Here is a 53,168-nt window from a genome sequence, read left to right as displayed (position 1 = left end):
CCGCCCTCGTGAAAGTAGGTCATCGTCAGACTAACCCACAAAACAAAGCCCTGCTCTCAAAAGAAAGCAGGGCTTTGTTACGTCAACGGCCAGCGAAAGGAACGATAGGGATCGCAGATCGTGACGAAGGGGCCTGCGTGGGGCAAAATGCTCAGCTGTCGTCGGGATCGCTGAGCCTATGAAGTTCGATATCGTCATCGTTGGTGGTGGTCTGGCCGGCGCAGCGCTCGCAGTTGCCTTGCGTCGCAGCAGCCTGCAGATCGCGGTGCTTGAGCATGCTGTGCCATCGCGCCCGCAAGACTGGGATCAGCGTATCTACGCTTACAGTCCCGCAAGCGCAGCGTTCCTGTCCGCGCTGGGCGTGTGGTCCCATCTGGATCAGAGTCGTCTCGAGCCGGTGGCCGAGATGCTGATCTATGGCGATGCCAATGGTGAGCTCCGCTTCTCGGCCCATGACTGTGGGCTGGCCGAGCTGGCGTGGATTGGCGAGTCCAGCCTGGTCCATCTTGAGCTCTGGGAGAGTCTGAAGCGGCAGCATAACGTTACCCTGCTGTGTCCGGCAGTGCCGGTGGCGCTCCTGCAGGAGGAGGGGCGGGTTGCCGTGACGCTCGAGGACGGCCGCACTCTGAGTGCGGCGCTGGCTGTCGGAGCGGACGGTCGTGACTCCTGGCTCCGTCGTGCGGCCGGAATCGAAGTACAGACGACGCGCTATGACGAGATGGGGGTCGTGGCCAACTTTCGTTGTGAGCGCCCGCATCGTGGCACCGCTTTTCAGTGGTTTCGCGAGGATGGTGTGCTCGCCTGGCTGCCCCTTGCGCATGGCATGATGTCGATGGTCTGGTCGGCTCCGGATGCGATCGCTGGCGAACTGATGAAGCTGGACGATGATACCTTCTGCGCGCGGGTCATGGAGGCCGGTGGTCAGCGGCTCGGAGTGCTCGAACTGGCGACGCCGCGGGCTGCCTTTCCGCTCAGGCTGATGCGTGTCGCCGAGGTGGTACGACCAAGGTTGGCCTTGATCGGCGATGCTGCACATGCGATTCATCCGCTGTCCGGCCATGGCATCAATCTGGGCTTTCAGGATGCCAAGGTGCTGGCAGAGGAGTTGGGCAGCCTGCCGTCATGGCGCGATGTCGGTGAGCTTGCGGTATTGCGGCGTTACGCGCGCCGTCGCGCCGAGGAGCCCTTCCTGCTGCAGTATCTGACCCACGGGCTCAATCGGCTGTTTGGTGCCCAGGACCCCGTGCTCGGCTTCTTGCGTAATGCGGGAATGAACCTTACGAACCGCGTGCCAGTCGTAACAAACGCATTGGTGCGTTACGCCGTGCATGGTCGCTTTTGATATTTCGGAGAACTCGATGCAAGCCTTGTTGAAGCCCGTACGGGTGAAGCTCCTTTCCGTTTCGATCGCACTCGGGCTGACCTCCACCGCGCATGCTGGCGAAGATGAGGTCAGGAAGGCGATGGAGGCCTTCATCGGTGCGCCGGCGGTGGAGTCTGTCAGTCAGACCCCATATGGGGGCCTCTACGAGGTCGTGCTCAAGAACGGTCAGCTCGTTTATACGGATGAGAAGGCCAGCTTCATCGTCGATGGCAGCGTGATCGATACCGCCACGCGACGCGACGTTACCCGCGCACGCCTGAATCAGCTTTCAGCGATCGACTTCTCGACGCTGCCGCTCGATCAGGCGGTCAAGGTAGTCAAGGGCAAGGGGACGCGCGTGATCGCCACCTTCGAGGATCCCAACTGCGGCTATTGCAAGCGCCTCGGAAAGGAGATCGACGCGATGGATGACATCACCGTCTATACCTTCCTGTATCCGATCCTGAGTGAGGACTCGACCCAGAAGTCCAACAACATCTGGTGTGCGAAGGATCAGGGCAAGGCGTGGACTGCCTGGGTTGTCGACGGCAAGGTGCCGGCCAAGGCGACTTGCGACACCAGTGTGATCACGCGCAACGTGGAACTTGGGCAGAGCCTGCGCATCAGCGGTACGCCGACCATCTTTCTGGCAGATGGCTCGCGCATCGGGGGCTACGTTCCGGCCGCCGAACTCGAGAAGGCAATGGACAGCGTCAAGCGCTAGGGCGGGTTCGGCTTGTTCGCGAGGGGGCGCTGGTCGCCCCCTTTTTTATGTGCCATGCGTGCGCTCATTGCAGCGCGGGTGGTGTCATGCCGCGTGGCAGTAAAACCCACATGCTGCCCTGCTGGCGCATGCGACCTGCTTCGCGGCCCGCTTCGGGTCCAAAGCCCCAGAAGAAGTCCCCGCGTACCACGCCTTTGATCGCGCCGCCCGTGTCCTGCGCCATCATCAGACGATTGAGCGGGCGGTCGCTGAGCGGATAGGTGGTGGACAAGAATACCGGCGCCCCCAGAGGCACATAGCGCGGATCCACTGCGATGCTGCGACCCTCGGTGAGCGGGACGCCCTGAGCACCGATCGGACCATCATTTGAACTGGGCAGCTCGCGGAAGAACACGTAGCTCGGATTTGCATTCAGCATTTCCGCCAGGCGATGCGGGTTGTCCTGCGCCCAGCGCTTGATCCCGTCCATCGAGGCCTTGTCCAGGCTGAGCTCGCCCTTGGCAACCAGCCAGCGGCCGATGGACTGGTAAGGGTGTCCGTTCTGGTCGGCGTAGCCGACACGAGCCATCGAACCATCGGGCAACTGGATCCGGCCCGAGCCTTGCACCTGCAGGAAGAAGAGGTCGATCGGGTCATCCGCCCAGAATAGTATGGGGGCGGGGAGCTGCGCGCCGCGCTGTTCGAGCTCCGCGCGGGTGAAGTAGGGCAAGACCTTGTTTCCCTCGACGCGGCCACGCAGACGAAGATGCTTGAGTTCCGGGTAGACGTCGCCCAACTCGATCGTCAGCATGTCGCGCGGCACGCCATGGACAGGCCAGGTGTTGCGACCGCCGCGAGTGCGGCTGCCACGGATGAGTGGTTCGTAATAGCCGGTGATGAGCCCCTGCATGCTGCCGTCTGGATTGACCAGGCGCCAAGGAACGAAATGCGTTTCGAAGTAACGCCGCGCATCGGCGCCCGATGGCGCACGACCCAGGCTCTCGGCGGCCGTGCAGGCGTTCTTCCACGCTGTCTGACGAACAAGCTTCGAACATGAGGTCCGCAGCGCAGGCCAGGCTGCCGCCGGGTCGTCCAGTTGCCAATTCGGCAACGCGCTCCAGTCAGCGCGTTGCAGGGGGGCGGCGGCTGGCGCCGGTGGCTTGTCGGGCGTAGGTGCAGGGCAGACCGGACAGGCTGGGCAGGCAGGTGGCGGCGGACAGGTCGGTGCGGCCGCTTCAGGTCCCGGGGCTTCGGTCTGGTGTGCACAGCCCGCGGCGATCAGGGCAACAGTGGAGGCAAGGGCAAGGCGTCTGATAGCGGCCGGAATCATCGGGTGCATCGGTTAAACTCGTGGGCGGATGCGGCAGAGTATACCGGTGCCAGGCCGGTCGCCGGAGATGCGATGTGTGGTTGATCTTCCTCGAACTCGGCGTTGCGCTGACCTTGGTGCTGGTTGTGTTGCGGGCGTTGAGGCCGCGGCCCCCAGCCGCGCCGCGCTCGCCCACGGATGATGGTGAGTCCTCAAGACATGACTGAATTGCAAGATCTTCTGCGCCGTGCCGAGCAGGTGCTCGAACGGCTCGAAACCCTGTTGCCAGGCCCGGTTCAGGCGCCCGACTGGACGGCGTCGGCCGCTTTCCGCTGGCAGCGCCGCCGCGGTCGTGCCGAGCTCAGACCGATTCGCCTGCAGCATCGCATCGCCCTGGCTGACCTCCACGATGTCGATGAGCAGAAGGCCCGCATCGATCGCAATACGCGCCAGTTCCTCGCTGGGCGCCGGGCCAACAACGTATTGCTTACAGGAGCCCGCGGTACGGGCAAGTCGTCGCTGGTGAAGGCGCTCCTCAACGAGTATGCGCCGCGGGGCTTGCGCCTTATTGAGGTGGACAAGACCGACCTCGTCGATCTGCCCGAGATCGTCGAGTTGATCGAGGGGCGGCCCGAGCGCTTCATCCTGTTTTGCGACGATCTTTCCTTCGAGGAAGGTGAAGATGCCTACAAGGCCCTCAAGAGCGTGCTCGACGGCTCGGTTTCGGCGATGTCCGACAACGTGCTCATCTACGCGACATCGAACCGTCGCCACCTGATGCCGGAGTATCACGATGAGAATCTGCAGGCACGTCATGTGGATGGCGAACTGCACCCGGGCGAGGCGGTGGAGGAGAAGATTTCGCTGTCCGAGCGCTTTGGCCTCTGGATATCCTTTTATCCATTCAGCCAGGATGAGTACCTCGATATCGTCGCGCATTGGCTCGGGCACTTCGGCGTGCCGAAGAAGGCGATCGCCGCGGCTCGCCAGGACGCGCTGCAGTGGGCGTTGATGCGTGGCTCGCGTTCCGGGCGCGTGGCCTGGCAGTTCGCACGAGACCACGCCGGGCGGCTCGATGACGAGGGGCATGGCCGATGACGCGCAAGCTGGTCGATGTAGCGGCAGGCGTTCTGCTGCGCGCAGATGGTGCCTACCTGCTCGGGCAGCGCGCTCCCGACACCGTCTATGCGGGCTACTGGGAGTTCCCCGGTGGCAAGGTCGAGCGTGGCGAAAGTCCTGCGCAGGCGTTGTGCCGTGAGCTCGAAGAAGAATTGGGCATCCACGTTACGCACTTGCGACCCTGGCTGCGCCGCGAACATCTGTATGAGCATGCGCATGTGCGGCTGCATTTCTTCGAAGTCGCGGCCTGGCAGGGAACGCTCAACGACAGGGTGCACAGCGCTTTGGCCTGGGTCGCGCCGGGTGATCCCGTGCCTGCACCCATGCTGCCGGCCAATGGACCGATCCTGAAGGCGCTACGCCTGCCGCGCATCATGGGTATCACACAGGCAACGGCGATAGGCGCGGCCGAGCAGCTGAGTGTGCTCGAGCGCGCGCTGCAGCAGGGGCTGGGGCTGGTCCAGGTTCGCGAAGCGGCGCTGGACGCCGGTGAGCGGGAGCGCTTCGCGCGTGCAGCGCTGGACAGGGTCAGGGCCAGCGGAGGACTGCTGGTGGTCAACTCCGACCTCGAGTTGGCTCGCCGCATTGGTGCCGACGGATGTCACCTTACCGCGCAGCGCCTCCTGGCCAGCAGCGACAGGCCCGAGTTCGAATGGGTTGGCGCGTCGTGTCATACGCGCGCCGAGCTCGAGCATGCGGCTGCGCTGGGTCTGGACTATGCGCTCCTCGGTCCTGTGCAACCCACCGCGACGCATCCCGACCAGGCTGGATTGGGTTGGGCGCGCTTTGGCGAGCTGATCGAAGGTTTACCCATTCCGGTCTTTGCCTTGGGCGGCCTGACACAGAATGACATGTCAGAGGCGCGTGATGCAGGGGCGCATGGGATTGCGGCGATACGCGGTGTGTGGGGGCCGAAAGACGCCTGAAGGCCCAGGCGCGCTGCGGCTCAGCCCTAGCCGGCCTAGGCCGGTCAGCGATTGCGACCTTCGCCGACGCCGGGTGGCGCGAAGCCGTCGGCCTCATCCGGCGCGTCGGGAGGGGCAGTCGGCACCCGATAGGACTCCGACGCCCAAGCCCCGAGGTCGATCTGACGGCAGCGTGCGGAGCAGAACGGGCGGTGCTGGCTGTCCTTGCTCCACTCGACGGGCTTGCCGCAAGTCGGGCAGTTCACGGTACGCACGGGCTGGCTCATACGGAAGGGCTACAGGCTGCAGAAGGTGAGCTCGAAGGCGACGTCGCGCTCGGCCAGGCGGGGGCGCGCAACCGTCTCCGGCAGCATGAAGCGGACATTGAGCGCATACTTGTTGGCGCTGATCTCGGGGACCACGGCGTCCGTGCGCTCCAGCCGTACCCGGACCATTTGTGCCGTGCGCCCGGCCATTGTCAGCTGGAAGGCGCCGCTGCGCGCGAGCTGGCTCTCTGCGCGGCCGCTTGCACGCAGCAGGCGCAGCACGATCTCGATGCCATCGCGGATGGGGGCCATCGGATGGATCCAGGTGTCGAGGTCGCGGCGACGGACCTCGGGGTCACGGTTGAGCCAGTAGTGATAGGCCGGCAGATCGAACTGGCAGACGCCGCCGGGGATGGCGGCCCGGCTGCGAATGCTCATCAGCCATTCGTTCTCGCGCAGGTACTGGCCGATCTTGCCAGCCATGGCGAGGAGTCCGGTGGAGGCCTGCTCGATCTCGTAGAGCGCGCCTGCGAGCGCCTCTTCGGAGATGTCCGGGTTGTTGCGAAAGGACATCAGGATCTGGCGCTGGCGCTCGAGCTCCTGGACCAGATCAACCTTGAGGTCTGCACGACTTGCGACCTCGAGGGTCTCGAAGATCGTCTGCAGGGCGACGTGGTGATCCTGTGGAGCAGTGCCGCTGGAGAAGTGGGCGATCTTGACGAACAGGTCCTCGAGACGCAACAGCGTGCGGATGCGTTCGTTGAGAGGGTATTCGTAGCTAATCACCAGACACTATCCGCAAGTATCGCGCCGCTTGAGTTCGGGGCGATGATAGCACAGCGCCCGAGCGCCACAGGGCGAGTGGGCTGCGTGCTCAACGCGTCCTCGAGGCCGCGAGATAGCGTGCGTGCAAGCTTGCCACCTGCTGCTCCAGTGCCTCGAGGCTGGTGCTGTTGTCGATCACGTCATCGGCCGCGGCGAGGCGCGCCTCGCGGCTGGCCTGGGTCGCCATGATCGCGCGCACCTGTGCCTCGTCGAGGCCGCTGCGCGTGCGTACCCGCTCGAGCTGCAGGTGTTCGGGGCAATCCACCACGCAGATGCGGTCGCAGCGCTCACGGTAGCTGCCGGACTCGACAAGCAGCGGAACGGCGAGGATCACATAGGGGGCAGTCGCCGCGTGGCACTGGCGGGCGCTCTCGTCTCGGATCATCGGGTGCAGGATGGCCTCGAGCTGGCGTTTGGCCTCCGGGTGCGAGAACACCCTTGCACGCATGGCGGCCCTGTCCAGGCTGCCGTCGGCGGCGATCATTGAGGTACCGAAGGCACGCTGGATGGCGTCCATGGCTGCGCCGCCGGGCGCAGTGAGGCCATGCGCGATGAGGTCGGTGTCGACCACCTCGGCGCCAAGACGAGCGAAATGTGCTGCGGCAGCGCTCTTGCCACTGCCGATGCCGCCGGTGAGTCCGATGATGTACGGGCGTGGGGCGATGTCGTTCATTGCGGTTCCGTGGGGCGTCAGCGCGTGCAGGCCTGGCGCTTTGCGCCCACTCCCGGGACAGCCTGCTCGACGTTGCGCAACTGGGCCACAGGCAGGCTGGCCTGGATGCGGTGGGTGGTGGTCATGCGTGGTTCGATACCGGCGTTGCGGACGCCGCGTTCGCGCAGTTGTCCGAGCAGCAGGCGAGCACGACTCTCGGTCTTGAATACGCCAAGGGAGACCGCGAACTGTGTAGGGCCCGGCTCGGGCACGATATAAGTATCGGTGACACCGAGGATGCGCAACTCGGCGACGCGTGCCTCGGCTTCTGCACGGCTGCGTTGCGGTGGAATGCGTACCCACCAAGAGTCCGGCGTTTCGCTGCGGCTGCGTGCTGCAGTGACGCCGATGCGGCGCAGGCGCGCGCTGAGCCGCTCCGCTTCGTCTGCGGACAGGCCGCCCCAGGCCTGGCAAACGGTCGGTGGCGATGCGGCTTCGGCAGGCGGCGGCTCCGCTGCGGCGGGTGGCATGGGCGCGGTGGCGGCAAGCGTGGGGGGCTCGGCTTCGCGTGCCGGATCGGGCGTCGGATCGGGCGGGGAGGGCATTGCTTCGGAGGTGAGCTGGCCGCTGGTGTCTGCAGATGGCGATGCGGCCGTGGTCTGCTCCGCGGGCTCGGCCGCCACTGGCGCGCCGGTGGCGGTCTCGCTCGATAGCCGGATGTGTTCCGGGTTGAGCTGGTTTGCGATGCGCTCCGGTTCGCCGCTCGGTGCCGGGGTGCCGAGCCAGCCCTGTATCGCGGCCAAGGCCAGGATGTTGAGCATCAGCAGCAGGATGATCAGAAAGCGCAGAACGGTCATGCGGCAGGCGTATCGGGATCGGGTGGCGGTGGCGGGCGGCGACCGCGGGGCCTGGCGGGCCCCGCGGCTGTCGCCGTCGACATCAGCCCAGCTTGGGCAGATGCGCGAGCGAAGCGCTTACCGCCTCGGCCGGGTAGTCGTAGTTCTCGAGCTTGCCGGACAGGAAGCGCTCGTAGGAACTCATGTCGAAGTGCCCATGGCCGGTAAGGTTGAACAGGATGGTCTTGGCCTCGCCGGTGGCCTTGCACTTGAGCGCTTCGTCGATCGCCGCCCGGATCGCGTGGCAGGACTCGGGAGCGGGAATGATGCCCTCTGCACGCGCGAACTGCACGCCGGCCTCGAAGGTGGCAAGCTGCGGTACAGCGACCGCCTCGATCAGCTTTTCGTGGAAGAGCTGGGATACCAGCGGCGAGTCGCCGTGGTAGCGCAGGCCGCCGGCGTGGATGCCCGGCGGCATGAAGTCGTGCCCGAGCGTGTACATCTTCATCAGCGGCGTGAAGCCCGAGGCGTCGCCGTAGTCGTAGGCGTACTGGCCCTTGGTGAGGGTGGGGCAGGAGGTCGGTTCGACTGCGACGCAGCGCAGATTCTCGGCACGCTTGTCGCCCGCCGCCTTGTCGGCGAGGAAGGGGAAGGCGATGCCTGCAAAGCTCGAGCCGCCGCCGCACGGGCCGATGACCACATCCGGGTAAAGGCCGACCTTGTCGAACTGCTTCTTGGCCTCAAGCCCGATGATGCTCTGGTGCAGGACCACGTGGTTGAGCACCGAGCCGAGGGTGTAGTTGGTGTCGGCGCGGCTGGCCGCTTCTTCTACCGCCTCGGAGATGGCGATGCCGAGCGAGCCCTGGTTGTCGGGGTCCTCGGCGAGCAGGCGACGGCCGGTCTCGGTAAGCTCCGACGGGCTGGCGAACACCTCGGCCCCCCAAGTCTGCATCATCAAGCGGCGGTATGGCTTCTGGCCATAGCTGACCTTGACCATGTAGACGCGGACCTCGAGCCCGAACATCTGGCCGGCGAATGCGATCGATGAGCCCCACTGGCCAGCGCCGGTCTCGGTGGTCAGGCGTTTGATGCCGGCCTGCTTGTTGTAGAAGGCTTGCGGCACGGCTGAGTTGGGCTTGTGCGAGCCTGCGGGCGAGACGCCCTCGTACTTGAAGAAGATCTTTGCCGGGGTGCCGAGCATCTGCTCGAGACGGACCGCGCGCACCAGCGGGCTCGGCCGCCACAGGCGATAGATCTCGCGCACCTGCTCGGGGATCGGGATCCAGCGCTGGGCGCTCATCTCCTGCTCGAGGATGGCGCCGGGGAAGATGGCCCCCATCTGCTCGGGTGTCGCCGGGTTGCCATCCGGGCCGAGTGGCGGCGCGGGCGGTGTCGGCAGGTCGGCGACGACGTTGTACCAGTGGGTCGGAATGTCGGCGGCGTCGAGCAGGATGCGGGTTGCTTCCATCGTTTGTTCTCCCTTCGCGAGTATGTTCGCTGTCATTGTGGATGAATTTCGCCGGCTGCGGCGATTGCGCCCAGGCCAATCAGGACCAGGTTGTCTACGCGCCGCAGCGGAATGTCGAGCAGGCCGGCAAAGCTGTCTGCTGCGCCGCCGCCGAGCAGGCACTTGGCCTGAGGCTGGCTGGCGATCTGGCGGAACATGCGCTCCACCGCGCCGGCCTGGGCGAGCAGGCAGCCCGAGTGGATGGCATCTACGGTGCGTCGTGGCTGCAGCGTGAAGCGGCCTTCGGCGAGCGGGAGCTGAGCCGTGCCGTGGGCGAGTGCGTGCTGCATCAGGTCGACACCAGGCAGGATCAGTCCGCCGAGGAATTCGCCGTCGGCGCTCAGCAGGTCGATCGTCGTGGCCGTGCCTGCGGTGACCACGAGGCAGGCCTGGCGGTGCAGCTGGCGTGCCCCGATCAGTGCCGCCCAGCGGTCAGCGCCCAGGCGCGCGGGTTGTTCGTAATGGTTGCGGACGCCGCAGCAGTTTGCGCCCGGACGTAGCCATTCGATGCCGATGCCCGCCAGGGTCTGGTCCAGGTGTGCGGCGATTGCCGCCCCGGCAACATTGCAGCCCACGGCCCGCGACAGGGCCGGGTAGCGCGCGCGCAGACTGGCCAGCGAGCCGATCGCATCATGCGCGAGTGCGCCCTCTTCGATGGCCTGCAGTGGCGCGTCGGCGGCGGTGAGCCGCCACTTCACGCGGGTGTTGCCGGCATCGATGAGCAGGATCACGCCTGTCCTCCGCCGCCAGCGCGCAGCGAAACATCGCCGACCAGTACGCGGCGCATCCCCACAGCCGTCTCCAGCAGCAGGGCGCCGTCCTCGTCGACGCCGCGACAGATGCCTTGCAGTGTCTCCGCTTCGCCACTGATGCAGACGGGCAGGTCGGCGAAGGCGTTGCGTTGCTGCCAGGCGTCGCGCAGGGCGACGAAGCCCGCGGCGGCGTAAGTGTCGAGCAGGCTGCGCAGCTCCGCGAGCACGGCGGCCAGAACCGTAGCTCGTGTCGGAGGCGCCGTGTCGAGGGCATGCGCAAGATCGGTGACGCCGCGCTGCTCCGGAACCTGCGCGTCTGCCGGGAGCTGCAGGTTGATGCCGATGCCGATCACCGCGGCGGGTGTGCGGCCACGGCCGGGCAAGAGCTCGACGAGGATGCCGGCAAGCTTGTCGCCGTGGATCAGTACGTCGTTCGGCCACTTGAGCTGCACGCCCTGCGCGCCGAGCTCCTCCAGTGCGCGCGCGAGCGCGAGGCCGGCAACCAGCGACAGCCCGGCGGGCACTGGCGCACCTGGAGCGAAGCGCCACAATGCCGAGAACGTCAGGCTGCCGTCATCCCAGGACAGCCATTGTCGTCCGCGGCGGCCGCGCCCCGCGCTCTGGCGGTCGGCGATCAGCACATGAATGAAGCCGTCGTCAGCCGGTGTGGCTTCGATCAGTGCGCTATTGGTGGAGGTGCAGTGAGCACGCCAGTCGATCACGAAACTGTCGGCCAGCCGTCCGAGTCGGTGCTCGAGCGCGCGTCGTGCTTCGATCTCGCGGGAGGCGGGTGAGGCATCAGGCACTGCGGACGACTGCGCTGGGGCAGCCGTCTGAGGTTTGGACGATGACAAGGCGGGAGTCCGGCAAACATTGAGATCGCCGCATTATCCGCCATCCCGTGCTTGCGCACGAGTGTCCCGCCCGCCCCGCTTGTGTTCAGTGCTCGCCGTCGTCGCCGTTGCGCACGTCGTCCATGCCGAGTTCCTGGATCTTGCGGCTGATCGTGTTGCGACCGATGCCGAGCAGTTGTGCAGCCTCGATACGGCGTCCGCCGGTGGCCGCCAGGGCGCGGCGGATGAGTGTGCGCTCGAACTCGCGCGTGAGGCGGTCGAACACCTCACCTGGGTGGGTGGCGATGAGGCGGTCGGCTTCCGCACCCAGTCCTTCCATCCAGCTCGTTGGTGCCTCGCGCCCGGGTTGGTCGCGGATTTCCGGCGGTAGGTCGGTGACTTCCACGATCTGTGCCGGGGCCATCACCGTCAGCCAGTGACACAGGTTCTCGAGCTGGCGGACGTTGCCCGGGAAGGGCTGTGCCTGCAGGTACTCGAGTGCGGCATCCGAGATGCGCTTGCGCTCGACACCCAGCTCCTGGGCGCTCTTTTGCAGAAAGTGGCGAACGAGCAGCGGGATGTCCTCGCGCCGCTCGCGCAAGGGAGGGAGGCGCAGACGAATGACGTTCAGGCGATGGAAGAGGTCCTCACGGAACAGGCCCTGGCGAACGCGCTCCTCCAGGTCCTGGTGGGTTGCCGCGATGACGCGCACGTTCGAGCGGATCGGCTGCTGGCCACCAACTCGGTAGAAGTGGCCATCGGACAGAACGCGCAGCAGCCGGGTCTGCAGCTCTGCCGGCATGTCGCCGATCTCATCGAGGAACAGGGTGCCGCCATCGGCTTGCTCGAAGCGACCGCGGCGTTGGGTGGCGGCGCCGGTGAAGGCGCCGCGTTCGTGGCCGAAGAGCTCGGACTCGAGCAGGTCGCGCGGTATGGCCGCGGTGTTGATGGCGATGAAGGGGGCGTCGCGGCGAGGGCTGTGGCGGTGCAGCGCCCGTGCGACCAGTTCCTTGCCACTGCCCGACTCGCCGTTGATCAGTACGGTGGCGTGGGAGTGGGCGAGACGGCCGATGGCACGGAAAACCTCCTGCATCGATGGTGCCTGGCCGAGGATCTCGGGCGCGACGGCCGTATCTTCTGCTGCACCATTCTGGTGCGCGCCTTGCTCCAGTGCGCGGCGTACCAGTGCGACCGCCTGGTCAACGTCGAAGGGCTTGGGCAGGTACTCGAAGGCGCCGCCCTGGAACGCCGATACCGCGCTGTCCAGGTCCGAGTACGCGGTCATGATGATGACCGGAAGGTGAGGGTGGCCGGTCTTGACCTTTTGCAGCAGGTCGAGCCCCGACTCGCCGGGCATGCGGATGTCGGACAGCAGCACCGCCGGCGGGTGGGGGGTGGCTTCGAGCTCGGCCAGGGCGTCGCTTGCGGAGCTGAAGCTGGCGTGGTTGATGCCTTCGCGGCTGAGTGCCTTCTCGAGCACCCAGCGGATCGAGCGGTCATCGTCGATGATCCAGACTGTATTCATATCAAATGCACTGTTTTTGTGCGCCTGTCGTGCACCTCAGCCCCAGGGAGGGCAGGCGGTGACCCGTTCAGGTGCGTTCGGAAATCGGCAGCAGGATCGAGAAGCAGGTTCGCCCCGGGCGGCTGTCCACGTCGATCATGCCTTGATGTTGCTCGATGAAGCTCTGCGCCAGGGACAGGCCCAGCCCGCTCCCGCCGTCCCGGCCCGACACCAGCGGATAGAAGATCTTGTCGCGGATCTCTGCTGGAATGCCGGGGCCGTTGTCGATCACTTGCAATTCCAGTGCCAGCTTGAAGCGACGCTTGGCGAGCGTGACCTGGCGTGCGATGCGCGTGCGCAGCAGGATCTCGCCGTGGCCCTCCAGCGCCTGGGCGGCATTGCGTACGATGTTGAGCGTGGCCTGGATGAGTTGCTCGCGGTCGGCCGTGAGTTCCGGAAGGCTGAGGTCGTAGTCGCGCCGGATGCTGAGTTGAGGAAACTCGGCCAGGATCAGTCGGCGTACGCGTTCGAGCACGTCATGGATGTTCAATGGCGCCGGGCGCATCATGCTGTGCGAGCTGAGCAGACGGTTCATCAGGTCCTGCAGGCGGTCGGCCTCGGCGATGATCACGTCGGTGAACTCGCGCAGCTGCGGGTCATCGAGTTCGTGCTGAAGCAGCTGTGCAGAGCCACGGATGCCGCCGAGCGGATTCTTGATCTCATGGGCGAGGTTGCGGATCAGCTCCCGGTTGGCTTGCTGCTGGTGCAGCAACTGCTCTTCACGGGCGACGCGCAGCTGGGCGTCGATCGGGCGGAACTCCAGCAGCAGCCGCACGCCGGAGGTCTCGACCGGTGTGACCGTGCAGTCGAGCCGTATCGGTTCCGAGCCGTTGCGTGTGATCGTCAGGTCTTGTCCGGTATAGCTCCAGTTGGTGCGCAGGGCGTTGTCGAGCGCGGCGGACAATCCGGGCGGTGCGCCCAGCATGCGGGCGAGCGGCTGACCGATCAGCTTGCGCTGGCTGATCGCGAACAGGTTCTCCGCGCCCGGGTTGATGTAGCGGATGAAGAGCTTGCCGTCGACCAGGACGACCGCCGACGACAGCAGTTCGAGTCCTGCAAAGGGGCCGTTGGCAGCGTGTAAGGGGGGCGATGGCATGGGCGCGTCCAGAAGTTACGGCAATTCATAAGCAAGATGCGCGCCATGCATTGGGCCTACCGCAGGCCAGAGATCTCCCGACGTAGTGCCTCGATGTTGCGCTTGTGCAGTTCCACCTTGTCCTTGAACGGCTGCAGCCGGTCCAGCACCTTCTGGTAGTTGCGCTCGTCGCCATGGCGGATCGACTCCTGCTCGGCAAGCGCCTTCTCGGCCTCGGCAAGTGCGGACTCCTCGCCCGCGAGTTCGTTGCTCAGCACCTCGCGGCGTGCGTCGTCTCGGCTGCGCTGGTCGGCGGGACTGACGCGCGGAAAGGCGCCAGGACTGGAGCTGCCTTGGGGGGGCGTTGCCGCCGGGCGGCGAACTGGCGCCGGGACCGAAGACACCGGCAGGTCCGACTCAAGGCGTACGCAGCCGCGCCCGAGGCTGCGGTCATTGGTATAGGTGATGCGGCCGTCGGCGTCGGTGCACTTGAAGATGTCCGCCTGGGCGGCAGATGGCAGGAGTACGAGCAGTGCCAGAGGCAGGAGTGTTGACGTTCGCATGCGCTTTTTGCCGGGGTGGAGTGCGGCTGCGCAGTGGCGCAGCCCGGCCCGAAACCGTGCGGGACGAGCCTGGATTAGACCCCAGAAAAAAGGGACGGGCAATGCCCGTCCCTTTCGTGATGTCCCGTAGCGCTCGGCTTACAGGCTGTAGTACATGTCGAACTCCACCGGGTGGGTGGTGATGCGCATGCGGTCCACCTCTTCCATCTTCAGCGCGATGTAGGCGTCGATGAAGTCATTGGAGAACACGCCGCCACGGGTCAGGAACTCGCGGTCCTTGTCCAGGTACTCCAGCGCCTGTTCGAGGCTGGTGCACACGGTCGGGATCAGCGCGTCTTCTTCCGGCGGCAGGTCGTACAGGTTCTTGTCGGCCGGATCGCCCGGGTGGATCTTGTTCTGGATGCCGTCCAGGCCCGCCATCATCAGTGCGGCGAAGCACAGGTAGGGGTTGGCCAGGGGGTCCGGGAAGCGCGCTTCGATACGGCGGCCCTTCGGGTTGGCGACGTAGGGGATGCGGATCGAAGCCGAACGGTTGCGGGCCGAGTAGGCCAGCTTGGTCGGTGCTTCGTAGTGCGGCACCAGGCGCTTGTACGAGTTGGTGCCCGGGTTGGTGATGGCGTTGAGCGCGCGGGCGTGCTTGATGATGCCGCCGATGTAGTACAGCGCGGTCTCGGACAGGCCGGCGTAGCCGTTGCCCGCGAACAGGTTCTGGCCATCCTTCCAGATCGACTGGTGCACGTGCATGCCGGAGCCGTTGTCACCGACGATGGGCTTGGGCATGAAGGTGGCGGTCTTGCCGTACTGGTGTGCGACGTTGTGCACGATGTACTTGAGCACCTGGGTCCAGTCGGCGCGCTTGGTCAGCGTGCTGAACTTGGTGCCGATCTCGCACTGGCCGGCGTTGGCCACTTCGTGGTGGTGCACTTCGACCGGCACGCCGCAGGCCTCGAGCGCGAGGCACATGGCGGCGCGCACGTCGTTGAGGCTGTCGACCGGGGGTACCGGGAAGTAGCCGCCCTTGACGCGCGGACGGTGGCCGGTGTTGCCGCCTTCGAACTTGTCGGCGGTGGACCAGGCGGCCTCTTCCGAGATGATCTTGCTGTACACGCCCGACATGTCGACTGACCACTCGACGGCGTCGAAGATGAAGAACTCGGGTTCGGGGCCGAAGAAGGCGGTGTCGCCGATGCCGGTGCTCTTCAGGTAGGCCTCGGCGCGCTTGGCGATCGAGCGCGGATCGCGGTCGTAACCCTTGCCGTCCGACGGCTCGATGACGTCGCAGGTGATGACCAGCGTGGTTTCATCGAAGAAGGGGTCGATGTAGGCCGACGAAGGCTCGGGCATCAGAACCATGTCGGAAGCCTGGATGCCCTTCCAGCCGGCGATCGACGAGCCGTCGAACGGGTGGCCGTGCTCGAAGTGCTCTTCTTCGAAGGCCGAAACCGGCAGGCCGACGTGCTGTTCCTTGCCGCGGGTGTCGGTAAAGCGCAGGTCCACGAAGCGCACTTCGTTTTCCTGAATCATTTTCATGACGTCTTGGGCGTTCATTTTCACTCCTGGTGAGATGAGGCGGTCTTTGCGTTGAGCGGGTGGAGCAGCGGTACGAGATCGATGCGCCGGATTCGTGTGAGGCGTATAAGCACTAAGCGTGCCAGGCGCTAGCGGGCTGGCGAGTCATTGTGCCACAAGGGCAAGTGCTCGAAAGCGGTGCCCATTCCTCAAGAGGTTGGCACCATAATGGTGCATCATATGGATTGAATGCACCATTATGGTGCAATCTCCTGGAGCAGCCTGATTGCGCGGTAGTGCGGGTGCTCTTCGAGCCACGCGTCCACACGGTTGCGGATGGCTGTAACTTGCCCCTGGTCCAGGGCTGGGGGCAGGAAGAGCTCCACCTCGAGGCGCTGGCCCAGGTAGTGAATCTGGACACGCTTTGGCTGCGGGACATCCGGTCCGAGCAACAGGCGGACGTCGGCGAGCACTTCGGCGCGCTCGGGAACCGGGCCGGCAGGCACCACCTGCAGGTCGGTGTCGTCCTCGGGGTCGATATGCACCAGTACGTCGCGGACTTCGGGGTGGGCGTCGCGCACCCGGAAATAGACCGCGTCCGAGATGCGATGGCCCTCCGACACGGTGATGTGAGGGCTGACCTGGACGTGCGCGTCGCACAGCACGCGGTCCGCCATGCGCCGCGTACGCATGTCGTGCAGGCCGATCACGCCGGGGGTGTCCTCGATGGTGCGGCGCAGGCGTGCAAGCTCCTCGGCGGGCAGGCCGGTGTCGATCAGTTCGCGCACCGCCTTGAGTGCGAGCCTGATTCCCATATGCAGGATCAGGAAGCCCACCACCGCGGCGGCCAGTGGTTCGAGGAAGGGGTAGCCCGCCAGGCTGCCGCCAATGCCTGCGGCGACGACCAGTGACGACGCGGCGTCCGAGCGTGCGTGCCAAGCGTTGGCTTCCAGCATCGGCGCCTTGAGCCTGCGCCCGGCTGCGAGCGTGTAGCGGAACAGGCCCTCCTTGGCGGCCAGGGTAAGCAGCGCCATCAGCAGTGCTGCAGGGTGCAGTGCGGGCAGGGCTTCAATATCCTGCAGGCGCAGGCCCGAGCTCCACAGGAAGCCGATGCCCACTGTCGCGAGCACGACGCCCAGTACCATGGTCGTTACCGTCTCGATGCGGCCATGGCCGTAGGGGTGGTCGAGGTCGGCCGGATGCGCGCTCTGCTGACCGGCGATCAGAACCATCAGGTCGGTGACGAGGTCCGATAGCGTGTGAGCCGCATCGGCAACCAGGCTGAAGGCGTTCGCGAACAGGCCAACCACCACCTGGCTGATGGCCAGGCTGGCGTTGGTGACGATGGCGATCAGGGTTGCACGCCGGATGCCACGGCTGCGGGCCTGATCGGCCGCGGGCGGTTGATGCCGCATCGGCGGCAGCTGAGTATGGGGGGCGGGGCCGTGAGGCTTCATGGCATGGAGGACGCGCTATACTTCGCCGACTTTCGACTGTGGACGGATGATCGCATGGGAACCCTCTCTGATTTGCTGACGCTTGCACGCGAGCGTGCGGAGAACCTGGGCGTGCCCTACCAGGGTGCGCTCACGCCCGCCGAGGCGTGGCAGGTCATGCAGCTTGCCCCGGGGGCGCGACTCGTGGACGTGCGTACCCGTGCCGAGCTCGACTGGGTTGGGCGTGTGCCCGGAGCGGTCGAGATCGAGTGGAAGACCTACCCCTCGATGCAGGATAACCCGCACTTCATGACCCAGCTCAAGCATCAGGTCGACCCGGAGGCGCTGGTCATGTTCCTGTGCCGCTCCGGTGCACGCTCGGACTCCGCAGCCAAGGCCGCGTCGGTGGCGGGGTATGGCAACTGCTACAACATCCTCGAGGGTTTCGAGGGTGATCGCGATGCCAGTGGGCAGCGCAACAACATCGGCGGCTGGCGTCACGCCAACCTGCCCTGGCAGCAGGGCTGAGGGCGCGCAGCGCCCCAGGCCTCGAACCTCTCGCAAGGACCCGGACCCGCATCATGCAAGTTGCAACCATCAGCTTCGACCGCTTCAACGTGCTCGCCGACGACGAGGCGCAGGCGCGCATCCGCGCCGCCCGCGCCCGGCTTGGCGAGCGGGCGGTGCTGCTCTGCCACCACTACCAGCGCGCTGACGTCTACCAGCACGCCGACCTCACCGGCGACTCGCTCAAGCTCGCCCGCCTGGCCTCGCAGACCGACGCCGAGTTCATCGTCTTCTGTGGTGTGCACTTCATGGCCGAGGTGGCCGACATTCTGTCCAAGCCCAGCCAGGTTGCCATCCTGCCCGACCTCGCGGCCGGCTGTTCGATGGCCGACATGGCGAGCCTGGCCAAGGTCGAGCGCTGCTGGCGTGAACTCGCCGAGGTGCTCGATACGCCCGACGCGCTGATCACGCCGGTCACCTACATCAACTCGGCAGCCGATCTCAAGGCCTTCTGCGGTGAGCACGGCGGTATCGTGTGCACCTCGACCAACGCGCCGACCATTCTCGACTGGGCCTTCTCCAAGCGCGAGAAGGTGCTGTTCTTCCCCGATCAGCACCTCGGGCGCTGGACCGGTTTCAAGAAGGGCATTCCGCTCGACGAGATGGTGGTGTGGGATCCCGACCTCGAGTACGGCGGCCTCACGCCCGAGCAGATCCGCAAGGCGAAGGTCCTGCTGTGGAAGGGCCACTGCTCGGTGCACCAGATGTTCCAGCCGGTGCATATCGACCGCTGGCGCGAAAAGCACCCCGACGGCTTCGTCATCTCCCACCCGGAGAGCATGCTCGAGGTGTGCCAGAAGTCCGATTACGTCGGTTCCACCGAGTTCATCCTCAATACCATCACCCAGGCGCCACCCAATACCCACTGGCTGGTGGGCACCGAGCTCAACCTGGTGAGCCGGCTGGCCGAGGAGATGAAGCCCCAGGGCAAGGTGGTGCAGTTCATGGCACCCACGGTGTGCATGTGCTCGACGATGCAGCGCATCGACCCACAGCATCTTGCGTGGACGCTGGAGAACCTTGCCGAGGGCAAGGTGGTGAACCAGATCAAGGTGCCCGAGCACGAGGCGGAGTTGGCGCGCATTGCGCTCGACCGCATGCTCGCCGTGTCCTGATCGAGGCCGACGGGGTGCGGCGGCGATGACGCTCAGGATCTGCACCTACAACATCCACAAGGGCTTCTCGCAGTTCAACCGCCGCATGGTGGTGCATGAACTGCGGGAGCGCCTGCGTAGCCTGGACGTGGACCTCGTCTTCCTGCAGGAGGTGCAGGGCCTGCACCTCGGCCACCCGGCACGTCATCCTGACTGGCCGCTGCAGCCCCAGCACGAGTTCCTCGCCGAGGATGCCTGGCACCAGACCGCCTATGGCGGCAATGCGGTCTACGACCACGGCCACCACGGCAACGCCATCCTCAGCCGCCACCTCATCCTCAGCACGGCGAACCAGGATGTATCGGATCACCGCTTCGAGCGCCGCGGCCTGCTGCACTGCGAGGTCGAGATGCCGCAGTTCGACGTGCCGGTGCACTGCGTGTGCGTGCACCTGGGCCTGATGGCCGGCAGCCGGCGGCGGCAGATGGCGGCGCTGGCCGAGCGCATGGAGCAGCTTGCCCCCGGTGATGCGCCGCTCATCATCGCTGGCGACTTCAACGACTGGCGCAATCATGCCGACGACCTGCTCGGCTCCAGGCTCGGCCTTACCGAGGCCTTCGGTGCGGGGCGGGGGCGGCCGGCGCGCAGCTTTCCCAGTGCGCTGCCCTTCTTCCGTCTCGACCGCATCTATGTGCGTGGCTTCCGCGTGCGCCAGGCGCAGGTGCACTACGGTGCGCCCTGGGCGCAGATCTCCGACCATGCTGCGCTCACCGCCGATCTGGAGCCCGAGCGCTGATGCAGTTCCTGGCCGGCAACGCGGTGGCGCTGCTGGAGAGCGGGCAACAGTACTTCCCCGCCCTCGAGGCTGCGATCGAGCGTGCGGAGCTCGAGATCTTCGTGCAGAGCTACATCTTCGAGGACGACCGCAGCGGGCGGCGCATTGCCGATGCGCTGGCGCGGGCGGCGGCGCGTGGCGTGGCGGTGCGCGTGATGGTGGACGGATTTGGCGGGCGCAGCTTCGTCGCCGGGCTGGAGTCGCGATTGCGCGATGCCGGAGTGCAGGTGCTGATCTACCGCCGTGAGTTGCGTCGCTTCTCGCTGCAGCGCCACCGTCTGCGCCGCCTGCACCGCAAGCTTGTCGTCATTGATGGCTGCGAGGCCTTCGTCGGTGGCATCAACATCATCGATGACTACGAGCCGCATGGTGTACAGCATCCGCGTTACGACTACGCCGTGAAGGTGGAGGGGCCGCTGCTCGAGCCCATTCTCGCCTCGGCGCATCGCTTGTGGCGGCTTGTGGCCTGGGCCAGCTTCCAGCGTCGCGAGCACCACCCCTTGCGTGCCGAGGCCCGCACAGAGCCAGCGGGCGAGATCCGCGCTGCCTTCGTGCTGCGCGATAACCTGCGCCATCGGCGTGCGATCGAGGAGGCCTATCTCGAGGCGATCGCACGCGCGCGGCGGGACATCGTGATCGCCAACGCCTACTTCTTTCCGGGCCGCCGTTTTCGCCATGCGCTCGCCGAAGCCGCTGCGCGCGGCGTGCGCATCACCCTGCTGCTGCAGGGGCTGGCCGACCATCCGATGCAGGCTTACGCCACGCGTGCGCTCTACCCATACTTTCTGGCCTGCGGGATGCGCCTGTTCGAGTACCACCGCAGTCACCTGCATGCCAAGGTGGCGGTGATCGACGACCACTGGGCAACCGTGGGCTCCAGCAACATCGACGCCTTCAGCCTGTTGCTCGCGCGTGAGGCCAACGTGGTGGTGGATGATGTCGGCTTTGCACGCCAGTTGCGCGGCAGCCTGGAGGCTGCGATGGCCGAGGGCGCGCAGGAGCTTAGGGCAAGCGACTGGCGCCGCCTGCCCTTGCTGCGCCGTGGTCTGAGCTGGCTGGCCTACCAGTGCGTGCGTCTTGCGATTGGTCTGGCGGGGCTGGGCCGGGTGCACTGAGCGTGGCGCACCAGCGTCGTCCGGGAGTCCGTCCGCGTCGATTCCTGCGCTTGGCTGGAGGCTCAGAAGAAGGCCGTTGCGACGGCCTTCCGGCAGCGAGGCACTGCATCGATCGACCAGTGGGCGAGCGCCCACGCCCAGATCTGCGCGAGGGGCGCGGACGCCAGCGTCGGTGGCGGCGCCTGGCCGAGGAAGCGCAGTGCAGCGAGCAGCGCCGCGGCGGGGGGGGCGTCGTCGATCGCACGCGCCAGTGTCTGTTTCGAGAGTTTCTCTCCCGCGGCGTTGGTCGCAAGCGGCAGGTGTGCGTAAGTTGGTGGCGGAGCCCCGAGCAGTCCCTGCAGGTGGATCTGGCGTGCGGTCGAGTCCAACAGGTCTGCGCCGCGTACCACGTGGGTGACGCCCGCCGCAATGTCGTCCACGACCACGGCGAGCTGGTATGCAAACAGGCCGTCCGCACGCAGCACGACGTAATCGCCGGCGTCACTCGCGAGCTCGAGCGATTGCGGTCCCTGGACCAGGTCGTTGAAGCGGATCACGCCCTCGGCCCGTACCCGCCAGGCGCGTGCGCTGCGACCCGCTCCCAGGCCGTCGCGGCAGGTGCCTGGATAGCGGCGTGAACCGTCGCGGGCAAGCGGTGCATTGGCTAGCTCGCGACGGGTACAGGCGCAGGGATAGGCCATGCCCGCGGCGACCAAGGTATCAAATGCATGGCGGTAGGCCTCTCCACGCCGGGATTGCCAGACGATGTCGCCGTCCCATTCGAAGCCGAAGCGCGCCAGCGTGGTGATGATGCGATCGGCCGCGCCCGGCACGGCACGTGGCGTGTCCACGTCCTCGATGCGCAGCAGCCAGCGTCCGCCGCGCGCGCGCGCGTCCAGCATGCTGCCGACTGCGGCCACCAGTGAGCCGAAATGCAGGGCACCGGTTGGAGAGGGGGCAAATCGGCCAATACAGGTCCGGGAGGTGCAATTCATGCGCTTGGTGTGGGTTTGTCTAAGCGCTGCCCGCACCGGTTGCTGGTGCATCCGGGAAGCGCTTGGCGGCGGATCATAGCACTGCGTCGATCTGCCGCAGCGCCAGCAGGCCTCGCCCCAATTTGATGGCCATCAAGCCAATATGACGGGAATGCCGTTAGTGTGCGAACGACTCGCAGGCTGTGCTCGCGTGACCCAACATGACGAATCGGAGAGACCCCATGATCAAGAAGCCCTTCATCCTTGCCGCGCTCGCCTCGGTGGTGCTTGCCGCCTGTGGCGGTTCCGACTCCGGTGCCCCGGCGGCGGCCCCCGCCCCGGTAGCCGCCGCTCCCGCACCCGCTGCTCCGGCGGCGCCTGCCGCACCCGTGAATGCAGCCGGCGAGAGCGTGTACAAGAAGACCTGCGCACTGTGCCATGCGGCGGGTGTCGCGGGCGCCCCCAAGCCGGGCGACAAGGCAGACTGGGAGCCGCGCATCGCCCAGGGCGACGAGACCCTCTACAAGCACGCCATCGAGGGCTACACCGGTTCCAAGGGCATGATGCCGGCCCGTGGCGGTGGTGCATCGCTGACCGACGACGAGGTCAAGGCCGCCGTGGACTACATGGTCGCGCTGTCCAAGTAAGCAGGCGCGATCAGGCTGCATGGGCGCGCGCGCGCCCTGCAAGAAGCAAGAATGGACCCCACTGGGGTCCATTCTTGCTTCTTGCGCATGGCATGAGCGCACTTCCGCTCCGTTCGCACGCGTTGTCGGCCCGCTGACGATGAGGCAATATCGTGCATCGGCGTCCAGGCAGAGCGAAAGCGCCATGCGTATCCTTCTCATTGATCTGGTGTCCGACGACTGCGTTGCATCGGCGACGATCGCTGCGCGTCTGGCCGGCTGTGCTGAGGTTGAGGCGTGCCGCCCGGCGTTTGATGGCAGCGGGCCGCGCGGCAACATGTCCGGGTTCGACCTGCTGCTGTTGGTCGGCGATGACGACGCGGCACTGCTGAAGACATGCCGACGCGTGGCCGAGGATTCCGCTGTTCCGGTGGTCGTCATCGGTCCCTGCGACGGGGTTGAGACCGCGATCGCGTTGATGAAGGCGGGGGCGGTTGACATCGTCGTCCGCGACGAACGCGGCGACTGGAGCGGGCGTCTGGTCGAGGTGGTGTCCGCTGCACGCGTCCGGGCCCGGCCGCGTGACAGGCAGCCGTATGTCGACGAGGGCCGGCGCCTGGAGCAGATCGTCGATGGCTCCTCGGTGCCCACATTCGTCATCGACGGCAGTCACCAGGTGACGCATTGGAACCGAGCCTGTGCGCAGCTGACGGGTATCCCAGCCAATGAGATCGTCGGCACCGGCGAGCACTGGAAGGCCTTCTACACCGAAGCACGTCCCTGCCTGGCCGATCTTGTCGTCGATGGCACGGTCGGGAGCGAGATCGACCGCTACTATGCGGGCAAGGGGTACCGCCCGTCGGCGACCCTGCCTGGCGCCTACGAGGCCGAGGACTTCTTCGCTGCTTTCGGAGATGGCGGGCGCTGGCTTTACTTCACGGCTGCGCCCTTGCGCAATGCGCGTGGCGAGATCATCGGTGCCGTCGAGACCTTGCAGGACATCACCGAGCAGAAGCGGGCCGAGGCGGAGCTGCGTCGCAGCGAAGAGCGCTTCCGGCTGTTGTCGATCACCGATGGCATGACGGGGCTTTTCAACGCGCGCCATTTCGTGCAGCGACTGACCGAGGAAATGGATCGGGCCGAGCGTTATCGTCATCCGCTGTCGCTGATGATGATGGACGTGGACGATTTCAAGCTTTTCAACGACACCTGGGGGCATGTCGAGGGCGATCAGGTCTTGATCCGCCTTGCCGAGTGCGTCACCGCCTGTCTGCGCCGGACGGACCAGGCCTTCCGTTATGGTGGCGAGGAGTTCGTCGTGCTGCTGCCGGAAACTCGGGTGAGAGAGGCGCTCGCTGCCGCAGAGCGGGTCCGGGCATTGTTTCGTGAAAGCAGCTTCCTCCCGGAAGGAGCGCCCGCTCTGGTGCATTGCACCGCCAGCATTGGTGTTACGCGTTTCGTTCCAGGCGAGAGTTCACGCGATTTCGTCGCGCGGGCCGATCGTGGCGCCTACGAGGCCAAGCGCCAGGGCAAGAACCGGGTCATACGTGCCTTCCCCGACAGCGGCGAATTACTGGACTGAATGCAGGACCGTGCCGGGGATCAGTGCGTGTGGTGACCGTGGTTAGCGTCGCGCAGGCTGCCGACGACGGCAGGGTCGATGTCCGTGAAGTGCAGCGCGCGACCGCCCTGTGCGGCGATGAAGGCCTGGGCGGCCGCCGTGCTTGCGAAAGCGGGGAGGTCCGGGCCGCGCATGGGGCCTCGTACGCGGGCCTCGATCACGAACACCGCCGTCCGCGCGTCGAGCCAGCTGCCGTCCTCGAAGTTGGCGACATACAGGGCGGCGGCGTCCTCCGCGCTGTGGCTGGCGTCGAAGCGGCCGGGCTCGGCCAAAAACATGAACAGATCGACCGGCGAGTCGAAGAAGTGCGCCGAGCCGTCGGTGAAGATGATCTGTGCAGCCCAGCGCGGGAAGCGCGCGGGATACATGCCGCACACCGGGCAACGTGCCTCAGCCGGGACAGGGCGAGCCTCGTACATGGCCAGGCCTGAGGCCGGGTCGTATGGGTGTGGCGTCGACACCCGCGTCGGCGGAACGATGCAGATGTCCTCGAAGGGCGGTTCGAAATCGGTGCCTGCGCGCGTGCCGTGGCGCCAGAACAGGGCGCCCGCTAGCCCCGCGGCAAGCAAGGCGCCGCCGGCCAGCAGGGTGCGGCGGCGACCGTTCAGCGTCGTCATGCGCGCTCGCTGGCGAGGAGCGGGTCCTGCATCAGGGCATCGATGATGCGCAGCAGGTTGTCCTCGGCCGTGTCCCCGGTGCGGGTGAGCGGGTCGGCGACCACCAGGCCCTCGGCCAGATGCAGGTGGTTGGGTGTAGTGGCCAGGCCGGGATGGGTCGGCGCGGTATCGATGCCAAGCTCCTTGCCGTCCGGGCAGCGCCAGCGCACGGAGTAGGCGTCCTGGGCGGCGTAGCGGACGGTGATCTCGACGCCGTTCGCCAGCTCGAGCAGCATGGCGTCCTGGGTGAGGCGGGGCTGCGCGGCGAAACAGTCGGCGCGCTCGGTGGCGAGCACCGAGGCAAGGTGCGGATGCAGGCTCATTGTGCGTTGGCCTCCTTCAGGATGCGTGCGACTTCGCTGCGTGCGATCTCGTGCGTGTCGGCGAGGATGCGTGCGGCAAGGTAGTGCTCGTAGGCCGGGTGTTCGGGCAGTTCGGCGTGCGCGATACGGGCGAGGAGTTCGTCCGCCGAGCCGGCGCCAAGGGCATTGAGGACATCGCGGCAGTTTTCCCTGCTTTCGTACATCAGTCGGCTGAGCCGCTGCACATGCGCGGCATCATCGGGAGGGAGGGCGCTGTAGACCGGATCCATGTTCTATTGCCTATTTACATTCGCTGATCATGAAGGGCGCCACCGTCCAGGACGACCATGTCCGGGGTGACGTCGTTGAAACGCAGCACGCGGCCGCCATGTTCGTCGGCGAAAGCCTTGGCTTCCGCCTCGATCGAGAAGGAGGCTGCCGTGGGGCCCATGCTGCCCAGTCGCCTGGAGCCGAAGACGTAGAACGCCGTCTTGGCGTCTATCCAATGGCCCTTCGGGCTGTCCCAGTCGGCCTTGCCCATGTCCTGCACGAAGATGGCGCGGACGACGCGTGCCTGCTCTGGGTTGAGGTAGATGCTGAACATCTCGATGGTGTCGCAGAACCAGTCGGGCTCGGCGCGCCCTGCGTAGTGCATCTGCACCTTCGGGCCGGGATAGTCGGCGAGCAGCATGCCGTCGAGTGCGCAGCTCGAGTTGAGATCGATCTCGAGCGGCACCAGGTTGCCGGTACCGCCTTCGCTGCCGCTGCCGCAGGCAGCCAGCAGGCCAGCGCCGGCAGCGGCCATCAGGAAGCGGCGGCGGCTCTGGCAGGCGTGATGTGTGCACATGAGGATTGCTCCATTCAGTCAGAACGTATTGCAGGGTCTCAGCGCCTGAAGCGCCAGGCGGCAATGGCCAGCGGTGCCGCGATCCAGCCCGCCATCACCAGGCCCAGCAGCCAGGGCTGGGCGAGGGTGGCCGGGAAGACCGTGGCCAGGCCGTAGAGCGTACGTACATCTTCCAGCGTGAAGATGTTGAGGATGCGGAACACGTCGGCCGGGTTGAGCAGCATCACGTAGGGCAGCGCCTCGCCGCCCCACTGGCCGCCTGTCACCACCAGCACGCCCAGCACCAGCAGGTCGAAGATCAGCACGAAGAAGAACCACAGCGCGATCGCGAGGCCTGAGGCGCGGGTACGGTCGCTGGCGAACACCGACAGCATCACTGCCAGACTCAGGAAGGCGCAGCCCAGCAGGACCGAGCTGAGCATGAAGCCGAAGTAATGGAACAGCGCGTTGAGGTCGAGCTGGGCCGACAGCACGATCCCGACCAGACCGAAGCCGGCGATGGTCGAGAAGGTGAGCGCGCCGGCCAGGCCGAGGTACTTGCCCAGCAGTAGCTCGAAGCGGGTGATCGGCATCGACAGCAGGAGATCGAGCGAGCCGCGCTCGCGTTCGCCGACGATGGCGTCGAAGCCGAGCAGGAGCGCGATCAAGGGGATGAGGTAGATGACCAGGCTGACCAGGCTGGCAATGGTGACCTCGATCGAGCGGAACCCGACCGCGCCTTGCTGGGCCGAGCCGAAATAGGCGATCGACAGCGCGAACACGGTGAATACCAGGGCCACCGCAAGCACCCAGCGGTTGCGGATGCGGTCCCAGAATTCCTTGCCGGCGATGGTTGTGATCTGCGAGAACTCCATGGCCTGCCTCTCAGTCCGAAAAGCCGAAGAACACGTCTTCGAGCGAAGGTTCGCGCACGCTCAGGTCGAGCACCTTGCCGTCGAGCGAGGCCAGCGCGGCGATGACGGCCATTTTCGATTCGCGTGCGCACTGCACTGCCACGTGGTCGTCGTGCGCCTCGACGGCACCGACGGGCAGATGGCCGAGCACCGCGCGCACTGCTTCGAAATCGGCTGGCGCAACGCGCACGTCGAACCACAGCGGCAGGTCCATCCTTTCGCGCAGTCCGGCCACGGTGCCGACGGCCTGTACCTTGCCTGCAGCCATGATGGCCAGCCGGTCCACGCGCTCCTGGATCTCGGCCAGGATGTGCGAGGTGATGACGGTGGTCACGCCCTCGCTGCGCAGCTGGCGCAGGATGGCATAGAAGCCGCGGATCGCCTCGGGGTCGAGGCCGTTGGTCGGTTCGTCGAGGAACAGGATGCGCGGCCGCCCGAGCAAGGCCTGGGCAAAGCCCAGGCGCTGACGCATGCCTTTCGAGTATTCGCGCACGCGTCGGCGGGCGGCGTGAACCAGGCCCACGCGCTCCAGTACGCGCATGTTGTCGGCGGGCGACACCCCTTTGAGGCGGGCGAAGAAATCGAGGGTTTCGAGCCCGGTCAGGTTGTCGTAGAGGACGACGTTCTCGGGCAGGTAGCCGACCTTGCGGCGCACCGCGCGGAAGCTGCCGCCGCCAGCACCCACCGGGGCGCCATCGATGCGGATCTCGCCGGCGGTGATCGGGATCAGGCCGAGCATCATCTTGAACAGGGTGCTCTTGCCGGCACCGTTGTGGCCGATGAGGCCGAAGAGCTCGCCCCCCCGGATGTCGAGGTCGACGCCATCGACCGCGTGGATCGCACCGAAATGCTTGCGCACGCCGCGGGCGACGATCATCGCCTTGCCGGCCTCATTGAGCGCGGGGGAAGTGTCTGCCACGCCATTGGCTCCAGTCAGGGTTGTTGGGCTCCATCCGCGGATTCGGATCGACGACGCTTTGCGCGCGCAGCAGTGGGAACTGCTGCGCGACCATGCGCAGGGTCTGCACTGCCGGGCTGCCGAGCAGCAGCTTCATCATCGGATGGCGCCAGGTCAGGCGGTCGACGAGGTCATTGGCTTCGTAGGGCACGTCGCCGATGCCGTCGCCGTCACGGTCCCAGCCGAGGTAGTTGCCCCAGTGGTTGCCTTCCTGTTCGCCCCAGACCATGTCGCGCGCGCCGACGTAGCGCACCTGTTCGCGGTTGAAGATGAAGTCATTGCGTTCGACCACGTTGTTCTTGGAGCCCGCCCACAGGTGGATGCCGACCACGTTGTCGACCACGGTGTTGCCGCGCAGGGTGTTGTATTCGGCGTCGTAGATGAAGAAGCCGCGCTGGTTGCCGGCGACCACGTTGTTCTCGATCACCGAATCCTGGATGGTGCGCAGCATGATGCCGTGGTCCGAGTTGGCCCAGGCGCGGTTGTTGCGCACCGTCAGGCGGCGCACTTCCATCAGCGCCAGCCCGCCGCGGTTCATCCAGGTCTCGTTGTTCTCCCACAGGTTGTCGTAGGCATTCATGTAATGCGTGCCGTAGCGACTGTGGTGCAGCTTGTTGTCACGGAACTCGGCGTCATGCGACACATCGACATAGAGCGCATCGCGCACGAAGCTGACGTTGTTGCGGATGATGCGCGCCCGGCGGGTGTTGTAGAGCTGGATGCCGTTGCCGCGCTGTGGCGAGGCGTACTCGCGCTTGCCGGTGATCAGGTTGCCCTCGATCAGGACGTCGTTGGCCTTTTCGATCCACAGCCCGAACAGGCTGTAGGTGATGTCGCAATTGCGCACCACCACGCGGTCCGAGCCGGGAAAGATGTAGATGCCGGCGTTCTGCTCGCGCAGGCTGTCGCCGGAGTCCGACACGATCAGGCCCTCGATCGTGACGTCGCTGGCGGTGATGCGGATGGTGTCGCCGCGCAGCCCTCCCGAGATCGTCGGCCGGTTGAGCCCACGCAGGGTCAGCGCCTTGTCGATGCGCAGGTTCTCGACGTAGCGTGCGCGCTCGACTTCCACGGTGTCGCCGGCCGCCGCACGCTCGATTGCGGCCTGGATCGATTCGCCGGCCTGCACCCGCCAGGTCGCCGCGTGGGCCGGCAGGATCCCGGCGGCGAGCAGGACGACGAAGGCGATGGATACGGCAAAGCGAAAGGGCAAGAGGGGGTGGGGCATTGTCTGCTCTGTGGCGAGGCTGGCGCCAGTGTGCGACGAAGTGCCGCATGCTGCCTTGATCTGGGTGAAGCAGCGCTCCGCCTTTTTTCAACCAGCCCGTTGCCGGGCTGCGCTCAGATCACGATCAGGCCGAGGCTCTTGAGGCCGATGAAGAGCACAGCGCCGACCAGCAGGTTCTTGAAGCCGACGTAGCACACCATGTCCATCGGGCTGGCCTTGCGGTAGCGCCGGCCCCACCAGGGGCCGTCCTTCACGTAGGGCTTGGCGCCCATGCGCACCACGACCTCGAAGACACTCCAGCCGAACCACCAGCCGATGATGGCGCCAGGTGTCAGGTTGCCCATTGCGGCCAGTACCCAGGCCACCGTGGCGGCCACCGCAATAGCCAGCCCCGCCGCCTGCACGGCGCGTTGGCGCTCGAAGCCGCTGCGGCTCCACGGCCAGATGTGGTCCCAGGCCTCGGCCAGCAGGCGGGTTGCTCCCTTGTCCTCGTAGGGTGGGTGGACGGCTTCGGTCAGGATGCGCGGATCGACCATTCTCGTGTCCTCCTGGTTCAGGCTTTAGGGGTGGCTGCAGCCACCGGCTTGATCGGAATGTAGTAGCCGTCGGCGCCGATGGGGGTGAGTGCCAGGCCGGCCTTGGTGCGGCGCTTGCGCTCCTGGGCCAGGGGGGGGCAGGCGTGCTCGTCGGTGTACATCACCATGCAGTCGAGGCAGAGCATGCACTCGCGGTGGTCGATGCGGCCCTTGTCATCGATCGCCAGCGATCCGCAGCCCACGGCGCAGGCCTTGCACGAGTCGCATTCCTGCTTGCGCTTGAGGCCGAACCAGCGGAAGGTCGAAGGCATGGCGAGCGCTGCGCCGAGCGGGCACAGGTACTTGCAGAACGGCCGCTCGGTGAAGATCGACAGCCCGAGCAGACCCGCAGCGAACAGGGTGTAGGGCCAGCTGCGGCTGAACAGGCCGACGAGGAAGGTGGTCTTGAAGGGCTCGACCTCGGCCAGCTTCTCGGCCAGACCCATCGACAGCATGGACACCGCAAGCAGGCCGAAGAACACGAAGTACTTCACCCACTTCAGGCGGTTGTGCCACTTCATCGGCAGCATGAACTGGAAGCGCTTGAGGCCGAGCTTGGCGCCCACCTTGTACAGCAGCTCGGACAGCGAGCCGAAGGGGCACAGCCAGCCGCAGAACAGGCCGCGTCCCCACAGGAACACGGTAACGATGATGAAGATCCAGAACAGGAAGATGAAGGGGTCGGTCAGGAACAGCTCCCACTTCCACTGGAACAGCAAGGCGTGGAACCAGGTCAGCACCTGGGTGATCGAGGGCTGCGCAAGCAGGTAGAAGCCGACGAAGAAAATGCTGATGAGCCAGGCCGCGTACTTGAAGCCATCGACCGGCCACTTGTTCTTGCGTGTGGACAGGCGGGTCAGACGGTCGCGCATCGCATACACGGCGGCGACGCCGACGAGCAGGATGGAGAACAGTACGATCTCGACCGTGCGCATCTTCCATACGCGCACCCAGGGGGCATCGGGCTTGACGACCTTGGGCCGGCCGCCCTCCATGTACTTCGCAGGCACCCAGTATTCGCTGTCGAAGCTGACGAAGTCGCGGTGGCCGGTGTTGCGGTCGAGCTTGTTGCCGAGGAAGACCAGGCTCCACGGGTAGGCTGCTGCAAAACCCGGGTCGCGGATGATGAAGATCGCCGACTCCTTGTAGCTCGGGGCGCCGGGCGCCTGCACACCCCAAAGGTTGAGGTAGTCGAGGTCGCGGAATGTGTAGGCGTCCATGTCCTGGCTCACCTGCACGCGGTCATAGATGCCGCCGCGTACGAAACCCGAGCCCTTGAACGAGTCGTAGCCGTTGGAGATGATGAAGATCGCGTGCTCGTTGTCCTTCAGGCGCGACATCAGGCTGGTGTAGCCGCTCTCGCCGAGGATGCTCTTGCCGACCGAGGGCGTGTTCAGGTGGCCAAAGAACATGTCCACATAAGGCTCAGCGGTGCGTGGCATGCCCAGTTGTTCGGACTTCACGGTCAGGCGGCGTACGCTGCCGTCCTTGAGCAGCTGCTCCCAGCTCAGACGCTCGTCGATGGCCGAATAGCGGATCGCCGGCCGTGGTTCGACCTTCAGGATGCCGACCTGGCGTGCGATCGCCACGCCCGAGCGCATCACCACCTGGTTCTGAGCGATCACCGTGACGGTGGCGCCGGTGATCGCATCGAGGCCGATGTAGCCTTCCTCGTTGCGCGCCTTGCCGATCTCGATCTTGTCGCCGACGAACTTGCCCAGGTACTGGTTGACGAACTTCGTCAGCACGCTCTCGGGAATGCCCAGCAGCAGGATGGGTTCGCTGTGGCGCAGGATCTTGGTCCCGGTAATGATGCCGTCAGTATCCATGCCGATCAGTGTGATCACGGGCTTGCCGGAGTACGCGGGGATATCCACGATGTCGGTCGACAGGAACACATAGCCCACGAGCTTGCGTTGGCCCGCGTCGTCACGGTAGCCCTCGACGTAGGTCGGCTTGCCCATGCGGTGGGAGAAGCTGCTGGCGGTCGGCAGCACCTCGGTACAGGCAACATGCGCGCAGAGGTCGGGGTCGGTGTTGATCTGGGCGGGCAGCGGGGCTTCGTATGCGGTCTGGGCGAATGACGGCGGGCTGCCGAGCAGGGTGGCGACGGCCAGCAAAGCACCCATGGTGGCGCTGCGCAGGGCGGAGAACGGGTTCATGATGCGCTCCGGTTGAAAGCTGGCGGAGAGTCTATTGAGGCCCGCCGCCGCCTGCCTTGTTTATTATCAAATTCTAATTTTTTGATGGGCGAAATGACGCTCCATCAAAAGACACAAGGGGCTTTCGCCCCTTGTGTCTTCCTGCCTGGATACTGCTTTGCGTTATGCCTCGACGATCATCCGCGAGCGCATCTCGAGGTGCAGGGCGTGGCAGAAATGGGTGCAGTAGCACCAGAACACGCCGGGCTTGTCGGCGATGAAGGTCACCGAGGCCGTCTCCTGCGGATTGACGATGAAGTTGACGTTGTACTTCGGGATCGCGAAGCCATGCGTCAGATCCTCGATCTTGTCGAGGTTGGTCAGGATGATCGTGACCTCGTCGCCGAGTTGCAGCTTGAACTCGCGCGGCTCGAAGGCCGGTGCCAGCGAGGTGATCTTCACCGTCACCTTGTTGCCGTCGCGGAAGACGCCGGCTTCCTTCGGGTCCTTGACTGCGAGCGGGAACTCGTTGATGTCATAGACCTGCTTGGGCTGCAGCAGCTCACGCTTGAAGATGATGAAGTCGTGCGGTTCGGGACGGACAGGGTGGTCCGCCACCAGCACCATCTTCTCGCCGGAGATGTCGACAAACTGCTCGGTCTCGGCGTGCAGAGGGCCGACGGGCAGGAAGCGGTCCTTGGAGAACTTGCAGCCCACGCACAGCCACTTGCCGTCGGCGAACATGGTTTCGGACTGCGACGCGTTGATGTGGCCGGGCTGGTAATGCACGTCCAGGCGGTCGACCACGTACTGAGCGCTCTTGTCGCCGCTGTGGAACTTGATGGCGGCGTCCACGTTCCACTTGACGATCTGGCTGTCCAGGAACAGCGTGGTGTAGGCGTTGCCGCGGCCATCGAAAGCGGTGTGCAGGGGGCCGAGGCCGAGCTCGACTTCGGCCACGATGGCCTTGTCTTCGTCGTCCAGCTTGCCGTCGAACCAGTCCAGCACCTTGGACAGTTCGATGACGGTGGCGGTCGGCGACAGCTTGCCGGCGCAGATGAAGTACTTGGCGTCCGGGCTGGCATTCACGCCGTGCGGGTTCTTCGGCACGGAGACGGAGCACACCAGCGCGGTCTTCGGGTCGGTGTTGGCGGCTCTGGTGGCGTCGACCACCGGCACGCGGGACGTGCCGTAAGTGGTGTATTTGCCATCCTTCACTGCCTGCTCGATACGGGCAATGTTGAAAAACAGGCAGGCGTCGCGCTCGGCCGACATCATGCCCTCGTAGTGGTAGCCGCCTTCAGTGTTGTACTGGTTGGTTGCGGCGAGCTTGCCGTCGAAGGACGTGGCGACGAGGTCGCAGTTGCCGTCGATCAGCGCTTGCCAGCGCACTTCCATGGTCTCGGCGTCAACGCAGGAGAACAGCGTCCGGTACTTCTCCGGGCTGTCGACGTCGCGGCCGTCGTTCGGCAGCGGAATATGGAACTCGGCGCCGCAGAACACGCGGGTGGTGTAGTTGACCGCCGGGTCCACCGGGTCGCGCTTGTCCGGGAAGATGCCGTGGAAGCCCTGCACGTTGGGCAGTTCGGTGATCTTGTCGCAGACGAAGTAGTCGAGGCGGATACGGGCGATGCGGCTGTTGATCTTGTCGTTGATCCAGGCGTAGCGGCCGTCGTAGTTGCCGTCCTTGTAGGAGGCATGGGTGTGGTGGGTGTCACCGACGGTGTAGCGCAGGCTGCCGTCGGCCTTGGTGCCCATGATCTTCTTGGATTCGTTGGTGTGGCCCCAGCCCACCAGCGCGTCCGGCACGAAGCAGGGCACTCGGTGCAGTTCGCGCCCGGAAGGCAGGCCGAGCACGCGGAAGTCGCCAGTGTGGCCGCCCGACCACAGGCCGTAGTAGGTGTCGAGTTCGCCCGGCTTCAGGTGCGGATCGTTGTAGGCGGCCTTGGCTGCGGCGACAGGTGCGCCAGCGGCGGCCGGTGCGCCGGCTGCGGGAGCGGACTCCTTGTTGCAGGCGGACAAGCCGACCGACAGGCCTGCACCCGCCAGGCCTGCGAAGGCGGCGGTGTTCAGGAACTTGCGGCGGCTAGGATCGGGCATCGCCTCGACCGTGTTCATCTTGGTTTCTTGCATGGTTCGTCGCTCCCGTATTCACATAAGATCGCCGGCATCCAGTCAATCACTGCGCCCTGCGCCCCTCGCGCCGGGTTGGCTGTGCGGCCTGCCTGTGACAATTTGTCCTGTGACGTTTTGTCGCAGGGTCATTCTATGAAGCAGCCATGGCATAAACCTTGATGTACCGCAAAGACAGGGACGTGCCCCTGACGTGAAAAGGGATATCCATAACCGGAGTGAATGGCATGCGCATGGAGGTGGAAAGGGGGCGGGTCGAAACGTCAGGCTTGAGCGCAGTGCGCACGAACCGGGCGCGCTTGCTGCAGTTGCGCTGGGTGTCGCTGGCGGCGATGGCTGCGATGAGCTTTGTGGTGTTTCCATGGCTGGTGCCAGCACAGCCGTTGGCGCCGCTGGCGGGCGTGACGTTCGCACTGCTGGCGGTCAATCTGGCCTTGCTGGCGGATGCGGCGCGCTGGCTGGTGGGGCGCTGGGGCGCCTTCCTGCAGCTGACGGTGGATCTTGTCGCCTGGGGCGCCTTCCTGTATTTCACCGGCGGTGTCGCCAACCCGGCGATCTCATTGCTGCTGCCGGTGGTGGCGATTGGCGCATCCATCCTGCCGGCTGCCCAGGGCTGGGCGCTGGCTGTGCTGGCAGTCGGGGTCTATTCCTTCCTGTGGCGCTTTCACGAGCCGGTGCGCCTCACTGACAGCGGGCTCGCCATGCAGTGGCACCTGGCCGGCATGTGGATCAGCTTCGTATTCGCGGCGGTGACGGTGGTGTGGTTCATCGCCCGCCTCAATGCCGAACTCGCCCGCCGCGAGGCCGAGTTGGCCGAAGCCAACGCAGCGCGTGCGCGCGACGCCTACGTGGTCGGCCTGGGCAAGCTCGCCGCTGGCGCGGCGCACCGGCTCGGGACGCCGTTGGGCACGATGCGCATCCTTGCCGGCGAACTGGCTCGGCGCACGGACCTTGATGCCGAGGTGCGCGACGATCTGGAGCTCGTGCGCGAGCAGGTCGACCACTGTCGCGACATCCTCAACAGTCTCACCCGCGAGGCTGGGCAGCAGCGCGCGGAAGGCGGTGGCGCCGTAGAAGTGCGCGTCTGGGTGGACCAGGTGGCGGCGCGCTGGCGGCAACTGCGTCCCGGCGTCGCGGTCCAGGTGCAGGGCGAGGGTGGCAGCATCGTCGCCGATGCCTCGCTCGGCGAAGCCTTGCACAACCTCATCGATAATGCGGCCAACGCCAATCAGCACATGTGCGCCACAGCCGGCGCCGTTGTCGCGGCCGATGTAGCCGGCGCGATCGAGGTGTCGATCAGCGCAAGCGCCGGGCTGGCGTGCATCGAGGTCGCCGACCGCGGGCCGGGCCTGTCCGCTGCGCGCATCGATGCTGCGCGCCGGGCGCCGCTCGGGGCTCATGCCCAGGGCATGGGGGTGGGATTGATGCTCGCCCACGCCGCGGTCGAGCACCATGGCGGTCGGCTGGAGTTCCGTCCGCGGCCCGGCGGTGGCACCATTGCGCGCTTGATGATTCCGTCCCAGGCTGCAGTGCAATGATTGCCGACAATGCGCCCACCCTGCTCGTCGTCGATGACGACCCCGCCTTCAACAGGGTGCTGGTACGCGCGCTTGCTCAGCGCGGCTTTGATACCTATGGCGCCACCGACAGCGAAGGGGCGCTCGAGCTTGCCGGGGACCATACCCCCGAGTTCATCGTGCTCGACCTCAATATCGGTGGCGAATCCGGCCTCAAGCTCATCCGCCCCTTGCTCGATGCCAGTCCGGGGGTGCGCATCCTGGTGTTGACCGGCTACGCGAGCATCGCCACCGCGGTCGATGCCGTCAAGCTCGGTGCGGTGCAGTACCTCGCCAAGCCAGCCGAGGTCGATGCCATCATCAAGGCGCTGCGCGCCGAGGATGTGATCATCGACGATCACGCGCCGGGCGCGCCGATGTCGGTCGATCGCCTGGAGTGGGAGCATATCCAGCGCGTGCTCGCCGAACACGAGGGCAACATCTCGGCGACAGCGAGGGCGCTGCAGATGCACCGGCGCACGCTGCAGCGCAAGCTCGCACGTCCGCCGGGCGGCGTGTGAGCGCGGTGACGCCCCCCGCCCACACTCTGAAGGCCGACCTGTGGCTGCTGGCGACCACGCTGCTGGCTGCTGCCGGCTGGATCTTTTCCAAGGAGGCGCTCGCCGGGCTGGCGCCGCTGCAATTCGTCAGCCTGCGCTTTCTGCTGGCCGGCGTGGTGCTGCTCGCCTTCGCCTGGCCACAGCTGCGCCGCCTCACGGCGGCGGGCCTCAGGGGCGCCCTGATCGTCGGCGCGCTGTTCGCCGCGGCGATGGCGCTGTGGATCACTGGCCTGGAGCACGCCACCCACATCGGCGAAGGCGCCTTCATCTCCAGCCTTGGCATCGTCATGGTGCCGCTGATCGGCTGGCTGCTGTTCGGCGAGCGCCCGCCGCGCATCACCTGGGGGGCGATGCCGCTCGCGCTGCTGGGCTTTGCCTGCCTGTCGCTCGAGCAGGGCTTCCGCTTCGAGCCCGGGCAGTGGTTCTTCCTCGGCGCCGCGCTGGTGTTTGCTGTGTTGTTCACGCTCAACAGCCGCATCGTGCGCAACGTGCCGCCGCTGGCGCTGAGCGCGGTGCAGGTGCTGATGGTCGCGGTGTTGATGCTGCCGCTGTCGCTGCTGCTGGAGCGCTGGCCGGAAACGGTCGCCGCCCCGGTCGTGGGCTGGCTGCTCGCCAGCGCCATCCTCGCCACCACACTGCGCTTCTTCGTCCAGCTGCGCGGCCAGAGCCTGACCAGCGCCAGCCACGCGGCGGTGATCCTGATGCTCGAGCCGATGTGGACCGCGCTGGTGGCGGCGTGGTGGTTCGGCGAGACGATGAGCGCGCAACAGTTCCTCGGCTGCGCGTTGATCTTCTCGGCGCTGGTGCTGAGCCGCTGGCGCTGGGTCAGGGATTTGCTGCGCAGTCTGGGCTGAAGGGGCAGCACGCGCCCGCGGCCGGGCCGCGCCTCACAGCGTTTCGTCCCGCATCGTGCCGCGCAGTGCACAAGGCGCCGCCGCCGGCGTACGCTCGAAGCGCACGCCCCGTTCCCGTAGGGCGAGATCGATCAGGCTGAACACCTCGTCGCGACACATGGGCTCGCGGTCGTGCTGAGGCACCCAGTACTTCACCCGGTAGCTGATGCCCTGGGGGCCGTACTGCACCACCTGTACCTCGGGCGGCTTGCCGTCCACCAGGCTGTGGGCGCCGTCCAGCGCCACGCGGATCAGCTCCCTGGCCTCGGCCACCGGCAGGTCCACCGGCAGGGTGAGCTCGACATGGTCGCGGTACTCCTTGCGCGGCGCGCTGAAATTGGTGATGCGCTGGCGCGAGATCTGGCTGTTGGGCAGGATCACGTAGGTGCTGTCGCGCGTGACGAGGCGGGTGGTGCGCCAGCCGATCTCCTGCACCCGTCCCTGCGCCAGGGTCTCGATCCGCACCCAGTCGCCCATGCGAAACGGCGCCTCGATGCCGAGCGCAATGCCCGACAAGGTGTCCGCGACCACGTTGCGGATGGCGAAGCCCAGCACCGCCAGCACCAGGCCCGAGCCGGTCAGCAGGCCAGACAGGCCCTGGCGCAGCAGCAGTGACAGCGCCAGAAGGGTGGCCGCGGCGAAGAGGAGGACCCGGAACAGGTCGAGCAGGACCTTGGGCACCGGCCGCTGCCCCTTGCGGCGCTGCGACAGCCGAGTGCTCACCAGCGCATGCAGCAGGTGGGCGCCGAACAGCAGGGCGAGGGCGAGGGCCGCATTGCGCACGGGTTCGCGCCAGCCCTGCAGCGGATGGGCGGCGGGCAGGCGCTGGAACAGGGGCTCGGCCAGGGCTGCGACCAACACCAGCAGAGCAAGCGCGGCCGCGGCGCGCAGCCAGGAGGGGATGGCGCTCGGCGCGTCGGGAGTCTTCATCTCAGCGGCTCCCCGGGGCGGCCGGGTGCAGCAGTTGGTGCGCGTGCAGTTGGGGCAGGCTCCAGCCCTCGCCCAGCAGCAGCATGCGGGTGTCGAGCGCGGCGGCGCGGGCGGCCGGCGCCTCGCTGCCGAGGTCGTGCATGCGCTTGGCCTGCAGGCTGACCCAGCGCAGCGGATGGCGGCGCGCCAGCGCGCGCCACAGGGCATGTGCCCCCTCGGACTGGCGCGCGCCGCTGACCAGGCACAGGCCGCGGCCCAGTGCCCAGGCGTAAACGGTGCTGGCGATGCCCCGACCCTGATAGGCAGGGGCGTACTTGGAATGCGGCGAGCGCACGTGGCGATCGGTGCGGCGGTCGACCTCGATCAGGCGGTTGAACACGGTGTAGCCGGCGAGGCAGCCGCGGCTCGGGTCCTCGACATACACATAGTGTTCGCCGTCGGCCTCGCGGTGATGGAAGATCAGGCCCGGCTGCAACGCGGCCAGGCGCGCGCAGGCGTTCATGGCGTCGCCCGGCGTGTGCAGGCGGCGGTAGAGGGAAGAGAGCTCGGCCTCGATGTCTTCGTCGGGCGGGTTGACGTCGATGCGCAGCTCGAGGCGCGGTGGGCGGATTTGGGGCGGAAGTGTGCGGTGGAGCGCGAGCAGGCGCCACGCCAGTGACAGCACGGCGTCCCAGGCGGTGCGCGTGGGCGGCGGCTGCGGAAAGGCCAGCGCCGAGCGCGGCGAGAAGCTGCTGCGGTGCGAGGGTGGGGTGTGCAGGTGGCCGAGCGAGCGGCGGCAAAGGGCGATTGCGTTCATTCGTCGTCCTCCCCTCAGCACGGTGCCGGACCGGCCCACCAGCCGCTCATCAGGCCCTCCGGGCGCTGCGGGGCGCTTACCCGCGCACTGCTCTCCCAGGCCTCCATCTGTACGTCGAGACCGGCAAAAACGCCGTAGCCCGTGCCAGCGCGGATGGCTTCGCCCGCGTTCAGGCTCTCGCCGGCACGGATGGCCCCGGCGGCACCAATCAACTTGCCGGCCTTGATGCCCCAACCGGCCTCCAGGTGCATGCCGACCTCGATCGAGCCGCCAGCGGCGATGCCCTGGCCAGCGCGCAGCGTGTGCGCGACGCGGATGTCGCCGCCTGCCTGCAGGCTTTTGGTGCAGCGTACGCCTTCGTCGCCTTCAAGATCGAGGCCGATGAAGGCGTTCCCTGCAATCCGCACGCGGCCGGCGCAGCGCAGATCCCAGCCGATGCGCACCTCACCGTCGCAGCGCAGCTCGCCGGCGCAGTCCACGCCCCAGCCCGCGCGTAGGTCGCCCCCTACGCGCAGCCCGGCTTCGGCGCGGATGCTGCCCTCTATGCGCAGGTCGGCACCGATGCGCAGCTCGCCGCCGGCGCGTACCCCGGCACCGGCATGCAGCGAGCGTCCGACACGCACGATGCCTTCGACATCGACGCCGCCGCGCACCTCGAGCGTACCGGCGAATACGATTGCCTCGGCCTCGATCGCGTCGAGCACGCGGACCTCATCGGTGGGGCCGAACTGCTCGAGCAGCCAGCAGGCGTCGCCGACGCGGCCGGCAGCCACCATCTCGTCGAGCATGTCCTGATAGTTGGCGCCGTCGCCGAACTGGCGGACGAACCAGCGAAAACCGTCTGTGCAGGGCCGCTTCGCCCTGACGAAACTGCGTGTGAGAACCATTGCATCACCCTCGTGCATCGCCTGGCCGCGCCAAGGCGCGGCATCCTGGGGTGCAGCCGATGGGGGCGTCGATGACCGGGGTGGCCCGGATGGACCGGGGCCTGACCGCCTGGGCGGTCTGGGAGCGGGGGACTGGACAGGTGCTCGCAGCGGCTGCACGTTGATCGGGAGGCGCGTCATGCGCGTCCCGGGCAAGGTGCCGTGCGGGGGTGGGGCTTAGCCCCGGTACTGGCCCCGCACGGCCTGGGAAAGCACGGCGGGAGACCCTGTAACCTTGAACGCGAGCTGGGTCGCGAGATCGCGCAGCGGCGACATCATGCTGCGCGCGCGCGCACGCCCACCCGCACGGACTGGCGCGCGGCAGCGGGTGAGGCGGTGGTGAGCAGACATGTTCATGTGGCGGGCGATTGCTGACTATCGCCTTATTGTAGGCTACAACGGGGGACGTGTGGCCGGCTGCGGGGGCGCGTCATGCAGCCGGCTCGGTCCGTAAGCGTTGTGTGTCAGGTCGAGGTGCTTTAGACGTTGAACAGGAAGTTCAGTACGTCGCCGTCCTTGACCACGTACTCCTTGCCTTCGGCGCGCATCTTGCCCGCTTCCTTGGCGCCGGCCTCGCCCTTGCAGGCGATGAAGTCGTCGAAGGCGATGGTCTGGGCGCGGATGAAGCCACGCTCGAAGTCGGTGTGGATGACGCCGGCTGCCTGCGGCGCGGTGTCGCCGACGTGGATGGTCCACGCGCGCACTTCCTTGACGCCCGCGGTGAAGTAGGTCTGCAGGCCAAGCAGCTTGTAGCCCGCGCGGATCAGGCGGTCGAGACCGGGTTCTTCCAGGCCCATGGTCTCGAGGAACTCCTTTTTGTCGGCGTCCTCGAGGTCGGCGATCTCCGCCTCGATCGCCGCGCACAGCGCCACGACCTCGGCGCCTTCGGCGGCGGCATGGGCGCGCACGGCGTCCAGGTGCGGGTTGTTCTCGAAACCGTCCTCGGCGACGTTGGCGGCATAGAGCACCGGCTTGGCGGTGATCAGGCAGAAGGGCTTGAGGCTGGCCCATTCTTCCCTGGCGAGCTCGAGCGCGCGCACCGGCTTGCCCTGGTCGAGCTGGGCGAAGCACTTCTCGAGCACGGCGACGAGGATCTTGGCCTCCTTGTCGCCCGAAGCGGCAGGGCGCTTGTAGCGGTTGATGGCCTTCTCGACGGTGGCCATGTCGGCCAGGGCGAGCTCGGTGTCGATGACCTCAATGTCGCGGATCGGGTCGACGCTGCCGGAGACGTGGATCACGTTGTCGTCGGCGAAGCAGCGCACGACGTGCACGATGGCGTCGGTCTCGCGGATGTTGGCGAGAAACTGGTTGCCCAGGCCTTCGCCCTTGGATGCGCCGGCGACAAGGCCGGCGATGTCGACGAATTCGACGATGGCGGGCTGGATCTTCTGCGGCTTGACGATCTCGGCCAGCTGGGCGAGGCGCAGGTCCGGCACCTCGACGATGCCGACATTGGGCTCGATGGTGCAGAAGGGGTAGTTCTCGGCCTGGATGCCGGCCTTGGTCAGCGCATTGAACAGGGTCGACTTGCCGACGTTGGGCAGGCCGACGATTCCGCATTTCAGGCTCATGTGAATCCTTGATCGTTCCGGTGCGCGCCGCCGCTCGCAGGGCTACGGGCTTGATCCGGTGTGGAAAACCCCGGATTGTACCGCGTCGCAGTGTGGTGCTCCAAAGGCGATCCCTTCGCATGACGAGACGAGGCGGCGTGGCTCTTGTCCTGTGCCTGGCCTACAATCATCCGTCCTGCATTTGTGCAAAACAGAAACCAGAAACAGGGAGACATGGATGAACACGAACTGGATCGAGGCGATCGATGCCCGCAGCGCTGCAGCGCTGGCGTCGGGGGCGCTGGTGCCGGTGCAGGCCGAGCAGGTCGAGATGGAGGACGCCGGCATGCGCTTCATCGTGCGCTGGGTGTCCTCGCTGGCGGCCAAGGATGCGAGCAAGGCAGCCGCCGCGGTGAAGGTTGAGGGCGCCAGGGACGACAAGACGGTGGCGATCCCCGGCGGTCCGCGCGACCCGAACTTCAATCCCTTCCTCAATCCCGACCCCGAACTCACCGTCGGGCCGGTCGGATCCGAGCATGTCGCGATCCTGAACAAGTTTCCGCTGTGCGCGCGTCACCTGGTGCTGGCGCGGCGAGAGTTCGCCGAGCAGTTGTCACCGCTGGCGCTTTGTGACTTTGCCGCGCTTGCCGAGCTGATGGCCGCGGCAGGCGGGATCGGGCTCTACAACGGCGGCGCTGCCGCGGGCGCCAGCCAGCGCCACAAGCATGTGCAGTGGATGCCGGAGGCCGAGGGCAATGCCAGCCTGCGCCTGTTCGTGCCCGGGCTGCCGGCAGCGCTGGCAGAGCAGGGGGTGGCCACGCATCCGGCGCTGCCGATGCGGCACTGCTTCGTGCGTGTGCGCTGCGGACGGGGTGAGGCGGTGGCCGTGTCAGCCGACAGCCTGCTGGCTGGCTTCGAGCGTGCCTGTGCCGAGCTCGGGTTGCGCGCGGGCGAGGATGGCCTGCTGCCGCCCTTCAACCTACTCGTGGGTGATGGCTGGCTGCTGGCGATTCCGCGCAGCCGGGAGCATTTCGAGGGCATCTCGATGAGCGCAGTGTGCTTCGGCGGGACCTTATACACCCGCCACCGCGAGCAGATCGAGGCGATCCGCGCGGTGGGTCCGCTGCGCGCGCTGGCTGCAGTCGGCTACTGAGCGCGATCAGGGCCTCAGCCGTCCCCTGCGGGCGGCTCGTCCGAGCCGACGGCTGCGGGTGGCCCGGGGGGCTTGGGCGACTTCGGAGGTTTGGGCGGCGCGGGGCGTGCGTTGAGCCTGGTGGCGGCGGCATTGAGCTCGCCGCGCTGGATCTGCGGCCAGACCGCGAGCGCCTTGTCGATGGCCTCGTCGATCAGCTGCTGCTCTTCGCGCCGTGCCGGCTTGAGCACGAAATTGACCACCTCGTTGCGGTCGCCAGGGTGGCCGATGCCGATGCGCAGGCGCCAGTAGTCGTTGGTGCCGAGGTGGGCGGAGGTGTCCTTGAGTCCGTTGTGGCCGCCGAGGCCGCCGCCGAACTTGAGGCGCAGCTGGCCGGGCGGCACGTCGAGCTCGTCATGGATGACGAGGATCTCGGCCGGTTCGATGCGGTAGAAGCGCGCCAGCGCACCAATGGCCTGGCCGGAGCGGTTCATGTAGGTCTGTGGCATCAACAGCCACATGCCGGCTTCGCGCGCGTTGGCGACCAGGCCGTGGAAGCGTGATTCGTGCGAGAAGCGTACGCCGAACTTGTCGGCGAGCCGCTCACAAAACCAAAACCCGGCGTTGTGCCGGGTCTCGGAGTATTCGGCGCCCGGGTTGCCGAGGCCGACGATCAGACGAGGCGGGCGCATGGGCGCAGTGCTCATCAGTGTCGGCCTTGGCTGTACGGGCAGGGCTGTGGCCGATCAGGCCGCTTCGCCTTCGCCTTCGGTCGCAGCGCCCTTGACCAGCAGCGCGGTGGCGACCACGGGGTCGCCTTCACCGTGCATCACCAGCTCGACACCGGCCGGCAGCTTGATCTGCGACACGTGCACCGACTGGCCGGCTTCCAGCGCGGACAGGTCGACCGAGATGAACTCGGGCAGATCCTTGGGCAGGCACTGGACGTCGATTTCGTTGATGGTGTGCGAGATCATGCAGCCACCGAGCTTGACGGCCGGGCTGACGTCGTCGCCGACGAAGTGCAGCGGCACCTTCAGGTGCATCTTCTGGTCGGCAGCGACGCGCTGGAAGTCGATGTGCAGCACTTGCTGCTTGAACGGGTGCCACTGGGTGTCACGCAGCACCACGGATTCCTTGGCGCCCTCGACCTCGATGCTCAGCACGGAGGCGTGGAAAGCTTCCTTGCGCAGCAGGTGGTAGAGCTCATTGTGGTCCATGGTGATCAGGCTGACTTCGCCCGCGCCGCCGTAGATGATGCCCGGCAGCTGGCCGGCGCGACGCAGGCGGCGGCTCGCACCCGTACCCTGAGCGTCACGCTTGGTGGCCTTGAATTCGATCTGCATTGTGTTGCTCCTGAGTGAAGAGTGTCTTCGCCCGCGACCAGGCGAAGACGGTGAAAGCCCGTACGGCACGGGGCCGTACGGGCGAAAGACTTATTCCATGAACAGCGAGGACACCGATTCCTCGTTGCTGATGCGCAGGATGGTGTCGGCGAGCAGGGAGGCGACCGAGACCTGGCGGATGCGGTTGCAGGCCTTGGCGTCCTCACGCAGCGGGATGGTGTCGGTGACGACGAGCTCGTCGAGCGCCGAATCATTGATGCGCGATACGGCTGCGCCCGACAGCACGGCGTGCGTGCAGTAGGACAGCACGCGCTTGGCGCCGTGCTCCTTGAGCGCGGCAGCCGCCTTGCACAGCGTGCCTGCGGTGTCGACGATGTCGTCCATGATCACGCAGGTGCGGCCTTCGACCTCGCCGATGATGTTCATGACTTCGGACACGTTGGCCTTGGGGCGGCGCTTGTCGATGATCGCCAGGTCGCATTCCATGCGCTTGGCGAAGGCGCGTGCGCGCACCACACCGCCGACGTCGGGCGAGACCACGAGCAGGTCGTCGTACTTCTGCTTGTCGAGGTCGGCGAGCAGCACCGGCGCCGCGTAGACGTTGTCCACCGCGATGTCGAAGAAGCCCTGGATCTGGTCGGCGTGCAGGTCCATGGTCAGCAGGCGCTGCACTCCCACGGCTTGCAGCATGTTGGCGACGACCTTGGCCGTGATCGGCACGCGCGCCGAGCGCGGGCGGCGGTCCTGGCGGGCGTAGCCGAAGTACGGGATGGCAGCGGTGATGCGGCCGGCAGAGGCGCGCTTGAGCGCATCGACCAGCACCAGCAGTTCCATCAGGTTGTCGTTGGTCGGCGAGCAGGTGGGCTGGAGGACGAAGACGTCCTTGCCACGCACGTTCTCGAGCAGTTCGACATTGACCTCGCCGTCCGAAAAGCGGCCGACGGTGGCCGAACCGAGGGAGATACCCAGACGTCGCGTCACATCGGCGCCAAGCTTGGGGTTGGCGTTGCCGGTGAAGACCATCAGGCTGCCGTGGGGCATTTCAGCTACTCCGAAGCCGTTTAAACGACGCGCGAATAAAAATTGTCGCGCAGAAACGACTCGGGCAGGCCCATGGCCTGCCCGTCGTCATCTGGCTGGGGAGGAAGGATTCGAACCCTCGAATGCCGGAATCAAAATCCGGTGCCTTAACCGACTTGGCGACTCCCCAAGAAACCTTTTCGCCCGCGATGCAGATCGCTTGGCAGGGCGGGCGCTATTGTAACCACTCGTAAAGCGGATGGCGAGCAAGACTGCGCGCTTTCCAAGCTTTCCAGCGTGGCGGACAACTTTTCGTGATGCGATCCGCCTGCTCTTCAGAGCGTGCTTCCGCAAATACGCAGGCGCCCGAGCCTGTCATTCTGGCTGGTGCAAAGGTGCTCAACCAGTCGATCGCTTCTTGCACCTCCGGATAACGATTGCAGGCTACTGTCTGCAGGTCGTTTTGGGTGGTGCTTGCTGCGAAGTCCGCCATTTTGATGAGAGGTGTGTTGCGCGTCAAGTCCTTCGACGAAAAAATTTCTGCAGTCGGTATGGAGACGCCTGGCGACAGGATCACGTACCACGCCGAGGGCAGCGTCAGGGCTTGCAGCTGCTCGCCAACGCCCTCGGCGAAGGCGTCCTCGCCGAAGACGAAAACCGGCACGTCGGCGCCCAGTTCGAGTCCGATGGTCTGCAATTGCGCGCGTGACTGGCCGGTTTGCCAAAGGCGGTTGAGCGCGATCAACGTCGTGGCTGCATCGCTGCTGCCGCCGCCCAGCCCGCCGCCCATGGGTAGTTGCTTGTGCAGGGTAATGTCTGCCCCCAGGGTGGTGGCCGTGCGTTGTTGAAGCAGGCGTGCGGCGCGCACGACAAGGTCCTGTTCCTCGGCAACGCCAGCGATGGCGTTGGTGCGCCGGATGACGCCATCGGTGCGCAGCCGCAGGTCGATCGTGTCGCCCCAGTCGAGCAGGCGGAACGCGGTCTGCAGCAGGTGGTAGCCATCGGGCCGACGGCCGACGACGTGCAGGAAGAGGTTGAGTTTGGCGGGCGCTGGGCAGCCCAGCAGTTGGGTCGGCTTGCCGGCTTGCAGAACGGTGCCGAGGAGGGGGGGGGTGTTCAGGGCAGGATGGTCCATGAATCGGCTATCAGTCGGATGCGGGCATCGCCGCGGGAGATGTCCACCCGCGTGGGCAGGGCCTGGGCGCTGTCGTCGGCATAGGCGGCGTACTCGATCCGCCAGCCGCGGTCGATGAGCAGTACGGGGCGCCCGGCGGTGTCGCGCAGGCGCACCTCGGCGCTGCCGTCGGTGACTGCCTGCACCCACAGGCGCAGGCGCGCAGCGGGGATGTCGACGTTGAACACCCGGGGAAGCAGCAGGTCTGCGCTCGGGGCCTCGATGATCGCGCCGTCGGCGGTGCTCAGGCGGGCGCCCTCAGCGCTGCTGTCGAGGCGGGCGGCGATCTGGCCGAGCGGGGACAGCAGCACCAGCGTATCGGCGTCGGGTGTGTGCTGCCACTCCAGCCTGCCGCTTGCACCCTGCACCCCGTCGCTTGCCGACAGGCGGCCTTCTAGCAGGAAGGCGGGCAATGCCGTGCGCGCGGCCGCGGGCGTGCCGCCTGCCGGCGATGAGGGGAGCAGGGGGGCGCATGCAGTGAGCGCCAGGCTGGCGCCCAGAGCCAGGATCAGCACGCGCCGCTGGCGGCCGTGCCGGCGGTGTGCAGGCTGCGCAGTGCTCATCGCACGCCCAGGCGCAGCGCGGTGTCGTTGAGCAGGCGGTTGTCCGGGTGGGCGCTCAAGGCCTCGTCGAAGATGCGGCGGGCCGCGTCCTTGCGCTCCAGCGCCCACAGCACTTCGCCGAGATGGGCTGCGATCTCGGCGTCCTGGCGGATCGAGTAGGCCCGCTCCAGGTGCTCGAGCGCGGCCAGCTTGTCGCCGCGTCGGAAATGTACCCAGCCCAGGCTGTCGAGAATGAAGGGGTCGTCGGGGGCGAGCTCGAGCGCGCGCTCGATCAGTTCGTGCGCTTCGTCCAGGCGCAGGTTGCGGTCTGCGAGCGAGTAGCCGAGGGCGTTGTGGGCGTGGGCATGCTCGGGGTCGAGCTCGATGATGCGGCGCAGGCGCGTCTCCATCAGGTCGATACGGTCGAGGCGCTCGGCCAGCATGGCCGACTCGTAGAGGAGGTCGGTATCGTCGGGCGTCTCGCGCAGGGCGTCATCGATCACCAGCAAGGCCTCGCCCGGCTGGTTCGCGTCGCGCAGCAGATGCACCTCGGCGAGGACCAGCCGGCGCTGGGTCTCGGGTTCGTCGGCTTCAGCCTGCAGCAGCGTCCGGGCTTCATCCAGGCGGCCTTCCTTCGCCAGGCTCTGGGCGCTGCGGATGATGGCTTCGGTGCGGTGTCCCTCGTCGCTGACATCGGCAAACCACTGGCGGGCGCGTTCGCCCTCGCCGCGTCCGTCGGCGATCTGGCCAAGGTGGAGGCGGATGATGTCGGCTTGCAGGTGCCCGGCGGCAAGGGCGCGCAGGAAGCTGGACTCGGCCTCGCTGGCTTCGCCGAGCTGGAGCGAAAGCAGGCCGACGGCATAGTGCAGCTCGGCATCCTCGGGCGCGCCGACGAGCAGGTGGCGGAACTCGGCACGCGCTTCGGCAAAGCGCTGGTTGCCGACCAGGGCGCGTGCGTAGGCCTGGCGCAGGCTGCGGCTTTCGGGCGCACGCTTGACCTCGGCTTCGAGCTGGCGCATGGCTTCGGCGCCGGCGCCCGCCTGTTGCAGGATCTGGGCCTTGAGCAGCACGCCGGGTTCCCAGCCCGGGCGCAGTGCGAGCGCGCTGTCGGCCGCAGCGAGGGCCTCCATCGGGGACTCGGCGATCATGGCGGCCTGCGCACGTGCGACATGGGCTTCAGGCACTTCAAGGTAGGGCTCGGTGAGGCGTTGCACGATCTCCTTGGCGGCCTGCTTGTCCGGGATGCGCGCGAGCGTGCGGTTGAGGCCGAGCAGGTTCTGCGGCAGGCGCTCGCTCGACTGGGCGAGCACCCGCGCGAGCTGGATCTGCACCGCGTCGAGATCGATGCTGTCGCGTGCCTCCCCGGACCCGGCGATGCTTGCAAGCAGGCGGCGGGCCTCCTCCGACTCCGGCGCGACTTCGCTCCAGATGTGCGCAGCCTGGATCGCGAGCTGGACGTTGCGCGAGTACATTGCGATCTCGGTGGCTCGGCGTGCGATGCGCGGGTCGCGGGTGGAGCGCGCAAGGTCGAGGTAGAGCTGGGCGGACAGGCCGATTTCGCCGCGGGCGCCGGCGATCTCGGCGAGCAGGAAGTGGTACAGCGTGCGCGCGGTGAGTTCCTGCGCGGGCAGTGCGCCGCCGACGATGTCGCCATTGGCTGCTACGGCGGTCCCGCCCGTGCCCAGCGCGAGTGCGAGGCAGACTGATCGGGCAAGGCGCTTCAAGTGGGTCTTCATGGGCAGGGTCCGGCAGACTTCGATCGATGCGGCGCGGGCCGCGGCGTTGCGGGGCCGTGTGCGGGCTGACGCGGGTTGGAGGGCTGATCTAGAATTCGGTTCGCGTCATGGTATGCAGTTCGATGCACTGCTCGCAAGCAGCGTGCGCCATTGGCACCGCCCGGCCCGCGAATGTGGGTGCTCCGCCCGCTGCGCCTTCCCTTCCCGTCACGGGGTTTCGCCTCGCCCAGCCCATCTTCATGCCCGAACTGCCAGAAGTCGAGACTACCCGCCGCGGTATCCAGCCGCATGTCGAAGGGCGTTGCCTGAACGCTGTCGTGGTACGCAATGCGCGCCTGCGTGAACCCGTACCCGACAACCTGGCCGCGCAGGTGGGGGGGCGCACGCTGCAGGCGGTGACGCGGCGCGCCAAGTACCTCCTGTTCGATTTCGGTACGGGTACGGTGATCGTGCATCTTGGCATGTCCGGCAGCCTGCGCGTGGTGCAGGCGAATGAGCCCGCAGGTGTCCATGATCATGTCGATTTCGTGTTCGGTGCGCAGGCCTTGCGTCTGCGCGACCCGCGCCGCTTCGGCATGGTGCTCTGGCAGCCCGGTGCCGCGTCCGGGCACCGGCTGCTTGCCGGTCTGGGGCCCGAGCCGCTCGAAGCCGGCTTCGACGGTGCCTGGCTGTACCGCGTCACGCGTGGGCTGCGTGCTCCGATCAAGCATGTGCTGATGGACAGCCACAAGGTTGTCGGTGTCGGCAACATCTATGCTTCCGAGAGCCTGTTCAGGGCGCGCATCCATCCGCTCCAGGTGGCCGGGCGGCTCGGCGAGCAGCGTTGCGAACGCCTCGTCAGTACCGTGCGCGAGACGCTGGAGGCGGCGATCGCCGCGGGTGGCAGTACCTTGCGCGATTTTGTCGGTGGCGATGGCCAGCCGGGTTACTTTCAGCAGCAGTACTTCGTCTATGGCCGTGACGACGAGGCATGCCGGGTGTGCGGCACGCCGGTGCGGCGGATCGTCAGCGCCCAGCGTGCCACCTACTTCTGCCCGCGCTGCCAGCGTCGCAACTAGGTCGCTCGTCGGCCGCGGCACGCCTCCTGTCCGCAGCAGGCGCTTTTCACGTTGTAAACGGCGGTGCTCGCCGCTATCCTTCAGGAATATCCATGGCAACCCACTCGACGAGGGTGCAGATGACCGATCTGACCGAACAGTTCTCCGCCTACGCCCGCTGGCGCGCCAATGCAGGCGATGCGGTGACCCGCCTGCGCAGCTGGCTGACGCGCAACGAGGTGGGTGACGCGCAGTCCGACCTGCGCCTGCAGTACCTGCTCGAGCGCCTGCGTGACGACAAGCTCACGGTGGCTTTCGTTGCCGAGTTCTCGCGCGGCAAGTCCGAGCTCATCAACGCCATCTTCTTTGCCGACCATGGCGATCGCATCCTGCCCTCGAGCGCCGGGCGTACCACGATGTGCCCGACCGAGCTGCAGTGGTCCAAGGGGGCGAAGGCAGAGCTCAGGCTGCTGCCGATAGGCACGCGCGTGCGCCAGACGCCGGTCAGCGAGCTCAAGCGTTATCCCGAGGAGTGGCATGTGTTGCCGCTCGATGCGGTCGATGCGCCCAGCCTGCAGCGTGCGCTCGCACGCGTGGGCGACACCCAGCGTGTCAGCCAGCCCGAAGCCGACGCGCTCGGCTTCGCGGTCGATGTCAAGGGCGAGGAGGGCATCAAGCCCGGCGCCGACGGCTTGGTCGAGATTCCGGTCTGGCGCCATGCGGTGATCCAGTTCCCGCACCCGCTGCTCGAGCAGGGCCTGGTCGTGCTCGATACGCCCGGCCTCAACGCCATCGGCGCCGAGCCCGAGCTGACCCTGTCGATGTTGCCCAATGCGCACGCCGTGCTCTTCATTCTGGCGGCCGACACCGGGGTGACGCAGAGCGACCTTGCCGTATGGCGCAGCTACGTGCAGGGTGGTGCGGAGCGCCAGCGCGGTCGCATGGTGGTGCTGAACAAGATCGATGGCCTGTGGGACGGCCTGCGCGACGAGGCGCGGATCGAAGCCGAGATCGCGCGCCAGGTCGATTCGGTGGCCGATACGCTGGGCATCGAGCCCGCCGCGGTCTTCCCGGTGTCGGCGCAGAAGGGGCTGGTGGCCCGCATCCAGGGCGATGCGGCGCTGCTCGAGCGTAGCCGCGTGCCCGTGCTCGAGCGCGCCTTGAGCGAGGACCTGCTGCCCACCAAGCAGGAGATCGTGCGCGAGGACATGTTCGCCGAGACGCACGAGGTCATCGCTGCCACGCGCGGCCTGCTGGAGGCCCGCCTGGGCAGCCTGCGCGAGCAGTTGCAGGAACTCACCGACCTGCGCGGCAAGAACCAGAGCGTCATCGAATACATGATGCGCAAGATCCGCAGTGAAAAGGAGGAGTTCGAGCAGGGCCTGCAGAAGTACTACGCGGTGCGCTCGGTGTTCTCCAACCTGACCAACAACCTTCTTGCCCACATGGGGTTGGATGCATTGCGCGACGAGACCCGACGCACGCGCGAGGCCATGCTCGAATCCTCCTTCTCGCGCGGCCTGCGCGAGGCGATGGAGGGCTTCTTCAAACACTTGCGTGCCAATCTGGAGCGGTCGACGGCAGAGATCGGCGAGATCACGCGCATGCTCGACGCCATGTACAAGCGCTTCAGCGTCGAGCACGGGCTCAAGCTGACGCCGCCGGAGAGCTTCTCGACGTTACGCTACGAGAAGGAGATCGACCGCCTCGAGGCGGCCTTCAATCGCCAGATCAATACCGCGCTGGTGTTGGTCACGACGGAGAAGCACGCGCTCACGCAGAAGTTCTTCGAGACCGTGGCTGTGCAGGCGCGCCGCACGTTCGAAATCGCCAACCGCGACGTCGAGCAGTGGTTGCGTGCAGTCATGTCGCCACTGGAAACCCAGGTGCGCGAGTACCAGATCCAGCTCAAGCGCCGCCTTGAGAGCGTGAAGCGCATCCACGAGGCGACCGACACGCTGGAGAGCCGTGTCGATGAGCTCAAGCAGGGCGAGCAGGCCGTGCTGGCGCTCATCGCCGACCTCGATGCGCACGAGAACGCGATCGCAGACGCGCTTGGCCTGGCCCGGGTGGAGTCTGCCGACACGGAGGCGGGGCGCGCCGTCGCCTGAGCGCATGCGGCCGCAAAGACGAATGGGCGAGCCGCGGCTCGCCCATTCGAGTTTTCAGCGTCTGCCCGCCGAGAAGGGGCTCAGGCCTTGCCGGTCAGCTTGAGGAACTTCTCCATGAGCTGATCCTTGGTTTCCTTGTGGTCGGGATCGAGCGGAATACAGTCGACCGGGCACACCTGCTGGCACTGCGGCTCGTCGAAGTGGCCGACGCATTCGGTGCACTTGCTGGGGTCGATCTCGTAGATCTCGTCACCCTGGGAGATGGCGCCGTTCGGGCACTCCGGTTCGCACACGTCGCAGTTGATGCATTCGTCGGTAATGATCAGAGCCATGTTCTTTGCTTCCTTGCTTTCACTTTGAGTTCAGTTTTTCCTGCAGCCGTGCCAGCACCTGAGGCTGCACGAACTTGCTCACGTCGCCGCCGAGGCGGGCGATCTCACGCACCATGGTGGCCGAGATGAACATGTACTCTTCTGCCGGGGTCAGGAATACTGTTTCGACGTCCGGATAGAGCTTGCGGTTCATCCCCGCCATCTGGAATTCGTATTCGAAGTCGGACACCGCACGCAGGCCGCGCAGGATAACGCGCGCATTCTGCTGCAGCAGGAAGTCCATGAGCAGGCAGTCGAAGCCGACCACCGTTACATTGGGAAAGGCGGCGACGGCCGAGCGTGCGATCTCGACCCTCTCCTCGAGCGAGAAGATCGGGTTCTTGCTGTTGCTCTTGGCCACTGCGACCACGACACGGTCGAACAGCACCGAGGCCCGTCGCACGAGGTCCTCATGGCCTCGGGTGAACGGGTCGAAGGTGCCTGGATAGACCGCAATCGCTTCCTTCATTCATCGCTCCCACGCATCAGATGGAAATGAACCTGGCCGGCATGTCCTTGCCTGACGACGTGCCACTTGCCCAGACTCGTGACCGGCGCCTCGGCTTCCACGTAAAGCCAGCCACCGGGCTGGACGATGCGGTCGAGCCAGGGGGCTACACGCTCGATCCAACCCTGCTTGTACGGGGGGTCGAGGAACACGCCGTCGAACCTTCGCGGTGTGGTTTGCGCGAATCTTACCGCATCGCCGCGCACGATCTCTACTTGCGATGCTTGTAGGGTCTTTGCCGATTTGTGCAGTGCGTCCAGGGCGCGTGCATCACGCTCGACCAGCACCACGCCCGCGGCACCGCGCGAGGCCGCCTCGAAACCGAGGATGCCGGTGCCGGCGAACAAGTCCAGGCAGTGCTGGCCGTCCAGATCCTGGCCCAGCCAGTTGAACACGGTTTCGCGCACGCGATCGGGCGTGGGGCGCAGTCCCTGTACCTGGGCGACGTCGAGCAGGCGGGAGCGCCATTGCCCGCCGACGATGCGTACCCGGCTCAATTGGCGCCGTCCGTTATCGCGGCGCTCGGCGTGGCAGCGGCATCCGGCGCGCGATCACCGTCGCCGCCAGCGATCACGGTGATGAGCTGATCCGGGCGGATGCGGCGTTGCCAAGCGTCGCGCACTGCCGCCACGGTGACCTTCTCGACGTGTGCTGGATAGGTGTCGAGCCAGTCCAGGGCGAGGCCGTAGAAGCCGATCATGGCGACATGGTCGAGCAGCTTGGCGTTGGAGTCGAGGCGCAGTCCGAAACCGTTGATCAGGTTGTCCTTGGCGGCCTGCAACTCGTCGGCAGTCGGTCCTTCGGCTATGAAGGTGTCGAGTGTCTGGCGCACGACCGAGAGTGCGTCGTCGGCCTGGCTGCCGCGCGTCTGCAGCCCGATCTGGAAGGGGCCGGCGACCTGTTGCGGCGACAGGAAGCTATAGATGCTGTAGGCGAAGCCGCGCTGCTCGCGCACTTCGCGGGTCAGGCGCGACACGAAGCCGCCGCCGCCCAGAACGTGGTTGCCCACCAGCAGCGCGAAGTAGTCCGCATCCTCGCGTGCCATGCCGGGCTGGCCGACGAGGATGTGGGCCTGGGCTGAAGGGTGGGGGATGCGGAAAGTCTGGGCGCGGGTGGGGGTGGGGGACGGCGGCGGGCTGGCGGCTGTGGTCTGCGGTAGGGCTTCGGTGAGGCGGGCGGCGATGCGCTCGGCCGTGGCGCGGTCGATATCGCCGACGAT

General features: G+C 66.6%; 55 protein-coding genes and 1 tRNA gene. 17 read left to right on the top strand and 39 right to left on the bottom strand.

The window, feature by feature from the left end; translation table 11 throughout:
* The 3 genes from C662_RS20555 to C662_RS15500 form a co-directional block, all read left to right on the top strand.
* The coding region (locus C662_RS20555; protein ID WP_232433293.1) for a hypothetical protein at positions 1 to 182 on the top strand (182 nt) is incomplete at its 5' end.
* Positions 179 to 1,342, top strand: coding sequence for a UbiH/UbiF family hydroxylase (locus tag C662_RS15505; protein WP_002931156.1), 1,164 nt, complete (start codon positions 179 to 181; stop codon positions 1,340 to 1,342). The genes C662_RS20555 and C662_RS15505, both read left to right, overlap by 4 nt.
* A gap of 16 nt (positions 1,343 to 1,358) precedes the next feature.
* Positions 1,359 to 2,087: a DsbC family protein gene (locus C662_RS15500; protein ID WP_002931155.1), complete on the top strand. Its 729-nt coding sequence runs from the start codon at positions 1,359 to 1,361 to the stop codon at positions 2,085 to 2,087.
* A gap of 64 nt (positions 2,088 to 2,151) precedes the next feature.
* Here C662_RS15500 and mltA read toward each other — a convergent pair whose 3' ends face one another.
* On the bottom strand, positions 2,152 to 3,177 hold the full coding sequence (gene mltA / locus C662_RS15495) for a murein transglycosylase A (RefSeq protein WP_002931154.1): 1,026 nt from the start codon (positions 3,175 to 3,177) through the stop codon (positions 2,152 to 2,154).
* A 417-nt stretch (positions 3,178 to 3,594) separates the two neighbouring features.
* Between mltA and C662_RS15490 the strand changes: the two genes are divergently transcribed.
* The gene (locus C662_RS15490; RefSeq protein ID WP_002931153.1) at positions 3,595 to 4,473 is read left to right on the top strand and encodes an ATP-binding protein; all 879 of its coding nucleotides are present in this window, start codon (positions 3,595 to 3,597) and stop codon (positions 4,471 to 4,473) included.
* Complete coding sequence (locus tag C662_RS15485) at positions 4,470 to 5,420, top strand: Nudix family hydrolase (protein WP_002931152.1); 951 nt, start codon at positions 4,470 to 4,472, stop codon at positions 5,418 to 5,420. The genes C662_RS15490 and C662_RS15485 overlap by 4 nt, the downstream gene beginning before the upstream one ends.
* Before the next feature lie 44 nt (positions 5,421 to 5,464).
* On the opposite strand, the gene yacG is transcribed toward C662_RS15485, so the two are convergent.
* The 12 genes from yacG to C662_RS15425 all read right to left on the bottom strand — a co-directional run bounded on the left by yacG (position 5,465) and on the right by C662_RS15425 (position 17,196).
* Positions 5,465 to 5,686: a DNA gyrase inhibitor YacG gene (yacG, locus tag C662_RS15480; protein WP_002931151.1), complete on the bottom strand. Its 222-nt coding sequence runs from the start codon at positions 5,684 to 5,686 to the stop codon at positions 5,465 to 5,467.
* Between the two features lie 9 nt (positions 5,687 to 5,695).
* Complete coding sequence (zapD, locus tag C662_RS15475) at positions 5,696 to 6,451, bottom strand: cell division protein ZapD (RefSeq protein WP_002931149.1); 756 nt, start codon at positions 6,449 to 6,451, stop codon at positions 5,696 to 5,698.
* 88 nt (positions 6,452 to 6,539) lie between these two features.
* Entirely contained in the window at positions 6,540 to 7,163 is a 624-nt protein-coding gene (gene coaE, locus C662_RS15470) for a dephospho-CoA kinase (protein WP_002931147.1), read from the bottom strand.
* Between the two features lie 17 nt (positions 7,164 to 7,180).
* Positions 7,181 to 7,999: an SPOR domain-containing protein gene (locus tag C662_RS15465; protein ID WP_002931144.1), complete on the bottom strand. Its 819-nt coding sequence runs from the start codon at positions 7,997 to 7,999 to the stop codon at positions 7,181 to 7,183.
* An 82-nt stretch (positions 8,000 to 8,081) separates the two neighbouring features.
* Positions 8,082 to 9,446, bottom strand: a complete 1,365-nt coding sequence (locus tag C662_RS15460) for a TrpB-like pyridoxal phosphate-dependent enzyme (protein WP_002931142.1) — start codon at positions 9,444 to 9,446, stop codon at positions 8,082 to 8,084.
* Positions 9,447 to 9,478: 32 nt separating this feature from the next.
* Positions 9,479 to 10,216: a type III pantothenate kinase gene (locus C662_RS15455; protein WP_002931135.1), complete on the bottom strand. Its 738-nt coding sequence runs from the start codon at positions 10,214 to 10,216 to the stop codon at positions 9,479 to 9,481.
* A complete protein-coding gene (locus C662_RS15450) occupies positions 10,213 to 11,043 on the bottom strand; it encodes a biotin--[acetyl-CoA-carboxylase] ligase (protein ID WP_002931133.1) in 831 nt (276 codons plus the stop codon). The genes C662_RS15455 and C662_RS15450 overlap by 4 nt, the downstream gene beginning before the upstream one ends.
* A 133-nt stretch (positions 11,044 to 11,176) precedes the next feature.
* A complete protein-coding gene (gene ntrC / locus C662_RS15445; RefSeq protein WP_002931131.1) occupies positions 11,177 to 12,595 on the bottom strand; it encodes a nitrogen regulation protein NR(I) in 1,419 nt (472 codons plus the stop codon).
* Between the two features lie 67 nt (positions 12,596 to 12,662).
* Complete coding sequence (gene glnL, locus C662_RS15440; RefSeq protein WP_002931130.1) at positions 12,663 to 13,730, bottom strand: nitrogen regulation protein NR(II); 1,068 nt, start codon at positions 13,728 to 13,730, stop codon at positions 12,663 to 12,665.
* Positions 13,731 to 13,786: 56 nt separating this feature from the next.
* Complete coding sequence (locus C662_RS15435; RefSeq protein WP_002931128.1) at positions 13,787 to 14,272, bottom strand: DUF4124 domain-containing protein; 486 nt, start codon at positions 14,270 to 14,272, stop codon at positions 13,787 to 13,789.
* Between the two features lie 138 nt (positions 14,273 to 14,410).
* The gene (gene glnA / locus C662_RS15430; protein WP_002931126.1) at positions 14,411 to 15,820 is read right to left on the bottom strand and encodes a type I glutamate--ammonia ligase; all 1,410 of its coding nucleotides are present in this window, start codon (positions 15,818 to 15,820) and stop codon (positions 14,411 to 14,413) included.
* Positions 15,821 to 16,038: 218 nt separating this feature from the next.
* Complete coding sequence (locus C662_RS15425; RefSeq protein WP_002931117.1) at positions 16,039 to 17,196, bottom strand: cation diffusion facilitator family transporter; 1,158 nt, start codon at positions 17,194 to 17,196, stop codon at positions 16,039 to 16,041.
* A gap of 96 nt (positions 17,197 to 17,292) precedes the next feature.
* Between C662_RS15425 and C662_RS15420 the strand changes: the two genes are divergently transcribed.
* From C662_RS15420 to clsB, 4 genes are read left to right on the top strand one after another with little or no spacing between them, the layout of a single operon-like run.
* Positions 17,293 to 17,745: a rhodanese-like domain-containing protein gene (locus tag C662_RS15420; protein ID WP_037982547.1), complete on the top strand. Its 453-nt coding sequence runs from the start codon at positions 17,293 to 17,295 to the stop codon at positions 17,743 to 17,745.
* A 53-nt stretch (positions 17,746 to 17,798) separates the two neighbouring features.
* Positions 17,799 to 18,899, top strand: a complete 1,101-nt coding sequence (gene nadA / locus C662_RS15415) for a quinolinate synthase NadA (RefSeq protein WP_002931115.1) — start codon at positions 17,799 to 17,801, stop codon at positions 18,897 to 18,899.
* A 25-nt stretch (positions 18,900 to 18,924) separates the two neighbouring features.
* A complete protein-coding gene (locus tag C662_RS15410; RefSeq protein WP_002931111.1) occupies positions 18,925 to 19,674 on the top strand; it encodes an endonuclease/exonuclease/phosphatase family protein in 750 nt (249 codons plus the stop codon).
* Entirely contained in the window at positions 19,674 to 20,828 is a 1,155-nt protein-coding gene (gene clsB, locus C662_RS15405) for a cardiolipin synthase ClsB (protein ID WP_002931110.1), read from the top strand. The genes C662_RS15410 and clsB overlap by 1 nt, the downstream gene beginning before the upstream one ends.
* Before the next feature lie 62 nt (positions 20,829 to 20,890).
* Here the strand turns inward: clsB and gluQRS are convergent, their stop codons facing one another.
* A complete protein-coding gene (gluQRS, locus tag C662_RS15400) occupies positions 20,891 to 21,802 on the bottom strand; it encodes a tRNA glutamyl-Q(34) synthetase GluQRS (RefSeq protein WP_083485773.1) in 912 nt (303 codons plus the stop codon).
* Between the two features lie 221 nt (positions 21,803 to 22,023).
* On the opposite strand from gluQRS, the gene C662_RS15395 reads away from it, so the two are divergent.
* Both C662_RS15395 and C662_RS15390 read left to right on the top strand, forming a co-directional pair.
* On the top strand, positions 22,024 to 22,428 hold the full coding sequence (locus C662_RS15395) for a c-type cytochrome (RefSeq protein WP_002931108.1): 405 nt from the start codon (positions 22,024 to 22,026) through the stop codon (positions 22,426 to 22,428).
* A gap of 19 nt (positions 22,429 to 22,447) precedes the next feature.
* Entirely contained in the window at positions 22,448 to 23,989 is a 1,542-nt protein-coding gene (locus tag C662_RS15390) for a sensor domain-containing diguanylate cyclase (protein ID WP_232433292.1), read from the top strand.
* Positions 23,990 to 24,009: 20 nt separating this feature from the next.
* Here the strand turns inward: C662_RS15390 and C662_RS15385 are convergent, their stop codons facing one another.
* From C662_RS15385 to nosZ, 10 genes are all read right to left on the bottom strand, one after another.
* Entirely contained in the window at positions 24,010 to 24,645 is a 636-nt protein-coding gene (locus C662_RS15385) for a nitrous oxide reductase accessory protein NosL (protein WP_002931105.1), read from the bottom strand.
* Positions 24,642 to 25,007: a hypothetical protein gene (locus C662_RS15380; protein ID WP_002931104.1), complete on the bottom strand. Its 366-nt coding sequence runs from the start codon at positions 25,005 to 25,007 to the stop codon at positions 24,642 to 24,644. Before C662_RS15380 ends, C662_RS15385 begins: the two co-directional genes overlap by 4 nt.
* The gene (locus C662_RS15375) at positions 25,004 to 25,276 is read right to left on the bottom strand and encodes a hypothetical protein (protein ID WP_002931103.1); all 273 of its coding nucleotides are present in this window, start codon (positions 25,274 to 25,276) and stop codon (positions 25,004 to 25,006) included. The genes C662_RS15380 and C662_RS15375 overlap by 4 nt, the downstream gene beginning before the upstream one ends.
* A gap of 14 nt (positions 25,277 to 25,290) precedes the next feature.
* Positions 25,291 to 25,833, bottom strand: a complete 543-nt coding sequence (locus C662_RS15370) for a nitrous oxide reductase accessory protein NosL (RefSeq protein ID WP_002931100.1) — start codon at positions 25,831 to 25,833, stop codon at positions 25,291 to 25,293.
* A gap of 38 nt (positions 25,834 to 25,871) precedes the next feature.
* Positions 25,872 to 26,687, bottom strand: a complete 816-nt coding sequence (locus tag C662_RS15365) for an ABC transporter permease (RefSeq protein WP_002931099.1) — start codon at positions 26,685 to 26,687, stop codon at positions 25,872 to 25,874.
* Positions 26,688 to 26,697: 10 nt separating this feature from the next.
* Positions 26,698 to 27,645 (bottom strand): ABC transporter ATP-binding protein, encoded by a 948-nt coding sequence (locus C662_RS15360; protein ID WP_002931098.1) that lies wholly within the window; start codon positions 27,643 to 27,645, stop codon positions 26,698 to 26,700.
* Complete coding sequence (locus C662_RS15355) at positions 27,617 to 28,912, bottom strand: nitrous oxide reductase family maturation protein NosD (protein WP_002931097.1); 1,296 nt, start codon at positions 28,910 to 28,912, stop codon at positions 27,617 to 27,619. The genes C662_RS15360 and C662_RS15355 overlap by 29 nt, the downstream gene beginning before the upstream one ends.
* A gap of 113 nt (positions 28,913 to 29,025) precedes the next feature.
* Positions 29,026 to 29,448: a hypothetical protein gene (locus tag C662_RS15350; RefSeq protein WP_002931094.1), complete on the bottom strand. Its 423-nt coding sequence runs from the start codon at positions 29,446 to 29,448 to the stop codon at positions 29,026 to 29,028.
* Positions 29,449 to 29,465: 17 nt separating this feature from the next.
* Positions 29,466 to 31,649: a NosR/NirI family protein gene (locus C662_RS15345; protein ID WP_002931090.1), complete on the bottom strand. Its 2,184-nt coding sequence runs from the start codon at positions 31,647 to 31,649 to the stop codon at positions 29,466 to 29,468.
* A gap of 162 nt (positions 31,650 to 31,811) precedes the next feature.
* The gene (nosZ, locus tag C662_RS15340) at positions 31,812 to 33,761 is read right to left on the bottom strand and encodes a TAT-dependent nitrous-oxide reductase (protein ID WP_002931085.1); all 1,950 of its coding nucleotides are present in this window, start codon (positions 33,759 to 33,761) and stop codon (positions 31,812 to 31,814) included.
* Positions 33,762 to 33,988: 227 nt separating this feature from the next.
* Here nosZ and C662_RS15335 point away from each other — a divergent pair, with 227 nt between their 5' ends.
* Genes C662_RS15335 through C662_RS15325 form a run of 3 tightly spaced genes read left to right on the top strand, consistent with a single transcriptional unit; the run spans position 33,989 to position 36,731 of the window.
* Entirely contained in the window at positions 33,989 to 35,299 is a 1,311-nt protein-coding gene (locus C662_RS15335; protein WP_002931083.1) for an ATP-binding protein, read from the top strand.
* Entirely contained in the window at positions 35,296 to 35,838 is a 543-nt protein-coding gene (locus tag C662_RS15330) for a response regulator transcription factor (RefSeq protein WP_002931081.1), read from the top strand. The genes C662_RS15335 and C662_RS15330 overlap by 4 nt, the downstream gene beginning before the upstream one ends.
* Complete coding sequence (locus C662_RS15325; protein ID WP_002931079.1) at positions 35,835 to 36,731, top strand: DMT family transporter; 897 nt, start codon at positions 35,835 to 35,837, stop codon at positions 36,729 to 36,731. The genes C662_RS15330 and C662_RS15325 overlap by 4 nt, the downstream gene beginning before the upstream one ends.
* Before the next feature lie 33 nt (positions 36,732 to 36,764).
* Here the strand turns inward: C662_RS15325 and C662_RS15320 are convergent, their stop codons facing one another.
* From C662_RS15320 to ychF, 4 genes are all read right to left on the bottom strand, one after another.
* Positions 36,765 to 37,700: a mechanosensitive ion channel family protein gene (locus C662_RS15320; RefSeq protein WP_002931077.1), complete on the bottom strand. Its 936-nt coding sequence runs from the start codon at positions 37,698 to 37,700 to the stop codon at positions 36,765 to 36,767.
* A 1-nt stretch (position 37,701) separates the two neighbouring features.
* Entirely contained in the window at positions 37,702 to 38,496 is a 795-nt protein-coding gene (locus C662_RS15315; protein WP_002931076.1) for a hypothetical protein, read from the bottom strand.
* Positions 38,497 to 38,510: 14 nt separating this feature from the next.
* Positions 38,511 to 39,383, bottom strand: a complete 873-nt coding sequence (locus tag C662_RS15310; protein ID WP_002931075.1) for a hypothetical protein — start codon at positions 39,381 to 39,383, stop codon at positions 38,511 to 38,513.
* A 518-nt stretch (positions 39,384 to 39,901) separates the two neighbouring features.
* The gene (gene ychF, locus C662_RS15300; protein WP_002931070.1) at positions 39,902 to 40,993 is read right to left on the bottom strand and encodes a redox-regulated ATPase YchF; all 1,092 of its coding nucleotides are present in this window, start codon (positions 40,991 to 40,993) and stop codon (positions 39,902 to 39,904) included.
* A 217-nt stretch (positions 40,994 to 41,210) separates the two neighbouring features.
* On the opposite strand from ychF, the gene C662_RS15295 reads away from it, so the two are divergent.
* A complete protein-coding gene (locus tag C662_RS15295; protein WP_002931060.1) occupies positions 41,211 to 42,125 on the top strand; it encodes a phosphorylase in 915 nt (304 codons plus the stop codon).
* Positions 42,126 to 42,139: 14 nt separating this feature from the next.
* Here the strand turns inward: C662_RS15295 and pth are convergent, their stop codons facing one another.
* The 7 genes from pth to C662_RS15260 form a co-directional block, all read right to left on the bottom strand.
* Entirely contained in the window at positions 42,140 to 42,811 is a 672-nt protein-coding gene (gene pth, locus C662_RS15290) for an aminoacyl-tRNA hydrolase (RefSeq protein ID WP_037984812.1), read from the bottom strand.
* 39 nt (positions 42,812 to 42,850) lie between these two features.
* Positions 42,851 to 43,450 (bottom strand): 50S ribosomal protein L25/general stress protein Ctc, encoded by a 600-nt coding sequence (locus tag C662_RS15285; RefSeq protein ID WP_002931056.1) that lies wholly within the window; start codon positions 43,448 to 43,450, stop codon positions 42,851 to 42,853.
* Between the two features lie 90 nt (positions 43,451 to 43,540).
* Positions 43,541 to 44,491, bottom strand: coding sequence for a ribose-phosphate pyrophosphokinase (locus C662_RS15280; protein WP_002931055.1), 951 nt, complete (start codon positions 44,489 to 44,491; stop codon positions 43,541 to 43,543).
* A 92-nt stretch (positions 44,492 to 44,583) separates the two neighbouring features.
* Positions 44,584 to 44,660: transfer RNA gene (locus C662_RS15275), tRNA-Gln, on the bottom strand.
* Positions 44,661 to 44,705: 45 nt separating this feature from the next.
* A complete protein-coding gene (gene ispE / locus C662_RS15270; protein WP_002931052.1) occupies positions 44,706 to 45,605 on the bottom strand; it encodes a 4-(cytidine 5'-diphospho)-2-C-methyl-D-erythritol kinase in 900 nt (299 codons plus the stop codon).
* Positions 45,587 to 46,207 (bottom strand): lipoprotein insertase outer membrane protein LolB, encoded by a 621-nt coding sequence (lolB, locus tag C662_RS15265; RefSeq protein ID WP_002931051.1) that lies wholly within the window; start codon positions 46,205 to 46,207, stop codon positions 45,587 to 45,589. Before lolB ends, ispE begins: the two co-directional genes overlap by 19 nt.
* A complete protein-coding gene (locus tag C662_RS15260; RefSeq protein ID WP_002931049.1) occupies positions 46,204 to 47,922 on the bottom strand; it encodes a tetratricopeptide repeat protein in 1,719 nt (572 codons plus the stop codon). The genes lolB and C662_RS15260 overlap by 4 nt, the downstream gene beginning before the upstream one ends.
* 239 nt (positions 47,923 to 48,161) lie before the next feature.
* On the opposite strand from C662_RS15260, the gene mutM reads away from it, so the two are divergent.
* Entirely contained in the window at positions 48,162 to 48,980 is an 819-nt protein-coding gene (gene mutM, locus C662_RS15255; RefSeq protein WP_002931048.1) for a bifunctional DNA-formamidopyrimidine glycosylase/DNA-(apurinic or apyrimidinic site) lyase, read from the top strand.
* Between the two features lie 119 nt (positions 48,981 to 49,099).
* Positions 49,100 to 51,070, top strand: a complete 1,971-nt coding sequence (locus tag C662_RS15250; RefSeq protein ID WP_002931045.1) for a dynamin family protein — start codon at positions 49,100 to 49,102, stop codon at positions 51,068 to 51,070.
* Between the two features lie 80 nt (positions 51,071 to 51,150).
* On the opposite strand, the gene C662_RS15245 is transcribed toward C662_RS15250, so the two are convergent.
* From C662_RS15245 to C662_RS15230, 4 genes are all read right to left on the bottom strand, one after another.
* Entirely contained in the window at positions 51,151 to 51,402 is a 252-nt protein-coding gene (locus C662_RS15245; RefSeq protein WP_002931043.1) for a YfhL family 4Fe-4S dicluster ferredoxin, read from the bottom strand.
* A gap of 19 nt (positions 51,403 to 51,421) precedes the next feature.
* Positions 51,422 to 51,910 (bottom strand): pantetheine-phosphate adenylyltransferase, encoded by a 489-nt coding sequence (coaD, locus tag C662_RS15240; RefSeq protein WP_002931041.1) that lies wholly within the window; start codon positions 51,908 to 51,910, stop codon positions 51,422 to 51,424.
* Positions 51,907 to 52,446, bottom strand: a complete 540-nt coding sequence (gene rsmD / locus C662_RS15235; RefSeq protein WP_002931040.1) for a 16S rRNA (guanine(966)-N(2))-methyltransferase RsmD — start codon at positions 52,444 to 52,446, stop codon at positions 51,907 to 51,909. Before rsmD ends, coaD begins: the two co-directional genes overlap by 4 nt.
* Positions 52,443 to 53,168: M16 family metallopeptidase (locus C662_RS15230; RefSeq protein ID WP_002931039.1), on the bottom strand; the 726-nt coding region annotated here is incomplete at its 5' end. The genes C662_RS15230 and rsmD, both read right to left, overlap by 4 nt.

This window comes from Thauera sp. 28 (assembly GCF_000310145.2).
Lineage (GTDB): Bacteria > Pseudomonadota > Gammaproteobacteria > Burkholderiales > Rhodocyclaceae > Thauera > Thauera mechernichensis.
Note: the sequence above shows the minus strand (reverse complement) of the source record. Positions and strands in the feature narration are given on the sequence as shown.

What these genes read in the sequence shown, in the direction of transcription:
- C662_RS15505 (WP_002931156.1), top strand. Translation starts at nt 179, where the DNA reads ATGAAGTTCGATATCGTCATCGTTGGTGGTGGTCTGGCCGGCGCAGCG.
- C662_RS15500 (WP_002931155.1), top strand. Translation starts at nt 1,359, where the DNA reads ATGCAAGCCTTGTTGAAGCCCGTACGGGTGAAGCTCCTTTCCGTTTCG.
- C662_RS15490 (WP_002931153.1), top strand. Translation starts at nt 3,595, where the DNA reads ATGACTGAATTGCAAGATCTTCTGCGCCGTGCCGAGCAGGTGCTCGAA.
- C662_RS15485 (WP_002931152.1), top strand. Translation starts at nt 4,470, where the DNA reads ATGACGCGCAAGCTGGTCGATGTAGCGGCAGGCGTTCTGCTGCGCGCA.
- yacG (WP_002931151.1), bottom strand. Translation starts at nt 5,686, where the DNA reads ATGAGCCAGCCCGTGCGTACCGTGAACTGCCCGACTTGCGGCAAGCCC.
- coaE (WP_002931147.1), bottom strand. Translation starts at nt 7,163, where the DNA reads ATGAACGACATCGCCCCACGCCCGTACATCATCGGACTCACCGGCGGC.
- C662_RS15465 (WP_002931144.1), bottom strand. Translation starts at nt 7,999, where the DNA reads ATGACCGTTCTGCGCTTTCTGATCATCCTGCTGCTGATGCTCAACATC.
- C662_RS15460 (WP_002931142.1), bottom strand. Translation starts at nt 9,446, where the DNA reads ATGGAAGCAACCCGCATCCTGCTCGACGCCGCCGACATTCCGACCCAC.
- ntrC (WP_002931131.1), bottom strand. Translation starts at nt 12,595, where the DNA reads ATGAATACAGTCTGGATCATCGACGATGACCGCTCGATCCGCTGGGTG.
- glnL (WP_002931130.1), bottom strand. Translation starts at nt 13,730, where the DNA reads ATGCCATCGCCCCCCTTACACGCTGCCAACGGCCCCTTTGCAGGACTC.
- C662_RS15435 (WP_002931128.1), bottom strand. Translation starts at nt 14,272, where the DNA reads ATGCGAACGTCAACACTCCTGCCTCTGGCACTGCTCGTACTCCTGCCA.
- glnA (WP_002931126.1), bottom strand. Translation starts at nt 15,820, where the DNA reads ATGAACGCCCAAGACGTCATGAAAATGATTCAGGAAAACGAAGTGCGC.
- C662_RS15425 (WP_002931117.1), bottom strand. Translation starts at nt 17,196, where the DNA reads ATGCGGCATCAACCGCCCGCGGCCGATCAGGCCCGCAGCCGTGGCATC.
- C662_RS15420 (WP_037982547.1), top strand. Translation starts at nt 17,293, where the DNA reads ATGGGAACCCTCTCTGATTTGCTGACGCTTGCACGCGAGCGTGCGGAG.
- nadA (WP_002931115.1), top strand. Translation starts at nt 17,799, where the DNA reads ATGCAAGTTGCAACCATCAGCTTCGACCGCTTCAACGTGCTCGCCGAC.
- C662_RS15410 (WP_002931111.1), top strand. Translation starts at nt 18,925, where the DNA reads ATGACGCTCAGGATCTGCACCTACAACATCCACAAGGGCTTCTCGCAG.
- clsB (WP_002931110.1), top strand. Translation starts at nt 19,674, where the DNA reads ATGCAGTTCCTGGCCGGCAACGCGGTGGCGCTGCTGGAGAGCGGGCAA.
- gluQRS (WP_083485773.1), bottom strand. Translation starts at nt 21,802, where the DNA reads ATGAATTGCACCTCCCGGACCTGTATTGGCCGATTTGCCCCCTCTCCA.
- C662_RS15395 (WP_002931108.1), top strand. Translation starts at nt 22,024, where the DNA reads ATGATCAAGAAGCCCTTCATCCTTGCCGCGCTCGCCTCGGTGGTGCTT.
- C662_RS15390 (WP_232433292.1), top strand. Translation starts at nt 22,448, where the DNA reads ATGGGCGCGCGCGCGCCCTGCAAGAAGCAAGAATGGACCCCACTGGGG.
- C662_RS15385 (WP_002931105.1), bottom strand. Translation starts at nt 24,645, where the DNA reads ATGACGACGCTGAACGGTCGCCGCCGCACCCTGCTGGCCGGCGGCGCC.
- C662_RS15380 (WP_002931104.1), bottom strand. Translation starts at nt 25,007, where the DNA reads ATGAGCCTGCATCCGCACCTTGCCTCGGTGCTCGCCACCGAGCGCGCC.
- C662_RS15375 (WP_002931103.1), bottom strand. Translation starts at nt 25,276, where the DNA reads ATGGATCCGGTCTACAGCGCCCTCCCTCCCGATGATGCCGCGCATGTG.
- C662_RS15370 (WP_002931100.1), bottom strand. Translation starts at nt 25,833, where the DNA reads ATGTGCACACATCACGCCTGCCAGAGCCGCCGCCGCTTCCTGATGGCC.
- C662_RS15365 (WP_002931099.1), bottom strand. Translation starts at nt 26,687, where the DNA reads ATGGAGTTCTCGCAGATCACAACCATCGCCGGCAAGGAATTCTGGGAC.
- C662_RS15355 (WP_002931097.1), bottom strand. Translation starts at nt 28,912, where the DNA reads ATGCCCCACCCCCTCTTGCCCTTTCGCTTTGCCGTATCCATCGCCTTC.
- C662_RS15350 (WP_002931094.1), bottom strand. Translation starts at nt 29,448, where the DNA reads ATGGTCGATCCGCGCATCCTGACCGAAGCCGTCCACCCACCCTACGAG.
- C662_RS15345 (WP_002931090.1), bottom strand. Translation starts at nt 31,649, where the DNA reads ATGAACCCGTTCTCCGCCCTGCGCAGCGCCACCATGGGTGCTTTGCTG.
- nosZ (WP_002931085.1), bottom strand. Translation starts at nt 33,761, where the DNA reads ATGCAAGAAACCAAGATGAACACGGTCGAGGCGATGCCCGATCCTAGC.
- C662_RS15335 (WP_002931083.1), top strand. Translation starts at nt 33,989, where the DNA reads ATGCGCATGGAGGTGGAAAGGGGGCGGGTCGAAACGTCAGGCTTGAGC.
- C662_RS15330 (WP_002931081.1), top strand. Translation starts at nt 35,296, where the DNA reads ATGATTGCCGACAATGCGCCCACCCTGCTCGTCGTCGATGACGACCCC.
- C662_RS15320 (WP_002931077.1), bottom strand. Translation starts at nt 37,700, where the DNA reads ATGAAGACTCCCGACGCGCCGAGCGCCATCCCCTCCTGGCTGCGCGCC.
- C662_RS15315 (WP_002931076.1), bottom strand. Translation starts at nt 38,496, where the DNA reads ATGAACGCAATCGCCCTTTGCCGCCGCTCGCTCGGCCACCTGCACACC.
- C662_RS15310 (WP_002931075.1), bottom strand. Translation starts at nt 39,383, where the DNA reads ATGGTTCTCACACGCAGTTTCGTCAGGGCGAAGCGGCCCTGCACAGAC.
- ychF (WP_002931070.1), bottom strand. Translation starts at nt 40,993, where the DNA reads ATGAGCCTGAAATGCGGAATCGTCGGCCTGCCCAACGTCGGCAAGTCG.
- C662_RS15295 (WP_002931060.1), top strand. Translation starts at nt 41,211, where the DNA reads ATGAACACGAACTGGATCGAGGCGATCGATGCCCGCAGCGCTGCAGCG.
- pth (WP_037984812.1), bottom strand. Translation starts at nt 42,811, where the DNA reads ATGAGCACTGCGCCCATGCGCCCGCCTCGTCTGATCGTCGGCCTCGGC.
- C662_RS15285 (WP_002931056.1), bottom strand. Translation starts at nt 43,450, where the DNA reads ATGCAGATCGAATTCAAGGCCACCAAGCGTGACGCTCAGGGTACGGGT.
- C662_RS15280 (WP_002931055.1), bottom strand. Translation starts at nt 44,491, where the DNA reads ATGCCCCACGGCAGCCTGATGGTCTTCACCGGCAACGCCAACCCCAAG.
- ispE (WP_002931052.1), bottom strand. Translation starts at nt 45,605, where the DNA reads ATGGACCATCCTGCCCTGAACACCCCCCCCCTCCTCGGCACCGTTCTG.
- lolB (WP_002931051.1), bottom strand. Translation starts at nt 46,207, where the DNA reads ATGAGCACTGCGCAGCCTGCACACCGCCGGCACGGCCGCCAGCGGCGC.
- C662_RS15260 (WP_002931049.1), bottom strand. Translation starts at nt 47,922, where the DNA reads ATGAAGACCCACTTGAAGCGCCTTGCCCGATCAGTCTGCCTCGCACTC.
- mutM (WP_002931048.1), top strand. Translation starts at nt 48,162, where the DNA reads ATGCCCGAACTGCCAGAAGTCGAGACTACCCGCCGCGGTATCCAGCCG.
- C662_RS15250 (WP_002931045.1), top strand. Translation starts at nt 49,100, where the DNA reads ATGACCGATCTGACCGAACAGTTCTCCGCCTACGCCCGCTGGCGCGCC.
- C662_RS15245 (WP_002931043.1), bottom strand. Translation starts at nt 51,402, where the DNA reads ATGGCTCTGATCATTACCGACGAATGCATCAACTGCGACGTGTGCGAA.
- coaD (WP_002931041.1), bottom strand. Translation starts at nt 51,910, where the DNA reads ATGAAGGAAGCGATTGCGGTCTATCCAGGCACCTTCGACCCGTTCACC.